Raw genomic sequence first — 43,619 nt, 5'->3', positions numbered from 1 at the left:
TGGAACGCGCTTTGTTTCGATCCAGTTTTCAGGGCGCAAGTCTTGAAAGTTTAAGCTTGGAGAGATACCCAAGTGGCTCAAGGGGACCCTCTGCTAAGGGGTTAGACTGCGCAAGTGGTGCGAGGGTTCGAATCCCTCTCTCTCCGTTTCAAGTTTGGCGGCGTAGCTCAGCTGGCTAGAGCGTACGGTTCATACCCGTAAGGTCGGGGGTTCGATCCCCTCCGCCGCTACCATATATATTTATCCCATGGAGGCTTAGCTCAGCTGGGAGAGCATCTGCCTTACAAGCAGAGGGTCGGCGGTTCGATCCCGTCAGCCTCCACCATATGCCGCTGTAGCTCAATTGGTAGAGCAACTGACTTGTAATCAGTAGGTTGGGGGTTCAAGTCCTCTCGGCGGCACCAGTTGTTTCAATTTTATAGTGTGGAGCCGTGGTGTAGAGGCCTAACATGCCTGCCTGTCACGCAGGAGACCGCGGGTTCGAATCCCGTCGGCTCCGCCATGATTTAACTTACCAAGTAGGATAAGCTCGAACTTTAAGGGACAAGCTAACCGCATACATAAGGCTCGGTAGCTCAGTCGGTAGAGCAGAGGACTGAAAATCCTCGTGTCGGCGGTTCGATTCCGTCCCGAGCCACCATAGGCTTTATAGCCATTGCACGGAGGCTTAGCGAAGTGGCCAAACGCAGCAGACTGTAAATCTGTTCTCTGACGAGTTCGGTGGTTCGAATCCATCAGCCTCCACCAGTTATACTTACGAGCCATTAGCTCAGTTGGTAGAGCACCTGACTTTTAATCAGGGTGTCGTAGGTTCGAGTCCTACATGGCTCACCATTTAGGTGACAAGTAAAGAGACCTCAAGGGGTCTCTTTTTTGCATTGTATTTGCTTTTTACTTCACGACTGAAGTTTGTCGCGGACGGAGCGAAGCTTTTGCTCCATCGAAGTAATTTTGTCACGGCGGTCGTCGATTTTGATCGATGTGGACACGCGTTGGGCTCCGTGCTGGAACGGGGCTTCATGCAGACGCCGAAGCACTTGAAATAAATCTTGAAGCTCTCCTTCAATGATGGTGCTCATCGGCGTCATTTGGAATTGAATCGGTTCCGGGGCTTGTTCCAGCAGGCGGTGCAGATCGGCGACATATCTGCTTAAGCTGGTCGTTTCGGTTCCGATGGGAATCACGGTTACTTCGACTATAGCCAACGGTTCTCCCTCCTAAGTAGCTTGTAAACACAGTATGTGTTTATTTTACCGTAAAGGATGAGTAGGGGATAGTCAAAGCTCCATTCGCTTCATGGTCGCCTTGATATAATCGGCAGTACGGGCCGCGAGCGCCATCACCGTATTGGTCGGATTGCCGCCTCCGGACGTCACGAAAATACTCGCGTCGCATATAAACAGATTCGGAATATCGTGCGTCTGTCCGTAGGAGTTCACGACGGACGTATCGGGATCGTTGCCCATACGGCAGCCTCCCATCAAATGAGCCGTATCGGGGATGACGAATTCGGGCTTGCCTCCCGCGGCGCTTAAAATTTCGCTCATCGTTCCGATCGCATGCTGGATAAGCCGGTTGTCGTTTTCTCCATAGCTGAAAGTGACTTTCGCGCGTGGCATGCCGAAAGCATCCTTTTCATCGCTCAAGGTAATGGCGTTGTCCGGGTTCGGGAGTACCTCCCCAACTAACGTGATTCGGCCGAAATAATTGTAGTCGAGTACCGTTTCCCGCAAACGTGTTCCCCAAATGAGACCGTTCTTACCCGATTGGGTAATTCCACTGGCAAAGCTCACCGGCCGGACCCCGTGGGCGTGCAGCGTATAGCCACGGGCAAAATCGCGTTCAGGGGAAGTGGCGTAAAAGTCCTGCGTCGTGGCAAGCACCGGGGTTCCTTTATACAGGCGGACCTCTTCTTCAAATCGTGCATAGACATCGTGGCTGCTGTGGGTCATGAACGCTTTCCCGACCCATCCGCTGCTGTTGGCGAGTCCGTTCGGAAACCGGCTGTTGGCTGAATTCAGGAGCAGTCTCGGTGTCTCTACGACATAGGCGGACAAAATGACTAACCTTGCCCGCTGCTCATAGGTCACGTCGTTATGAACAAACGTTACTCCCGTGGCCCGGCCGCTCTCGTCCGTATTCACTTGAGTAACTCTGCAATCCGCCAGCACTTCGGCACCGGCTTCAATCGCTTTGGGAATATGGACGATCAGGGTGCTGAATTTGGCGTTCGGCATACAGCCTTGGTTGCAAAAACCGCGATTGATGCAGGGCGGTCGGTCTTCGAAGGGCGCGGACAATATGGCCAGCGGGCTGACGACCCAGCGAATGCCGAGCTTTTCGCAGCCTCTGGCAAATACCTGCGCGTTCGGGCTTATCGGATCGCGTTCGGGGTAAGGATAAGGGCCGTGAAATTCGCCCCAAGGGAAATGTTTTGGGCCCGATACAGCGATCTCCTTCTCGATCTTGGTATAGTAAGGCTCAAGATCGGAATAGCCGATCGGCCAATCCTCTCCGACGCCGTCCAGCGTTTTGGTTCGAAAATCGCTTTCATGAAAACGCAAAAAGACTCCGGTAAAATGCGTCGTTCCCCCGCCAACCCCCCAGCCGGAATTGTTATGGCCCATTTGCAGCGGGTCATGACCATCCACGATACGTGCTTCCTGCCAACCCAAACTTTGCATAGATAGCTCATCGCTGGCAAAATCGTGCTGCGGGTCCCGGAACGGTCCGGCTTCCAGCACGACGACAGTCATGCCGGCTTCGCTCAGCTCTTTCGCCAGCACGCCGCCGGCAGCCCCGGCTCCCACAATGACGACATCGACCGTCTCGCCCTCATATTTACGCTTCATGCTGCTGTTTCTCCTCCTTGGGCTCCCATGGATCAAGCTGTCCCGGATGCATACGTACATAGCCGCGCGGATAAGCGGGACCCCCGTATCCGATCTCCGACCATATTTCAGGATGAGAATAATAAGCCTCGACAGTGAGATTCAGCAATTTCTTGAACAACGCTTCCTGCGGCACGTGCTGCCACACTTCGAGAGGTACCGCTTGATTGCGGCTGACATCGACCATGAGCTGTTTTTTCTGCTTTGGTTGAAGGTGAAAGAAGCGTTCGGTATGGATCGTTTGACAGGCGAGATCCAGGGCATGAAGCCCTTCGCGCACTAGTACGGCTGCCTCCGGCTCGCCGCTTTTACGCTGACTTTCTTGTCCGCCTGCCAGTGTCCGATCGATATGATCCAATACGAACTGAATGATTTCCGGACGTTCGTCATCGACCAAGAGAGAGCACCAGGCCCGCAAATGTTCGGCCTCGACGGTCGTCAGGAACACATAATCGCCAGTCGTGTGCAGCCGGGAAAGCACGATTCGCTGGGTATGATCGTCCCAAGCGTCTTTTTCGTGCATGACATCGTAGGAAGGGTACCTTGTGAGCTTTTTCATTGATTTACCTCCAATAATAGGCGAGAAGTCCAAGGACGCTCAAGGCGCTGAACAAGACCGGAAGCACGACAGGAGGACCGACAAGAAAGTTGCGCATCGTGTAGCCGCCGACGCGAACGCCTACCCCGTGGAAATGAAAGTAAAACCCGATGCCGCCTGCAACAACGCCGAACCACATAAGATAGGAAAAAAGGTAAAGCAGCCAATCCAGCCGGTAATAGGCAAGCAATACGGCAAGCAGGCTGAAAATGGGGGCAGAGACGACGGGAACCCACATGGCTTTATGGTGAAAGTTTTGACGGTAATGCGAGATGGTCACTTGTATCCAAATGGCAAAAAAAGCGACGCCCACGAACAAAAAAACGACGCGTGCCATGGGCCATCCGATCCAGTTCATACGAATCTTCCTCCGTTCTGTTAGCGGTGATGACGCGGATAGGTTAGCGAGCCGAACGGCATGAGAGCCAGCTTCGCACCAGGGGCTTGCAGCAAAGCTTGGGCCGTAGCGCTTAAATCGTCGGCCGGATAAAAGCCCAGCAATTCTATCAAGTGACGGGGCAATGAGGAAAGGACAAATACCCGGGCACGGTGCAGCACTTCTTCCACATGCAAAATTTTGTGGGCGCCCAGTACGAATCGTTCCCGCAGCTTGTCCGTCATTTTACGGCGATCACCCATCGTTTCGATCCAATGCTGAAACAAGCCGTTTCCCATCCCTTCGGGACACTCCGCCACAAGAAGCAGGGCACCTCCCGGCTTTACGAAAGCGGCGGCATTTCGGAGCGCTTTTAAAGTTTGATACATTTGCAAATCTTTCGGAGCTCCCCCGGCCGAAACGATGACGACATCGTACAGTTCGGTTACCTGCCGGGTAAACCAGCCGGCGACAAATTCGGTCCCTTTCTTATGAGCTTCCGCGGGATTTCCGGCTACGGCTTTCAGCACATGACGATCGTGGTCGACAATCACATTGAGCAAGAATTGTATTGGAACGAACCGCTCGGCTTCCTCTAAATCGATGTGCAGCGGATTCATCGGGACGCCGGGCACGGCCTTGTATGTTAACGACAACGCATGGTGGCATTCAATGGTGCGCTTGGACGCCACACCAGGTACGAGCGCCTTGACACCCCCTGAAATGCCTACCATTGTATGCGGCTCGATGTTGCCCGTTGCAATGCGCAGCGGCGCCTCGGCGACCAGGCGGTTGATCTCGACCGGGGTGCCGAGCGACGTCGTCCCCCTATAAACGCAGTCCTCCGACTCGGCCGAATGATTATGCACGCGTACTCTCGCGTAGATTTCCGCCCCGACCAGCCGTTTCAATTCGTCGGGCGTGTGCTTGCGATGGGCGCCGAGCGCCACAACAATATCAATCTGATCGTCGCCAAGGCCAGCCGCGCCAAGCTCCTCCAGCAGCGGAGGCAAAAGCAGCGCGGTCGGGCACAAACGGGTACCGTCGCTGATCAGAATGACGGCCCGGCTTGTCCCCTTGGCAAGCTCACGGAGTCTCTTTGCCCCGATAGGCGCCGCCAATGCTTCGCGAATCCGGTTTTGGGACAGCTCGGGAGATGTCGGTAAAGTTTCGAGTCCGTATGTCAATGTATCGTACGTCCTGCCCGAAGGCAGTTCCAACGGGACGGTGGTGCAGCCATAGCGCAGTTCGGGAATAGCACAGTCCTCCTTCTCTTTGCTAAAGAATGGATGACGGTGGAAAATTTACATTTTTATTATTACCGTATCTTATGCTCTTATCCTTAGCTAAACGCAATTAATGATTTACGGTCCAAAGGCAGCTCCTTTTGTTGCGGTTCCTAGTCCCGATTGTGATACAATAGATGGTAATCAGTTATTTAATACAGACATAGGGTTGGGAGCGAGGAGATGGATTGGGAACAAGTGAGGGAGCAGCTTGAAGCCATATTGAATACTCCGGTTCAAACCACCAAATGGGCCTGGGAAGCGTGGCGGCGCGAAGCGGAGAAGCATAGGGCCGAGCCGGGGTCCGTAGGCGGAAGCTTGATTAGAGAGGACAGGCTTCTTTTTTTGGCGCAAAAAGAAGGGCAGGAGGCGCTGCTTCTGACCATACAGGCAGATGCCGTATCGCCGGTGGAACGGCGGCTTGTGGAGCTTACGCTGGAAAGCCGTAAAACGCAGGATAAAAAGTCTCCGTCGCTCGTCAACGAGGAGGAGCGCAAAGCGGGGATGGTGCGCGATTGGCTTCGCACGCAGCAGGAGCTGGGCTTGACGCAGGCCGAGATGCCCGATGCTCTGGTGTCGCAGCTGTCGCTTTACTCCAAAAAAATTCCGCTGCTGTTGTATGGGGATTACACAACCTCGCGGCGGGCGCACGACCGGGAGCTGAAGAAGCTGCTGGAATCGTTCTTCGATGCGGATATGACCTTGATTCCACTGACGGATAAGGAATGGCTCATTCTCGGCTCGGAGAAAATCATGTCGATGGATTCCGGCGACGATAAGGAAGATTCGGACAGCGAAACGCTGGAAGACCGGCTCGCGGCCACCGGCTACGGCTTGCACGAAATGCTTGAGAACGAATGGGTAGGCGAGTGCCATCTGGCCATCCACTACCCGATCATGCCGGCCAAATCGTTATATGGCGCGGTGCTCCAGCTCAGGGAGACGATGATGCTGGGACGCACGTATCACGTAGGCAGCAACATGCATATGCCATGGGAGCTCCAACTGGAAAGGCTGGTGCATTTGGTACCGGAAGCAGAGAAGGCGAGCTTTCTGGAGCATGTACTGAAACGGCTCGACGTGGCGTTCGATGCGGAGACGATGACGACGCTTGAACAGTTTTTCGAATTGGACTGCAACGTCAGCGAGACCGCCAAAAAGCTGTATATTCACCGCAATACGCTGTTGTACCGTTTGGACAAATTCAAGCAGGAGACGGGATTGGACGTGCGGACGTTCAATAATGCCGTGCTTGTGAAGATTGCCATGCTATTGTACAAAGTAACGAAAAGAAAGTAGTTTTTTTGTAGAGATTGTGCATAGTCATGATACGCCTTGTTACGGTATGATTTAACCAATGAACACGATACTAATTCGTAGGGGGAATCAATCATGGCAGGTGTACGTTTGAACCACATCGTCAAAAAATATCCGGGCGCAGAAGAAGCAACGGTGAAAGACTTCCATCTCGATATTCAGGACAAGGAATTTCTGGTTCTGGTAGGCGCTTCCGGTTGCGGTAAATCCACGACGCTGCGGATGATCGCCGGTTTGGAAGAAATCACGGAAGGCGAACTGTATATCGGCGACCGTCTCGTGAACGACGTCGCTCCGAAAGACCGCGATATTGCGATGGTATTCCAATCCTACGCTTTGTATCCCCATATGAACGTATATCAAAACATGGCATTCGGTTTGAAGCTGCGTAAATTCAAAAAAGCCGACATCGACGCTCGCGTGCGCGAAGCGGCTAAAATTCTCGATATCGAGCACTTGCTCGACCGCAAGCCGAAGGCGCTCTCCGGCGGTCAGCGTCAGCGTGTTGCCTTGGGCCGGGCGATTGTCCGTGAGCCGCAAGTGTTCCTGATGGACGAACCGCTGTCCAACTTGGACGCGAAGCTGCGCGTACAAATGCGCGCCGAAATTACGAAGCTCGTGAAACGTCTCGAAACGACGACAATCTACGTAACGCATGACCAAACGGAAGCGATGACGATGGGCGACCGGATCGTCGTTATGGATAAAGGCATCATTCAACAAGCGGCTTCTCCGGAGGAGATCTACAACTATCCGGTGAACATGTTCGTAGCCGGCTTTATCGGTTCCCCATCCATGAACTTTATCCATGGTGGATTTGCTGAGCAAGGCGGCAGCTTGTACTTTAAAGCAGCAGGCTTTAATGTCGAAGTACCGGAAGGCAAAGCCAAAATCCTCCGCGAAAAAGGTTATGCCGGCAAGGAAGTCGTGCTGGGCGTACGTCCGGAAGATTTCCACGAAGAAGCGATCTTTATGGAAGCTTCTCCGAACACCATCATCAACGCTCATGTGGAGGTGGCGGAGAACCTCGGTCATGAAATGCTCTTGCACCTAAGCGGAATCGGCAGCCAAATGGCCGTTGTTCGTGTAGACGGCCGCTCGAACGCTAAAGAAGGCTCCAACGTGAAGCTTGCTGTGGACATGAACAAAGTTCACTTCTTCGATAAAGATACGACGAATTCCATTTTGCTGAACGCTTAATGTGGATCGAACGGAATAAAAGGTCAGTCCTGACGGGCTGGCCTTTTTTGCTGCGGCTGGCGGCTGGCATTGGAAGGGAAATCGCGATATGCTAGGCGTAGCCTCTACGAATGAAGGGTTCGTCCGGACAGCGCGGCTGTACGAAGAGCTAGGGAGTGTGGAAGATTCATGAGCATCGAGCAGTTGAAAGTGTTTGTGACCGTTGCGGAGCTGCAGCATTTTTCACGTGCCGCGGAGCTGCTGCATTTGTCTCAGCCCGGGGTTAGCATGCATATCCGCAACTTGGAAAACGAGTTCGGGACGAAGCTGCTTCACCGTTCGTCGAAGCGGGTGAAGCTGACGGAGGCGGGGGAAATCTTGTATCGACAAGCGAAGGCGATACTGCTGCAATACGAGACGGCGAAGCATGAGATCGACAGGCTGAATCAGGTCGTCTCCGGCAGTTTAAGCGTCGGGGCAAGCTTCACGATCGGAGAGTTTCTTTTGCCCAAGCTGCTGGCGAGCTATGCACGGCTGTATCCGGGGGTAGAGGTACAGGTCACCGTCGGCAATACGGATGAAATCGAGCGGCTCGTGCAAGCGCACGAACTGGAGGTCGGGCTGGTCGAAGGAGAGCTACAGCGGCCGGGGATTCGTTCGGAGACATTCATGGAGGACGAGATGATCGTGGCCGTTCCGGCCGGCCATCCGCTTGCGGCGTACCGGGAAGTGACGCCGGACGCTTTGCAGGACCAAGTCTGGATCTTCCGCGAGGTCGGCTCCGGTACCCGGGCTTATAGCGACCGATTGATCCGCGAGTGGAGATTGCGGGTACAACGGGCCTATGTGCTGAGCAGTACGCAAGGCGTCAAGGAGACGGTTGCGGCCGGACTCGGCATTGCCGTACTGTCGCGCTGGACCGTAGGACGGATGCTTGCTACGGAGGAACTGAAAGAGCTGCGGATTCGCGGCCAGCGTCTGACCCGTTTGTTGTCGTTGATCCAAGGCGAGGAGCGGGCGGGCACGCTTGCGCTGGATCGTTTTGTCCAGCAGGTAAGAGGGCTTCGCACGGCTTCTTCCGGTTGATTTATGCGACTGATTCCTTTAGGATGAGGATATTGGGATAAAAAGGAGAAAGATCACGATGCCGAAAAAAGTGAAAGTATCGGATTTGGTGAGAGAGTTCCATCTGGAAATTATTTGCGGCGAAGAGGGACTGAAGCGTCCGATCGTCACGGCGGATTTGTACCGTCCCGGGCTCGAGATGGCTGGATACTATGAATTCCATCCGACGGACCGGGTTCAAATTCTCGGCAAAACGGAGCTGACGTTTTTCGACGGATTGTCGTCGGAGGAGCGGATGGACCGGATGCACCGGCTGTGCGCGCCGGAGGAGACACCCTGCATTATTATCAGTCGCGGGATGGACGCGCCAATCGAGTTGCTTGCTGCGGCCAACGACCATCAGATCACGGTCGTTCGGACGGCGATGGCGACGACGATTTTGGCCAGCCGCGTAACGAACTTTCTGGAAAACCGGCTTGCCCCTACGACGACGATTCATGGGGTGCTGGTCGATGTATATGGTATCGGGATGTTGATTTCCGGGTCCAGTGGTATCGGCAAGAGCGAAACGGCATTGGAGCTGGTGAAGCGAGGACACCGGCTGATCGCGGACGATGCGGTGGAAATCCGTCAAACGGCCGACCATCAGCTGATCGGCAATGCGCCCGAGTTAATCCGGCACCTGCTTGAAATCCGCGGCATCGGGATTATTAACGTTATGACGCTGTTCGGCGCCGGTGCGGTGCGTACCGAGAAGAAAATATCCGTGGTGGTCAAGCTGGAGACTTGGCAGCAGGACAAACAGTACGACCGGCTCGGCCTGGACGAGGAAACGACGCAGATTATCGATACGAACATACCGCTTGTAACGGTTCCGGTGCGGCCGGGACGAAACCTGGCGGTTATTATTGAGGTTGCGGCGATGAACTTCCGCTTGAAACGGATGGGCTATAACGCGGCCCTGCAGTTTACGAATAAATTGACCGAGTCGCTGGCCGAGGACATGGACGATTTGTAAGGGGAAGCCCCGTTTTGAGGGTGGACAAATTTTTGGCATAAGGAAGGAGTCACAAGCATGTTTCTCGCGATTAATCCGATTGCTTTTGCGATCGGTCCGTTGAGCGTCCGTTGGTACGGCATTATCTTGGGTACGGCGGCGCTGGTCGGTCTGCTGCTCGCGATTCGAGAAGGCAGACGGTTCCGCATGTCTCCGGACTTCTTCATGGATCTGGTGCTGATCGGGGTGCCGTCGGCGATCGTTGGCGCAAGAATTTACTATGTCGCTTTCAAATGGGAAGATTATCAAGATAATCTATGGAAAGTCTTTGCCGTCTGGGAAGGCGGTATTGCCATCTACGGGGCGTTGATCGGCGCAATTATCGCGGCGGTCATTTACGTGCGGCGGAAAGGCTATTCGTTCTGGCGTATTGCCGATATTTGCGCGCCGGGATTAATTATCGGACAAGCGATCGGGCGTTGGGGCAACTTCATTAACCAGGAAGCGCACGGCGGAACGGTGGCGGAGTCGTTCCTCAGGAACAATCTGCATCTGCCGGACTGGCTCGTCAATCAAATGCTGATTGAAGGCCAGTATTACCATCCGACGTTTCTATATGAGTCGCTTTGGAACGTCGTAGGACTCCTCCTGCTGTTCGTGCTGCGTCGGCGTTCGTTTTTGCGGGCGGGGGAGCTTTTCTTCAGTTATTTCATTTGGTATTCGATCGGGCGGTTTTTCGTAGAGGGCTTGCGGACAGACAGCCTTGATTTTACGGGACCGAGCTGGCTGGCCGCGCTGATGAACGGCATGTGGTCGCCGATGAAAGCTTTCGGTTTCGAGCCCGGATTCATGACCTACGGAGGTAACGTGCGGATTTCGCAGCTTCTGGCGGTACTGATCGTGCTGGCTGCGATTGCGCTTATCATCGTTCGCCGCCGGACGGGCGCAGCTTCGGAGCGCTATAGCGATCCGATTGTACGGATCGGACAAGTGTCGGAAGGAACGGGAGAAGCCGTTGGTACAGATACTCGGCCAGATGGCAGCAAAGAAGCAGACGTAAAGGCAAAGGAGTAGCAGCATGATACAAACCGTGTTATTTGATCTGGACGGAACGATTGTCGATACGAACGAGCTCATTATTCAGTCGTTCTTGCATACGTTTGAGGGAATCACCGCGGAGCCGGTAACCCGGGAACACATTGTGCCGAACATGGGACGGCCGTTGATCGAGCAGATGATATTCTTTTCCGGACGGGAGCAGGTGGACGATTTGGTGCAAAAGTACCGGGCGTTCAACATTGCGCATCATGACGAGCTGGTGCGGGAATTTCCCTATGTACGCGAGACGGTGGCCAAGCTTCATGCCGCCGGGGTCAAGCTGGGCGTGGTGACTAGCAAAATCCGGCAGACGACGGAAATGGGACTGAAGCTGATGGGGCTGTACGACTATTTCGGTACGATTGTAACGGTGGACGACGTCGAGAAAGCGAAGCCGGACCCGGAAGGGATTCACAAAGCGGTCCGGGAGCTTGGCGGCGACCTCTCGTCCGCGCTAATGGTCGGCGACAGCCACTATGACATCGAAGCGGCGCACAATGCGGGCATTCCGTCGGTAGCGGTCGCTTGGTCGCTGAAAGGGACCGAATATTTGAAACAGTACAACCCGACCCATATCATTCAAGATATGCGCGATATTGTGCCGATTGTCGGGATTGAGGGGAAGTAGCGCTTGAGAAACACGGACAAATATCCGGTGGAAGGGCCGAATTCGCTGTGGCAGGTATATAAGACGATCAGCCGTTTCAAGGCGGTTCGCAATTTTATTTTTATCCAAATTTCCAGGTATGCCCCCTCCTTGCCGCTGAAACGGTGGATCTACCGCCGCGTGCTTGGGATGAAGGTAGGGGAGCATGCCTCCTTTGCGTTGATGGTGATGGTGGATGTGTTTTTTCCGGAGAAGATCGAGGTCGGAGACAATACGATTATCGGTTACAATTCGACGATTTTGACGCATGAGTACTTGATTAAGGAATACCGGCTCGGGCGGGTGAAAATCGGCTCTCATGTGATGATCGGAGCGAATACGACGATTTTGCCCGGGGTGACGATTGGAGATCATGCGGTCGTGGGCTCGGGCTCGGTCGTGCATAAGGATGTTGCTCCGTACAGCTTTGTGGCGGGGAATCCGCTTCGGGTGATCCGGGAGGATGTGCGCTTGACGGAGAAGGATAAGTGAGTCGGCGTGTTTTATATTTGCGAATTTAATATTTTGCAAAAGTTAACATTATGTTCTATAATACGGCTTGTACAATAAAAGGGCTTGCAAGGGTGGTCGGCTAATCTCCCGAAAGGGAGGTGATGCCTGTGGAGGTTAAGGACACGCTGACTTTAATGATCGGCTTTGGGATGCTGGTTATTGCGCTGCTTACGCTGATAGTTAACATCATCGTTGCTCTTATCCAAAACAAAAAGAAATAGACCGCCCATCGCGTATGGAATACGGTCTATTTCACGATCATTCCTTATTCAGCCGACCGCCTTTGAAGCGGTTATTGTACCTGGGGAGCACGGTGGCAGCCGTTGCTCCCTTGTATTGTTTATTATATGCTCTTGCCTTTATTCGTGCAACCGGGATCCGTGCAATCGAATCATTGACGAATCAAGCGTTCCCGTGATAAACTTACGATTACATTCTTTATTTTGGTAGTATGGTAGCGCACTAAAGCAAAATTAAAGATAGCAGGGTGAAGACGGTGTCCAAACCGAAGGTGTTTGAAAAGCCGACAGGCGTAAAAGATTACCTCCCCGAAGCGGCGGCCAAGCTCCGCCGCATCGAATATAACGTCATGCAGTGCATGGAGCGCTGGGGCTATAGAGAAATTATTACTCCTACTCTGGAGTATTACGATACCGTTGGGGTGGCCAGCTCGACGGAGGACAAAAAGCTGTTCAAGCTGCTGGACCGGAACGGCACGACGCTTGTGATGCGTTCCGATATGACGGCGCCGATCGCACGGGTCGCCTCCTCGCTGCTCAAGGAGCATCCGTTTCCGCTGCGGCTCTCGTATCAAGCGAACGTGTTTCGGGCGTTCGAAGCCGAGGCGGGGCGGGATGCGGAGTTTTTCCAGACGGGCGTAGAGCTCATCGGCGATGCTTCCAGTGAAGCGGATGCCGAGGTGATCGCTCTAGCCATCGCTTGCTTGCAAGCGGCCGGTGTGCAGCAGTTCAAGATTGCCCTTGGCCATGTGGGTTTCCTCAACGGCTTGTTCCAAGAGACGCTGCAGCAGCGTCAGGACGCGCAGACCGCGCTGAAAGCGTGCCTGCTCAGCCGCGATTACGTCGGCTACCGGGAGACGATCAAATCGCTCGGCCTTTCCCGTGAAGTGCAGCAGGAGCTGGAAGGCATTCTTCGGCTGCGCGGCGGGCAGGAGATTTGCAATCAGGCGCGGCAGGTAACGAAGGACCCTGTTGCCCAGCATGCCATTGCGCATCTGTGTGAAATCTGGGACGTGCTGGAAGCGTATGGCGTCAGCGAGCATGTGCTAATCGATCTGACGATGATCGGCGATTTTTCGTACTATACAGGAATGACGTTCGAAGGCTACGCTGCGGACCTGGGCTTTCCCGTATGCAGCGGGGGACGGTATGACAACCTGCTGGCGCAGTTCGGGCGTCCGGCGCCGGCGACGGGCTTCGGGCTAAAGACAAACCGGATCCTGGAAGTGATCGGTAAAAGTAAAACGGAAGAAGCCCCGCAGCGCGTGCTGATCGTCTACACGGAGCGTCACCGGGCGGTAGCGCTGGCTAAGGCAAGGGAATACCGCTCACGAGAAGGCTTTATTGCGGAGACGCGTCTTCTGGCGGACGGACAAAAAGGGCTGAATGAAGTTCGGCAAGCAGACGGCGTGCTGCAAGTGCACGGCTCCCGCTATTGCGACATCATATCGTTTACGGAGTAAGGAGGGGCAGCGCATGCAGGACTTATTGAAGGTGGCAATGCCCAAAGGGCGTATTTATAAACAGGCTTCCAAGTTGTTTCGCGAAGCGGGGCTCGCCATTCCGGAGGAGACGGACGATTCGCGCAAGCTGATTATTGCCGTTCCGGAGGCGCGGATGGAATTCATTATGGCGAAGCCGGTCGATGTGCCGACCTACGTCGAATACGGCGTGGCGGATATCGGCGTCGTCGGCAAAGACGTGCTGATGGAAGAGAACCGGGACGTATACGAGCTGCTGGATCTCGGGATAGCGCGCTGCCGCATGTCTGTCATCGGGCTGCCGGATTGGCAGCCGGTGCTGAACCCGCGGGTGGCGACCAAATATCCGAACGTGGCCTCGCAATATTTTCGGGAGCAGGGGCAGCAGGTGGAGGTCATCAAGCTGAACGGCTCGATCGAGCTGGCGCCGCTGATCGGTCTGGCCGACCGGATCGTCGATATGGTGGAGACCGGCAGCACGATCCGGGAAAACGGGCTGGCGGAACATGAGCAGATTTTTGCGATTACGAGCCGGCTCATAGCCAACCGCGTCAGCTACCGGATGAAAAACGACGCCATTCAGGCGCTCTGTGACCGGCTTCAGCCGGTCATTGCCGCTGCGACGGCAAAGGTATAGCCTCATAGCCGGCTGTATAGCCGGAAGCATAGGAAGAGAAATTTGTATTCATCAAAGGAGGCTGCGGTCATGAGAGTGATGCCCGCATCGGAATTTTCGCTGCAGCGGGAAGTCGAATATGGCACGCCCGAGCAAAACGAGAGCGTACAGCGCATCATCGAAGAGGTGCGACGGGACGGGGATGCCGCGCTGCGCAAGTTCGCGCAGCAGTTTGACGGCGTCAAGATAGAGGAGCTGCGCGTCACGCAGGAGGAGATCGAAGCCGCCTATGCGCAGGTGGACGAGAGCTTTCTGACGGCGCTCCGCGAAGCGGCCGTGAATATACGCCGCTTCCATGAGAAGCAAATGCGCAATTCGTGGATGGATCTGCAAGCCGACGGCAGCATTCTCGGCCAAGTGATCCGTCCGCTACGACGAGTCGGGCTGTATGTGCCCGGCGGCAAGGCGGCGTATCCGTCGTCGGTGCTGATGAACGCGATCCCGGCACAGGTCGCGGGCGTGCCTGAAATCGTGATGGTGACGCCTCCGGCCACGGCCGGGGTGGAGGGCATCAACCCGCACATTCTCGTCGCAGCCGCGGAAGCGGGCGTGCGCGAGATTTACCGCGTCGGCGGCGCGCAGGCGGTAGCTGCGCTGGCGTATGGGACGGAGTCGATTCCGGCGGCGGACAAAATCGTCGGCCCCGGCAACATCTACGTCGCGCTGGCGAAGCGCAGCGTGTTCGGTGCGGTGGACATCGACAGCATCGCCGGGCCGAGCGAGATCGTCGTCTTGGCCGACGAGACGGCGGACGCCGCCTACGTGGCGGCGGACCTGCTGTCGCAGGCCGAGCACGACGAGATGGCGTCGGCCATTCTCGTCACACCGTCGCGGAAGCTGGCCGAAGCGGTCCGCCAGGAGGTGGACCGCCAGTTGAGCGAGCTGCCGCGCCGCGACATCGCCGCGCAATCGATTCGCGATTACGGCGCGATTTTGACCGTGGACAGCCTGACGGAAGGCGTCGGCGTCGTAAACCGGCTGGCGCCGGAGCATCTGGAAATCATCGTGCGCGAGCCGTTCGATTATTTGAGCCGGATCGAGAACGCCGGGGCGATTTTCCTCGGGCCTTACAGCTCGGAGCCGGTGGGGGACTATTTTGCGGGGCCGAACCATGTGCTGCCGACGAATGGCACGGCACGGTTCTCGTCGCCGCTGAACGTGGACGACTTTTTGAAGAAATCGAGCGTCATCTACTATAGCAAGGAAGCGCTGCTGCGCGACGGGGAGAAAATTATAACGCTGGCCCGCCACGAAGGGCTGGATGCGCATGCGCGGGCAATCGAAATTCGCTTGAAGAAAGAAGGGGACCAGCGTGGCTGAACAAAACCAGCAAGGTGCCGGGCGCCAGGCCGAAATCGCGCGCAAAACGAATGAGACGGACATCCGGCTCGCATTTAACGTTGACGGTACCGGTGTATCTGAGATCGAAACGGATGTGCCGTTTTTGAATCATATGCTCGATCTGTTCACGAAGCATGGGCGGTTCGATTTGAAGGTGGACGCCAAAGGCGACGTCGATATCGACGATCATCATACGGTCGAGGACATCGGCATCTGCCTCGGACAGACGCTGCGCGAGGCGCTAGGCGACAAGAAAGGAATCAAGCGCTACGCCAACGTATTCATCCCGATGGACGAAGCGTTGGCGCAGGTGGCGATCGATATCAGCAACCGGCCGCATCTGGAATACCGGGCCCAATATCCGTCGGCGACGGTCGGCAGCTTTACGACGGAGCTGGTGCACGAATTTTTGTGGAAATTTGCGCTGGAAGCGCGGATTACGCTGCATGTCATCGTGCACTACGGGCATAACACGCACCATATGGTCGAAGCGGTATTCAAGGCGCTCGGACGGGCGCTCGACGAGGCGACGAGCATCGATCCTCGCGTGCAGGGCGTGCCGTCGACGAAAGGGGTCCTGTAATCCATGATCGCCATCATCGATTACGGCATGGGCAACCTGCACAGCGTCGCTTCGGCGGTGGAACGGCTCGGCTACCGCGGCGTGATCGTTTCGGACGAGCAGGAGCTGCTTGAGGCGGAAGGAGCCATTCTTCCCGGCGTCGGGGCGTTCGGCGATGCGATGGACCACCTGCGCGAATCGAAGCTGGATGCGGCCGTGAAGCGCTATGCTGCAAGCGGGAAGCCGCTGCTTGGTATCTGCCTGGGTATGCAGCTTCTGTTTAGTCGGAGCGAGGAGCACGGTCTGCATGAGGGGCTGAACCTGCTGCCCGGTGACGTCGTCCGCTTTCGCGGCGATTATAAGGTGCCTCACATGGGGTGGAATAAACTGGAGTTCCGTCAGGAAAGCCCTTTGTTTGAAGAGGTAGAAGAGGGGCACGTGTATTTCGTCCATTCGTTTCATGTGAAGCCGGAGCAGCCGGGAGATCTGCTGGCGGTGACGGATTACTATCAGCAGGTGACGGCCATCGTCGGCCGTAATAACGTATTCGGGATGCAGTTTCACCCTGAGAAAAGCGGCAGCGTCGGCATGAAGCTGCTCGGCAATTTTCTTGCGCTGTGTACGCGTAAATAGACGAGCCGTGTGCTTGGCTCCGGTAAGTCAGACGGGGCTTTCAAACGATCGGCGCGATTCATATTTCCAAGGTTGGAGGAACGTTTTCATGTCTTCATTCATCATTTATCCCGCCATCGATATTCGCGGGGGCAAGTGCGTGCGCCTGATTCAGGGCGATTACAATCAGGAAACCGTGTATAACGAAAATCCGCTGGAGGTCGCCAAAGCTTGGGAAGCCCAAGGAGCCAAATGGATTCATCTCGTCGATCTGGACGGAGCGAAGGCGGGCTATCCGGTTAACGACAAGCTGGTCGGCGATATCGCCAAAACCGTGAACGTTCCGGTCCAGCTCGGAGGCGGCTTGCGTACGGAAGCGGACGTGGATCATATTTTGTCGCTCGGTGTTTCGCGTATCATTCTCGGTACGGCAGCCATCGAAAACCGCGAGTTCGTAAACCGGGTGCTTCAGAAGCACGGCGACAAGGTCGCTATCGGCATCGATGCCCGGGACGGGTATGTGGCGACCCGGGGCTGGCTGGAAACGTCCGCGGTTAAGGCGGATGAGCTTGCCGCAGAACTGGCGAAGGAAGGCGCGAAGACGTTTATTTTCACAGATATTTCGCGCGACGGCATGATGGGCGGTCCGAACGTGGAGGCGATCGTCCATTTGGCGAAGGTATCGGGGCAGTCGGTGATCGCTTCCGGCGGCGTAAGCCGTTACGAGGATCTAGAGCGGCTGGCGCAGTATGCGGCGGACGGCGTTGGCGGCGCGATCGTCGGCAAGGCGCTGTACACCGGCAGCATCAAGCTGGAGGAAGCGCACGGACGGATATAGAGGCAGAAAGGAGGACGGCATATGCTGGCCAAACGGATCATCCCTTGTCTGGATGTGAAAGACGGGCGGGTCGTCAAGGGAGTCAATTTTGTCAATTTGCGCGATGCCGGCGATCCGGTCGAGCTCGCATCGATCTACGACCGCGAAGGAGCCGACGAACTGGTGTTCCTGGACATCTCCGCCTCCCATGAGGGACGGGCGACGATGGTCAACGTCGTGCAGCAGACGGCCGGACAAATCACGATCCCGTTCACGGTCGGCGGCGGAATCTCGAGCGTGGACGACATGAAACGGCTGCTGCGGGCGGGCGCGGACAAAATCGGTATCAACACGGCTGCGGTCCGCAATCCTCAGCTTGTGTCCGACGGGGCGCGCCGCTTCGGCTCGCAGTGCATCGTCGTCGCGATCGACGCCCGGTACAACCCGGAGTGGAACGAATGGGAAGTGTTCACCCACGGCGGACGCAACGGCACGGGCATCCGGGCGCTCGAATGGGCCAAGCGGATCGAAGAGCTCGGTGCCGGCGAAATTTTGCTGACGAGCATGGATGCGGACGGCACGAAGGACGGGTTTGACCTGCGGCTCACTCGGGCGGTTTCGGAGCTCGTATCGATCCCGGTCATCGCCTCCGGCGGAGCGGGCAAGAAGGAGCATTTCTACGACGTATTTGCGGAAGGCAAGGCGGACGCGGGGCTGGCCGCCACGATTTTTCACTATAAAGAGATGACGATCGAAGAGGTTAAAGACGATCTCAGGCATAAAGGAGTGGAGGTCCGGTGAGCGGGCAAACGGCAGGAACCTTAGAAGAGTTAACGGCAGCGATCAAATGGGACGCGAACGGCCTCGTGCCGGCCATCGTGCAGGATGCGACAAGCAAGGACGTGCTGATGATGGCCTACATGAATCAGGAGTCGTTGAAGCTGACGCTGGAATCGGGCGAAACGTGGTTTTGGAGCCGTTCGCGCAGCGAGCTGTGGCATAAGGGCGCGACGTCCGGCCATGTACAGAAAGTCAAAGCATTGAAATACGATTGCGACGGCGACACGCTGCTGGCGCTTGTGGATCAAGCGGGGCCGGCTTGCCATACCGGGCGATACAGCTGCTTCTACAACGACGTGAAGCTCGGGGCTTTGGCGGACGGCGGAGAAGAAGCGGCAGCAGAATCGCAGTCTGCGGACCGTTTTGCCATGCTCGGCCGACTGGAGTCGGTGATCGCGCAGCGCGACGCGGAACGGCCGGAAGGCGCGTATACGACGTATCTGTTTGAAAAAGGTATTGATAAAATATTGAAAAAAGTCGGCGAGGAAACGGCCGAGGTCATCATCGCGGCGAAAAATCGCGACAACGATGAGCTGCGGTACGAAGCGAGCGACCTGATTTTCCACCTGATGGTGCTGCTGCGCGAAGCGAAGCTGCCGCTTGACGAGGTTATGCGCGAGCTGGACCGCCGGCACAAAAAATAATGGCGCCGAAGGATGGGCAGGCTGGTGACCATGCCGCCCTCCGTCGCCTAAAAGGAGAATTCACTCGAATGCGCATCGATTATCATACGCACCATGTGCGGTGCGGGCATGCGTCGGGAGAGCTGGAGGAGTACGTGCTGAAGGGCATTGAGATCGGACTGGACCAACTGGGGCTGTCCGATCACATGCCCTTGCTGCATGTGGACCCGGCCTCCTATTACCCGGGCATGGCCATGCCGATGGACGAACTGCCGAACTATGTGGAAGAAGCGCTGCGCTTGCAGCGGAAATACAAAGACCGGATCGATATCCGGGTCGGACTCGAAGGCGATTATATCGAAGGATACGAAGCGGAAATCGAGCGGATCATCAAAGCGTATCCGTGGGATTACGTGATCGGGTCCGTTCATTTTCTGGGCGAATGGGACATAACGGATTACCGGCAGACCGACGGCTGGAAGGAACGGGACGCCTACGAGGTTTATGTGCAATATTACGATGCGGTCTGTAAAGCGTGCCGGACCGGATTCTACGATTACATCGGGCACATCGATGTGATCAAGCGGTTCGGCTTCAAGCCGGAGCAAAGCGTGGAGCACTTGGAGCGTCAGGCGCTGGAAGCCGTCCGGGAGGCGGGAATGGCCATCGAGCTGAACGCATCGGGCCTGCGCATGCCGGTAGAGGAAATGTTCCCCAGCCTCCGTATGCTGGAGTACGCCCGCGGCCTGGGAATTCCTGTAACGCTCGGATCGGACGCGCACCAGCCGGACCGGCTCGCACAGTACCTTGACCAGGCGACCGACCTGCTGCAGCAGGCAGGATTTAACGAATTAGCCACATTTAAAAGCAGGAAACGCACCATGGTGCCTATTGGATTCGCTTCATTTCATGTATAATGGGGACGTGGGCATTTTAAATATTGTGTAAACCGGCCAACCGGAGCCTTTTAGAGAAGGTCCATCCATCGTCAAATGACCCATTGTAACATAAGCAAAAGCGGAGGTAACCATGTACAGCGACAAAATGAAGATTTTCTCGGGTTCGTCCAACCCGAAACTGGCGGAGCGCATATGCGAAGAGCTTAAAGTGCCGCTCGGCAAAATCAAGCTTTCCCGATTCAAGAGCGGGGAAATTTACTGTCTCTACGAAGAAAGCATTCGGAACTGCGACGTCTTTCTGGTGCAAACGTTCTCTCATCCGATCAACGAGAATTTCATGGAGCTTCTCGTCATGATGGATGCTGCCAAGCGGGCTTCGGCGAGAACGATCAATCTTGTCGTTCCTTACTATGGTTATTCCCGCCAAGAGCGCAAAGCCGCGCCTCGGGAACCGATCTCGGCCAAGCTGGTGGCGGACCTGCTGACGGCAGCGGGCGCGGACCGTGTCATCACGATCGATCTGCATGCCCCGGCGATTCAAGGCTTCTTCAACATCCCTGTGGACCATTTGACTGCGCTGGACTTGGTTAGCGATTACATTAAAAAGCTTAATATCCAAAACCCGATCATCGTATCCCCGGACGCGGGACGCGCGACGACAGCCGAGAAGATGGCGAACATTCTCGATGCGCCGTTTGCGATGATGATCAAGAAAAGACCGGCTCACAACGAAGCGGTCATTACGCATGTCATCGGTGACGTAGCCGGCCGCACGCCGATCATCATCGAGGATCTGATCGATACCGGCTCGACCATCGTCAACGTCGTGGAAGGCCTGAAGGAACGCGGAGCTAACGACGCTTATGTCTGTGCGACGCACCCGGTATTCTCCGGCCCGGCCTTGCAGCGACTGGATCATCCGAACATCAAGGAAGTCGTTATTACGGATTCCATCGCTATTCCGGACAACCATCCTGACCGATTCCGGGTGCTCTCCGTTGCCACTCTGCTTTCGGACGCGATCAACATTATCATGTCCGGCGGCTCGCTCAGCTCGCTGTTCAAATACGGCGGCGTATAATAATTATTACCACACGACTCCGGCTGTCGAAACCTTACGGTTTTGGGCCGGATTGTGTTATACTTAGGAATCATTATTACTCCGGCGATGTAGAAATGAAGCTCTGAAATGCACAGGCGGGTTTCTCATGTAATTCCGGACGGGTCATGGAGGTGCCTGAATTATGGAGAAGAAAAAACGTGTGCTGCCGAAACCCAGCACCAATGTCATACCGATGAAAATGGACGCCACGTTCTTTTTCGAAAAAGCCGTTCAGTCCTTGGACCGTTATCATTATGATAAGGCATTGAAATATTTTCGTCGTGCGGCCGAGTACGAGCCGGAAAACCCGGTCAATCACTGCAACTTGGCCGGTCTGCTGTCCGAGATGGGAAATTACGAGGAATCCAACCGCATTTTGCAGCACGTACTGGACCGGATCGATCCGACGATGACGGAATGCTACTTCTATATGGCGAACAATTTTGCCAACATGGAAAATTACGAATCGGCGGAAAAAGCGATCATTCATTACCTTGAGAACGATCCGACGGGGCAGTTTCTGGAAGAGTCCGAGGAAATGATGGAGCTGCTCAGTTTTGAGCTGGATCGCCCCACGAAGCTGTCGACGATCAAGAGCCGGGAAGGCTTGTTCGATCACGACAGGGCACGCTCGATGCTGGAGGAAGGAAAGTTCTCCGAAGCGGTTCGTCTCTTGGAAAATATCATCACCAAGCATACCGATTTTATGGCTGCGCGCAACAACTTGGCCTTGGCCTATTACTATATGGGGCATTTTGACAAGTCGGTCGACATGATCCGGCAGGTGCTGGAGATGGAGCCCGGTAATTTGCATGCACTCTGTAACCTGGCGATCTTCTACCAGCATTTCGGCGACCGGGAGAGTTTGGCAGAGTTGCTTGAAGTGCTGCGCAAAACGTACCCGTTCCATCAGGACCACGTATTTAAGCTGGCCACGACGATGGGGATTTTAAGCGAGCATGAGAAAGCGTTCCGTCTGTTCAAGCGGCTGTTGAAAACGGGCGAAGCGGGTCTCGACCCTTGCTTGTTCCATTACACCGCCGTAGCCGCTTATAATACGGGGCGGTACGAGGAAGCTCAGCGCCAGTGGAAACAGGCGGAGAAGTTCGATCCGGGCTCGGAAATCCCGAAATTCTATCTGAATTTGCTGGATAGGCACCGGGAGGAAACGAAAAAGCCTTCGGTCAGCTATCACTACCATCTGCCGTTCGAGGAACAATTTCGCGGGCTGGAGGGTGCCGAGGGCGGGCTGCCGGAGCATATGAAGCGTGATCCGCTTGTCCGGTCGTCGTTTTTCTGGGCGCTGCGTCACGGAGACGGAGATACGAAGCTGCAGGTGATTCAAGCGTTCGGGCTCATTGCGGACGACGAAGTGAAGGACGCGCTCACGGAATTTATTATGCTGCCGGACGAGGACGATTACTTGAAGCGGGTGGCGATCTTCGTGCTGCGCAGCATCGGGTTGAAGGAGCCGTTGACGGCCGTGCTAAACGGTAAGCGGACGACGGTCGAGCCGTCGCCGTTCTCCCCGGGGCTTCCCGTGTGGGAGAGCAAGTGGCAGGCCATCATGGAGACGGCGCTGCGGCATATGGCCCGGCGTTACGATATGGTACAGCAGTACGATTTGCAGACGCTTTGGGTAGAATATTTATCGCGGGTGTTTCCGAACGTGCCCAAGATAACCAAGATCGAAGGCTGGGCGGCCGCGCTTGAATATTTGACGGCGAAGATGCACCGGCGTCCGATCAGTTATCACGAGGCGGCGGAGCGTTACGGGGTATCGGTGGCGACGGTAAGTAAGAATGCGAAGCTGATCGACGATGCTTGCGGTTTAAAAGAGAAAATGGACGCCATTTTCAAAAAATTGACCGGCATGGAGTCTCAATCTTAATATAGAGAACAGAAGATGCGATAGGAGGAACCTCTATGTACAAATCGATCGTAATCGGAACCGGCCCGGCGGGACTCACGGCTGCCATTTATTTGGCCCGCGCCAACCTGAACCCGCTCGTCATCGAAGGACCGGAGCCGGGAGGACAATTGACGACGACCACTGAAGTTGAGAACTTCCCAGGGTTCCCCGAAGGAATCATGGGTCCGGAGCTCATGGACAACATGCGGAAGCAAGCGGAGCGTTTCGGCGCTGAGTTCAAAACCGGCTGGGTGAACAAGGTCGATCTGTCCAAGCGCCCGTTCAAGCTGAACGTGGAAGGCCTCGGCGATATCGAAGCCGAATCGCTCATCATCTCGACCGGCGCTTCGGCGAAGCTGCTCGGCATTACGAACGAGAAGGAGAGCATCGGCCGCGGCGTCAGCACTTGCGCAACGTGTGACGGCTTCTTCTTCCGCGGCAAGAAGATCATTGTCGTGGGCGGCGGCGACTCGGCGATGGAGGAAGCGAACTTTCTTACCCGTTTTGCGACGGAAGTACGTCTGGTGCACCGCAGAGACGAGCTGCGAGCCTCCAAAATCATGCAGGACCGCGCGCGCCAAAACGAGAAAATTACATGGAGCCTGAACCGCACGCCGCTGGAAGTCGTTTCCGGAGAGAAGGGTGTGACCGGCTTGAAGGTGAAAAACAACGAGACCGGCGAAGAGGAAATTATTGAAACCGACGGGATCTTTGTGGCGATTGGCCACAAGCCGAACACGGACTTCCTCGGCGGGCAAATCGTCACGGACGAAGTCGGGTACATTCTGGTCAAGCCGGGCACGTCCCTGACCAATGTCGAAGGCGTCTTTGCCTGCGGCGACGTGCAGGACAGCAAATACCGCCAGGCGATTACGGCGGCCGGCAGCGGCTGTATGGCGGCGCTTGACTGCGAGAAGTTCCTGGAAGGGCATATGGTACATGACTGGAGCAAGTCCCTGTAACAACGCCATTCAGGCGTGGAACCCTGCGTTCTGCGCCTTTTTCATGCTTAAAAAATAACGTTCCGTCTTAAGTTTCTGGGGGCGCTTTCCGCGATTAAATGGTCAGAAAGCGGGCATTGACACTTTCTCGACACACTCTTGGAGGAGTGCTCGGCTTCCTCTTGGCTAATCTTGACCTTCTAGGGAGGTTGGCTTATAGTTGGAACAGGAGCTTACAGATAACGGATAGGGTACGAGGTGATTCGACAGGTATGGGAGAACGTGTTTATGTAGGAGTCGATTTGGGAGGAACCGCGATTAAAGTCGGATTGTGCGACGAGCAGGGAAAGCTGCTGCAAACGTACGAAGGCCCGACCGGTACCGAACATGGCGCAGAGGTAGTGCTGGAAAATATCGCGCAGTATGTGCGTAAGCTGGTTGACGAATCTCCATACGAATGGGAGCAAGTCGCCGGCATCGGTGCGGGAATCGCCGGGTTCATGGATATTCCCGAAGGCTTCATCAAGCTGTCGCCCAACCTGGGCTGGCGCAACGTGCCGGTTAAGAAGATTCTGGAAGAGAAGCTTGGCAAAACGGTCAAAATTGACAACGACGCCAACGTCGCTGCGCTTGGAGAAGCATGGAGCGGCGCAGGCGCGGGCATTCCGAATGTCGTCTGCTATACGCTGGGCACCGGAGTAGGCGGCGGGGTCATTATCCACGGCCGTATTTACCAGGGCTACAACGGCATGGCTGGCGAGCTCGGCCACATGGTTGTCGTGCCGGACCTTGAGGCAATCGAATGCGGCTGCGGCAAGAAAGGCTGTCTGGAGACCGTATCGTCGGCGACAGGTATTATCCGCATGGCCAAAGAAGCCGTGGAGCGGGGCGAGCATACGTCTCTGGCGCTTGTCGAGAACATTATGGCGAAAGACGTGTTTGACGCTGCCAAAACGGGCGACGAAACGGCGCTGCGGATCATTAACCGCGCCGCGCTGTATCTCGGCAAATCGATGGCGGCGATTTCCGTCGTTCTGAACCCGCAGCGCTTTATCGTAGGCGGCGGCGTATCCAAGGCAGGCGACATCCTGTTCGATGCGATCCGCAAGTACTATAACGAGCATGCCCAGGAAACAGCCAAAGAAGGCGTGGACATCGTCCCTGCCGTTCTCGGCAACGATGCAGGCGTCGTCGGCGCAGCAGGCCTCAACCTGCACAGCTAAGGGCAGACAACCGACCTGCGCGGCTCATCAAGCCTGCGCATCGGTCTGGAAACCGTTGGAGCCCAGAAACCCGGGCTCGATTTTCACGTATAAACAACCGGCGCGATAAATTACAAAGCGCAACAGATAGATATATAGCGAAGGTCGGGTCTGCGTAAGCAGCAGGAAAGATACCGGAGAGTTTACGTGGTCCCTTTTAAATCGTGTTCCGACCATTTTATTATTATTCCAGGAACACGATTTGAACAGGACCCGGAGGTACTTTCCTGCTGCGACAGCGAAAAGACCCGAACGGAGCGTCCTCAGGAGGAGCAGCCATGGAAGATATGCAAACTCTCGGAAAGCTGGTCATCATTACGGGCATGTCCGGAGCCGGCAAGACGATTGCGGTGCAGAGCTTGGAAGACTTGGGCTTTTTTTGCGTGGATAACCTTCCTCCGGTGTTGATTCCCAAATTTGCCGAGCTGATCGAGCAGTCCAAAGGCCGGATCGGCAAAGTTGCGCTGGTCATCGACCTGCGGGGGAGAGAGTTTTTCACTTCGCTGTCCGAATCGCTGCGCTACTTGAGCGAGAACTATACGTTGACGCACGAGATTTTGTTCCTCGACGCGATGGATTCGACGCTGGTGCAGCGGTATAAAGAAAGCCGGCGCAAGCACCCGCTTGCTCCGACAGGAGCCCCGCTGGAAGGGATTCAGCAGGAGCGCAAGCTGCTGGAGGAGCTCAAGGGCCACGCTACGCAGGTGATCGATACATCGAGCCTGAAGCCGGCGCAGCTGAAGGAAAAAATCATATCCCGGTTCACCAACCTCGAAAACAGCGGCATTTCGATCAACGTCATCTCGTTCGGTTTCAAGTACGGCATTCCGATCGACGCCGATCTTATTTTTGACGTCCGCTTTTTGCCGAATCCGCACTATGTGGACAATTTGCGCCCCAACACCGGGCAGGACCCGGATGTGTACGATTACGTTATGAAGTGGACCGAAACGCAGGAATTTCTTGCGAAGCTGCTCGACATGCTCCACTTTCTCGTTCCCCAGTACAAGAAAGAAGGCAAAAGCCAGATCGTCATCGGCATCGGCTGTACGGGAGGTAAGCACCGTTCGGTGGCGATTGCCGAATATCTCGGTAAAATGATGGGCAATAGCGAAACGGAAGTCGTTCGGGTCAGCCACCGCGATTCCGAACGCGACCGGGTAGAGGTGAAGAAATGACGTTTGACCGGGAGAGGGAAACGTACATTCCGCGCATCGTCGTGATCGGCGGGGGAACCGGGCTATCGGTCATGCTCCGGGGGCTAAAGCATAAGCCTGTGGACATTACGGCGATTGTCACCGTAGCCGATGACGGGGGAAGTTCGGGCATCTTACGGTCGGAGCTGGAAATGATCCCGCCAGGCGACATCCGCAACGTCTTGTCTGCGCTGGCGGACGTAGAGCCGCTGCTCGGTCAACTGCTCGATTACCGTTTTGATAAAGGCAACGGATTGGCAGGCCACAGTTTGGGCAACCTAATGTTGGCAGCCATGTGCGACATTACCGGCGATTTCGTCACCGGCGTGCGCGAGCTAAGCCGGGTGCTGGCCGTGCGTGGGCGGGTTCTTCCGGCTTCCGATCACTCGATCGTGCTGCGGGCTCTGATGGAGGACGGCTCGATTGTCGAGGGCGAGTCCAATATCCCGAAGGCAAGAGGGGTGATCCGCCGGGTGTCCATCGAGCCGAAGGATGTTCGGGCGCTCCCCGAGGCGCTGGAGGCGCTGCGGGAGGCGGATGCGATTCTGGTTGGTCCGGGAAGCTTGTATACGAGCATTTTGCCCAATCTGCTGGTGCCGGAAATCGCGAAAACGATCATCGAGTCGAATGCGCTCAAAATTTTTATTTGCAACGTGATGACGCAGCCGGGCGAAACCGACGATTACAAGGTCAGCGACCATCTCAAAGCGGTGCGCGACCACGTCGGCAGCGACCTGTTTGATTACGTGATCGTGAACAACGGAGACATCCCGGAGCAGGTGCAGAGCAAGTATGCCGAACAGGGGGCCAAGATCGTTCCGCTCGATTTGGACGAAGTGACGAAGCAGGGCTATAAGGTCATTGCCGACCAGCTCGTTCTGTTTCGGACTTACCTGCGTCACGACGCCGAGAAGCTGAGTCAACATATTTATCAACTGGTGGAGAGCTGGATGTTCAAGAAGAGGTGATTCCCATGTCCTTCGCCGCCCAGACGAAAAAAGAACTGACCATGATGGAGTCGGAGCGCTGCTGCGAGAAAGCCGAGTTGTCCGCTCTCATCCGCATGAACGGGGCTGTGCAGTTGACCAGCCAGAAGATCGTCCTCGATATCTCGACGGAAAACGCCGCGATTGCCAGACGCATTTATTCGCTGCTCAAAAAATCGTTCAAAGTGCATACCGAGCTGCTCGTCCGCAAAAAAATGCGGCTCAAAAAAAACAACGTGTATATCGTGCGCGTGCCGAATCAAGTGCAGGACCTGTTGTCGGAGCTGCATATCGTCTCCGAAGGGTTTTTGTTCACTCCGGGCATCGAGCCGGAAATCATTAAACGCGACTGCTGCAAGCGCGCTTATTTGCGCGGAGCGTTCCTTGCGGGCGGCTCCGTGAACAATCCGGAGGGGTCGTCGTACCATCTGGAGATTTATTCGATGTACGAGGAGCACTGCCAATCTCTGGTGCGGCTGGCCAACGAGTTCGATCTGAATGCCAGATGCATCGAGCGGAAAAAGGGCTTCGTCCTGTACATGAAAGAAGGCGAGAGGATCATCGAGTTTCTAAGCCTGATCGGTGCTCACCAAGCGCTTCTCCGGTTCGAGGACGTCCGGATTATGAAGGATATGCGCAATTCCGTGAACCGTCTGGTCAACTGCGAAACCGCGAATCTGAACAAGACGATCGGCGCCGCCGTCCGGCAGATCGACAACATCCGGCTGCTGCAGAAAGAAGTGGGGCTCGATAACCTGCCCGACAAGCTTCGGGAAGTGGCCGAGATCCGGCTCAAGCATCCGGATATGAACCTCAAAGAGGTCGGCGATCTGCTGAAAGGCAAAGTCAGCAAATCCGGGGTGAACCACCGGCTGCGCAAGATCGATGAATTGGCTGAAAAGCTGCGGAAATCGTGAGTAGATTCGGCCAATTATAGATTTTTTGTGTAAATTTGCAATAATTCTAGTGCAAACTGCCGAAAAATGATATAATGTTTGAAAAATCGCTTTTTTAAAATCGGTTTCGGGTAGACTGTCTTCCAGATTGTGCTTCAATGCCGAAATCGTTGGTCAACCGTTTGTCTATGTCCTGTAGGACGATGTATTCGTTTACGCTGAGGGCGTTACGCCCTTCCTTATTTTAGGAATTTAAAGATTGTAGGGGGTATTGGTTGCATGTCGAGACGCCCAGTAGTCGTCAAGTTGAAAACAGGCCTTCACGCCAGACCGGCAGCGCTTTTCGTGCAGGAAGCGAATAAGTTTTCTTCGGAGATTTTTGTGGAGAAGGACGAGAAGAAGGTCAACGCCAAAAGTATTATGGGCATTATGAGTTTGGCTATCAGCACGGGAACCGAAGTTCACATAAGTGCAGAAGGTTCGGACGCCGAACAGGCTGTAAACGCTTTAGTCACATTGGTCAGCAAGGAAGAGCTGGAAAACCAATAAACCGCCACAGGGCTTCCGATCCGGAAGCTTTTTTCTTTGTGGCGTTCCTTATTTTGTCACATATGATACTTGTTCATAAAGCGCAACCTTTTTTGGGCTGATGCGTCTAATTTGACGTGTCTTTGAACCGGAAAAGGTTTTTTCTGTATCGGGCACCATTAGAAGTGCAGAAAGAGGAGTAGAGGGAATGAAGCCGTTGAAGAAAGAATGGGTCGTTCTGCTGGTAATGGCCATGCTGCTGTCGTTTGGCATTGCGCCACTGGCATCCGCCGCAGAGAAAGAAGCGCCGATGTCGCCTGCCCCAGGAAAAGAAGCGCCGGTGTCGTCCACCCCGGGGAAAGAGGCGTCGTCGACGTCGGCCTCAGAGAAAGAGGCGCCGATGTCGTCCGGAACCACCTATGTGCTGCTGTATATCGATAAGCCCGATGCCTTCTTGAATGGCAAGCAGGTGAAGCTGGATGCGCCTGCAACGATTCTGAAGGACAAGACGTTCGTGCCCGCCAAGTTTTTGGGCGATGCGTTCGGGATGAAGGTCGAATGGAACGATAAGACGCGCCAAATCGAAATGGTGACGCCGAGCCACAACATTACGATCGACATCGACAACAAGTCGGTATGGATTAACGGCTACTGGATGAAGTTCGACGACGTAGCCGCAATTGTGAACGGCCGCTTGATGATTAAGCTGACTTGGCTGGCCGATTACATGGGAGCGAAATATACGTACAACAACGAGCTGCGTCGCGTAGAAGTGCTGCATGTGAAGGCGCCGACGGGCATTTTCGATCCGAATCGGGGCAACTCGAATCCGGTAGCGAAATTTACGTTCGCCCAGCCGAGCTACAAGATCGGGGAACCGGTCAAATACGTGGATCTGAGCTATGACCCGGATGCGGAAGGTATTGCGCGGTATGAATGGACCGGCAATCAGGAAGCCTTTTTCACCCCGGGAACGTATCCGGTTACGTTGACCGTATGGGATATTCACGGCAATAAGAGCGAGACGTACACCCGGAATCTGGTCATCACCAACGAGACCTATCTGAGTGCGATCGAATATCCGATCTTCATGAAGCCGGTCGGATCGTTTATCAAGACCGACTGGAGCATGCTCTGGGGCGCGTTCTGGGAGCTGCCGCAGCTGCCGAAGACGGTGAGCGAGGACCGTTCGCGCAAGCTGCTTGTCAGCGACAGCCCGGAGACGTTCACGGAGCGAGGCGTTCTGTATCAGGATGAAGTGGAAGGCAAAGGTCGTCTGTACGCCGATCACATCAACGGAACGAAGGAAAAGCTCAGCATGGCGATTCTCGCCAAAAACTTGACAGACAAGCCGGTTACGATCAAAACGACGAACAAAGGCGAAGTTTGGCCTTCGGTGTATGCCAACTTGATCGGCAGCGAAGCGACGGTCGATTTTCTGATGAATGACCAGATCAACGAGACGATGACGATTCCGGCTCACCAAACGTTTATTTACAAGCAAATGCCGGACTTCTATCCGGATCAAGGCGTTAACTTGTTCTACGATGTCGAGACCGACGGGAAAGTGCAGTTCTCGTTCGTGGCCGACCGCGAAATTTCTCAAAATTCGCAGACTCTGCCGCTGCTTCCTTTTGAGGGGCATGTAAGAGGCTCCTTCCCGGTGTCCGAGATGACGTGGCAGATCGATGCTTCTTCCTTTACGAAGCCGTCACGGCTCTTGATTGGCGACGGAGTTACCGATCCGTTCCAGCCGGGATACGATCCGATGCGCAAGATGGAAGTGAAGAACGATGGCAACTACGGCGTTGTTTATAAGATTCATGCCGACAAGCCTCGGAAGATGGCCGTCATGATTTTGCCGAAAGGCGGCGTATACAAGGGACCGTTCAAAATTAACGGCGATATCCGTCTGGCTCCCGCATCCGGGGTGATGACGGCTTTCGACGGCATGCAGATTTTGGCCAAAACGACGGGTAAAGAAGATTCGCTCGATATCGAATTCAGTCCGCCGGCCGGCTCTGCGCTGCCGTTCGAACTGATCTTCTATCCGCTCGACGAACGTGCGGCGGAATAAAGGTAAATAACAAGGCCTTGCTCTTCAGCCGCCAATGCGGTTCGGAGCAAGGCCTTTTTTCTAATGCGGAGGACGCAAGTCGTTGCATACAAAAAAGCCCGGCCATTCGCACGGAGGCATGCAAGATGCGCCGTGGAATGGCCGGGCTTTTCGTGCTGACGGGATCAAGGTTATACGCGTTCGATAACTTTGTCGATCAAGCCGTAGTTTTGGGCTTCCTCTGCGGACATGAAGTTGTCGCGGTCGGTGTCTTTCTCGATGCGCTCGAACGATTGGCCCGTACGCTCGGCGAGAATCGTGTTCAGCTTGTCGCGCATTTTCAGGATGCGCTTCGCGCGAATCTCGATATCGCTAGCTTGGCCTTCGGCTCCGCCGAGCGGCTGGTGAATCATAACCTCGCTGTTCGGCAGCGCGAAACGTTTGCCTTTCGCTCCTGCGGCCAGCAGGAAGGCGCCCATCGATGCCGCCATGCCGACGCAGATCGTGGACACGTCCGGCTTGATGAACTGCATCGTGTCATAGATCGCCATCCCCGACGTAATGGAGCCGCCAGGGCTATTGATATACAAGCTGATGTCTTTATCCGGATCGGTTGCGGCCAGGAACAGCATTTGCGCGATAATCGAATTGGCTACAACATCGTTGATCGGACTTCCGAGAAAAATAATCCGGTCCTTGAGAAGACGCGAATAGATGTCATAAGCGCGTTCTCCTCTTGCATCCGGTTCGACGACCATTGGAATAAAACTCATCGGCTGCAGCCTCCTTTATATTCAAACTATAACCATCATATACGAAAAACAAACAAAGGTCAAGAAAGGTCAAACCAAGGAAATAAAAAAACCAGTTTTGAGCAAACTGATTGGTGTGTAAATGGCGCGCCCGCAAGGAATCGAACCTTGATCTCAGGCTCCGGAGGCCTACGTCATATCCATTGGACCACGGGCGCATATTCAATTTGGTGTGCTGTGTCTCATAAGTGACAGCAAAATTTATTATAAGCCATATGCCCAAGAAAAGCAACCTTTTGGTGATAAAAAAATTTTCCGACTTTAATTGCCGCAAGTATAGCGGCTCCGGATAGTGAACGGAATGTCGAATGGTGGCGAAGGCACTTGATGCGAAGGGAAGAATGGGTTATAATGGGGACACTAAGTGAAAACAACTTAGTACTTTTTTTAAAGTATGTGGGACTTAAAATGCAGCACCGGGACAAAAAACGTCCAATTAAGCTGCAATCTTAAGCGGGTGTGAATCCATGAGAGAAATCCTCGACATTCAAAAGCAGCTTTTGCCCGATCTGGTTGACACCATGAAGAAGCGATATACGATCTTGCATCACATCATGGTATCCGGCTTGGTGGGCCGTCGGACGCTGGCGATGTCGGTGGGAGCGACGGAGCGGGTGCTCCGCGCGGAAGTGGATTTTCTGAAGGAGCAGGGCTTGATCGAAGTCGAAGCTTCCGGCATGCGGATCAGCGGAGCGGGCAGGGAACTGCTGGAGCAGCTTGAACCGCTCGTCAAAGACTTGTTCGGTCTGACGGAGCTGGAAGAACGCATACGTTCGCACTTCGGCTTGAAGCAGGTGATCATCGTCCCCGGCGATTCGGACGTTTCTCCGCATACGAAGAAAGAGCTTGGCCGTGCCGGCGCCTCCGTCCTTCGGAAGCTGGTCGGCGAGGACGAGACCATTGCCGTAACCGGCGGCTCGACGATGGCTGAAGTAGCCTACCATCTGACGCCGGCGACTCCGATGAAGGGCTGCTGGTTCGTACCGGCCCGCGGCGGACTCGGAGAAAGCGTCGAGCTTCAGGCGAACACGATCGCCTCGACGATGGCGAAGAAAGCGGGCGGCCGCTACCGGCTGCTGCACGTGCCGGACCATCTCGGCGAAGAAGCGTATCAGTCGCTGATGCAGGACAGCCATATTGCCGAGATCATCACCTTCATCCGCGGTGCGCGGATTGTCGTTCACGGCATCGGAGAAGCTATGGTAATGGCCAGACGGCGCAAGGTGGACCCGGAGACGACCGAAAGTCTGCGACGTGACGGCGCGCTTGCGGAAGCGTTCGGGTACTATTTTGACCGGGACGGAAACATTTTGCACAAAATGCCGACCATCGGGCTCCGCATCGAAGACATTCACAGCATGGACCATGTGATCGGAATTGCCGGAGGCAAAAGCAAGGGCGAGTCGATCGCTTCGGTATTGAAGCACGGTCACGAGGACGTGCTGGTTACCGACGAGGCGGCTGCCTGGGAAGTTGTCAATCGTTTGCTATCTTGACGGGCTCTGCCTGTCTTGACATATCGCTGCCGCGGTTGTAATTCTACGAAACCTTGCCGGGAGCAGCGGACACCAAATCATTTCTAGGAGGCTTTCAACATGGTAAAAGTTGGTATTAACGGTTTTGGACGTATCGGTCGTAACGTATTCCGCGCAGCACTTGGCAATCCTGAGGTGGAGATCGTCGCTATCAACGACTTGACGGATGTAAAAACGTTGGCTCACCTGCTCAAGTACGACACGACTCACGGCCGTCTGAACGCTACGGTGGAAGCTACCGAAGGCGCGCTCATCGTAAACGGCAAAACGATTAAAGTGTTCGCCGAGCGCAATCCGGAAAACCTGCCTTGGGCTGCAAACGGCGTTGAAATCGTCGTTGAATCCACAGGGATCTTTACCGCAAAAGAGAAAGCCGAGCTTCACCTGAAAGGCGGAGCGAAGAAAGTTATCATCTCTGCACCTGCAACGAACGAAGATATTACGGTCGTTATGGGCGTTAACGAAGATAAATACGATCCGGCTCAACATACGATCATCTCCAACGCATCCTGCACCACGAACTGCTTGGCTCCTTTCGCCAAAGTTATTAACGACAAATTCGGTATCGTTAAAGGCATGATGACGACGGTTCACTCCTACACGAACGACCAGCAAGTGCTCGACCTGCCGCATAAAGACCTGCGCCGCGCTCGTGCAGCCGCTGAAAACATCATTCCTTCGACAACTGGCGCTGCGAAAGCCGTTTCCCTCGTGCTGCCGGAGCTGAAAGGCAAGCTGAACGGTATGGCAATGCGCGTACCTACGCCGAACGTATCGGTTACGGACCTCGTTGTTGAGCTGAGCAAAAACGTAACGGTTGACGAAGTCAACAACGCTCTGAAAGAAGCCGCTAACGGCCCGCTGAAAGGCATCTTGAACTACTCCGAAGAGCCGCTCGTATCCAGCGACTATAACGGCGACCCGGCTTCCTCCACGATCGACGCGCTGTCCACGATGGTTGTCGGCGACAACATGGTGAAAGTGGTATCCTGGTACGACAACGAGTGGGGCTACTCCAACCGTGTCGTCGATCTGGTAAGCTTTATCGCGAAAAAAGGTCTGTAATGGTAAAATTGTGGTGATGTTCTGAAAACCTGTTTGAAAGACAGCTCGCTTATCGTACGCAATGGGATGTGTCTCCGGGTTCTGTTGAACTTTCGTTTCTTTTAACAATATTTGATAGGATGAAACGAAAATTCAAAGGAACCGCGCTAGCGCTCTACGACACACCCCATTTGCGCTCGCGCGAGCTGCCTTTCAATAGTGGAAACCAGGCACGTCCCCACAATTTTTTGTGTGTGGGTAGGAAGAGACAAAACCGCTGGGAGGCATGGAAGATGAATAAGAAAAGCGTTCGTGACGTAGAAGTTAGCGGTAAACGCGTATTTGTCCGGGTCGATTTCAACGTGCCGCTGGAGAACGGGAAAATTACAGACGATACGCGGATTCGCGAAACGCTGCCGACGATCAAGTACTTGACGGATCGCGGAGCGAAAGTCATTCTGGCCAGCCATTTGGGCCGTCCGAAGGGACAAGTCGTCGAAGAGATGCGGCTGACTCCGGCTGCGGCACGCTTGTCTGAACTGCTCGGCAAGCCGGTTGCTAAGGCGGACGAAGCAATTGGCGATGCGGTTAAAGCGCAAATTGCCAAGCTGAACGACGGCGACGTGCTGCTGCTTGAGAACGTGCGCTTTTACGCGGGCGAAGAGAAGAACGATCCGGAGTTGGCGAAAGCTTTTGCCGAACTGGCGGATCTGTATGTCAACGACGCGTTCGGCGCCGCGCACCGGGCTCATGCTTCCACGGAAGGCATCGCGCATCATCTGCCGGCCGTATCCGGATTGCTGATGGAAAAAGAACTCGACGTGCTCGGCAAAGCGCTCAACAACCCGGATCGTCCGTTCACCGCGATTGTTGGCGGAGCGAAGGTGAAAGACAAAATCGCCGTTATCGAGAAGCTGATCGAGATTGCAGACAACATCATCATCGGCGGCGGGCTGTCCTACACCTTCTTCAAAGCCAAAGGCTACGAGATTGGCAAATCCCTCTTGGATAATGACCGTCTGGAGCTGGTGCAGGAATTCGAGCGCAAAGCGAAGGAAAAAGGCGTGAACTTCCTGCTGCCGGTTGACGTTGTCGTCGGCGATGATTTCAGCGCTTCGGCAAATACGAAAATTGTAGACGTCGACCAAATTCCGGCGGACTGGGAAGGCTTCGACATTGGACCGAAAACCCGCGAGCTGTTTGCCAAAACGATTGCGGAATCCAAGCTGGTCGTATGGAACGGGCCGATGGGCGTATTCGAATTGAAGCCGTTCGAAGACGGAACGAAAGCGGTAGCGGAAGCTTGCGCGGCGACGGCCGGCTATACGGTCATCGGCGGCGGCGACTCGGCGGCAGCTGTAGAGAAATTCCATCTTGGCGACAAAATGGATCACATCTCTACCGGCGGCGGAGCTTCTCTTGAATTTATGGAAGGCAAGGCGCTTCCAGGCGTCGTGGCTTTGAACGATAAATAGGAGGCGGGGCATATGCGCAAACCGATCATTGCAGGCAACTGGAAAATGTTCAAAACGGTAGGGGAATCGCTGGCCTTCGTCAGTGAAGTGAAGGGTAAGGCGGAAGCGGCAGGCGTCGAGAGCGTTATTTGCGCGCCGTTTACGAACCTTCCGGCCTTGGTAGAAGCGGTGAAGGGCACGACGCTGAAGGTCGGCGCTCAAAACCTGCATTTTGAAGACAACGGCGCGTTTACGGGTGAGATCAGCGGCGTGATGCTGAAAGATCTCGGCGTAGAGTACGTGATCATCGGACACTCCGAGCGCCGGGCCTATTTTGCGGAGACCGACGAAACGGTGAACCAAAAAGTTCACGCGGCGTTCAAGCACGGCTTGACTCCGATCGTATGCGTCGGCGAGAAGCTGGAAGAGCGCGAAGCGGGCCAAACGAAAAACGTGTGCAAAGTGCAGACCGAAGCGGCGTTTGCCGGCTTGAGCGCGGAGCAGGCGGCGAAAGTCGTCATCGCTTACGAGCCGATCTGGGCGATCGGAACGGGCAAATCGTCGACGGCAGCGGACGCTCAGGACGTGATCGGCTACATTCGCGAGCTGGTTACCGGCTTGTATGGAGCCGAGACGGCAGCGGCGGTACGGATTCAATACGGCGGCAGCGTGAAGCCGAACAATATCGCCGAGTATATGCAGCAGCCGGACATCGACGGCGCACTGGTAGGGGGCGCGAGTCTGGAGCCGGCATCCTACATCGATTTGATCAAGGGGGCCGAGTAACATGGCCAGACCGAAACCGGTAGCACTGATCATCTTGGACGGCTTCGGCCTTCGCGGCGAAACGCAGGGCAATGCGGTAGCGCAGGCGAACAAGCCGAATTACGACCGGTATTGGAACCAGTTTCCCCATACGACGTTGACCGCTTGCGGCGAGGCCGTCGGGCTGCCTGAAGGGCAAATGGGCAACTCGGAAGTGGGTCATCTCAACATCGGTGCCGGACGGATCGTGTATCAGGATTTGACGCGGATTTCCAAGTCGATTCGCGAAGGCGAGTTTTTCGAGAACGAAACGATTCTCGGCGCCATACGTCATGCCCGTGAGAACGGCAAGAAGCTTCATCTGTACGGTCTGCTATCTGACGGCGGCGTACATAGCCATATCGCACACCTGTTCGCATTGCTGGAAGTGTGCAAGAAGGAAGACTTCCATGAAGTCTACATTCATGCATTCCTGGACGGCCGCGATGTGGCGCCGGACAGCGCCGTGAAGTACATGGAGCAGCTGCAAAACAAAATTGCGGAGCTCGGCGTAGGCCACATTGCCACGGTGCAAGGACGGTACTATGCGATGGACCGCGACAAGCGCTGGGAACGTACGGAGAAGTCGTACCGCGCGATGGTATACGGCGATGGACCAACCTTCGAGGACCCGATGAACGCCATCAAGGAATCGTACGTCCGGTCCGTATTCGACGAGTTCGTCATGCCGACGGTCATCGTGAAGAAGGACGGCACGCCTGTCGGTTTGGTCGAGTCCGGCGATTCGGTCGTGTTCTTCAACTTCCGTCCGGACCGGGCTATCCAGCTGTCGCAAGTATTCACGAACGACGACTTCCGCGGCTTCGACCGCGGAGACAAGTGCCCGAAGGATTTGTATTACGTGTGCCTGACCCTTTTCAGCGAAACCGTGGGCGGCTACGTTGCGTATAAACCGAAGAATCTGGATAATACGCTCGGCGAGGTGCTGGTGCAGAACAACCTGAAGCAGCTCCGCATTGCCGAGACGGAAAAGTATCCGCACGTCACGTTCTTCTTCAGCGGCGGCCGCGACGTCGAGCTTCCGGGCGAAACGCGTATTCTCATTAACTCCCCGAAGGTAGCGACATATGACCTGAAGCCGGAGATGAGCGCTTATGAGGTAGCGGAAGCGGCGGTGCAAGAGATCGAGGCCGAGCGCCAGGACGTCATCATCCTGAACTTTGCCAACCCGGACATGGTCGGACACTCCGGTTTGCTGGAGCCGACGATCAAAGCGATCGAAGCGACGGACGAGTGCCTCGGCAAAGTCGTCGACGCCATTCTGGCGAAGGGCGGGGTTGCGCTGATTACGGCCGACCACGGCAACGCCGATGTCGTTACGAATCCGGACGGTTCGCGCAATACCGCGCATACGACGAATCCGGTCCCTTTCATTCTCACCGATAGTCATGTTACACTAAGAAACGATGGCATTTTGGCGGATATCGCCCCGACGATGCTCGAGTTTCTGGGCGTGACGCAGCCGGCGGAAATGACCGGGAAATCGATCGTTGCAACACGCGGTTAACCCTTGTGCAAACGGAATAAAAATACGAGAAGGAGTGTTCTAGCAATGACTGTAATCTCCAATGTATACGCACGCGAAGTGCTTGACTCCCGCGGTAACCCGACGGTAGAAGTGGAAGTATATCTGGAATCCGGAGCGCGCGGCCGCGCTATCGTTCCATCCGGCGCATCGACAGGCGCTTACGAAGCTGTAGAGCTTCGCGACGGCGACAAAGGCCGTTACCTTGGCAAAGGCGTACTGAAAGCCGTTGAGAACGTGAACGACTTAATCGCACCGGAAATCATCGGCATGAATGCCCTCGATCAAGTCGGCATCGACAAGCGCATGATCGAGTTGGATGGCACGCCGAACAAAGCGAAGCTTGGCGCGAACGCGATTCTCGCCGTATCTATGGCCGTAGCTCGCGCAGCGGCTGAAGCGCTGGACATTCCGCTGTACGTATACCTCGGCGGATTCAACGCCAAAACGCTTCCGGTTCCGATGATGAACATCATCAACGGCGGCGCACACGCGGACAACAACGTAGACGTGCAGGAGTTTATGGTATTGCCGGTAGGCGCTCCGACCTTCAAAGAAGCGCTGCGTACAGGCGCGGAAATTTTCCACAGCTTGAAAAACGTATTGAAAGAACAAGGTCTGAACACGGCTGTTGGCGACGAGGGCGGTTTTGCTCCGAACCTGAGCTCCAACGAAGCGGCGATTCAAACGATCATCACGGCAATCGAACGCGCAGGCTACAAGCCGGGCGTCGACGTATTCCTTGGTATGGACGTAGCTTCCACCGAGTTCTTTAAAGACGGCAAATACCATCTTGAAGGCGAAGGCAAGTCGTTCACTTCGGCTGAGTTCGTAGACTTCCTCGCTTCCTGGGTAGACAAATATCCGATCATCACGATCGAAGACGGCTGCTCCGAAGACGATTGGGAAGGCTGGAAACTGCTCACCGAGAAGCTTGGCGGCAAAGTACAGCTCGTCGGCGACGATTTGTTCGTAACGAACACGAACCGCCTGTCCCAAGGTATCGAGCAAAATATCGGCAACTCTATCCTCGTTAAAGTGAACCAAATCGGTTCCTTGACCGAGACGTTCGACGCAATCGAAATGGCAAAACGCGCGGGCTACACGGCGGTAATTTCCCACCGTTCCGGCGAGAGCGAAGACAGCACGATCGCAGACATCGCGGTAGCTACAAACGCAGGCCAAATCAAAACTGGTGCGCCTTCCCGTACCGACCGCGTAGCGAAGTACAACCAATTGCTCCGCATCGAGGATCAATTGACAAGCGTCGCTCAATACGCAGGCAAATCCGCATTTTACAACCTGAAAAACTTCAAGTAAGTTTGCAGTTGCAGTTGTAAAGTACAGGACTTAATAATAAAATAGGTTTGAATGCTCTCGACAACCGGAGTTGGAGATCCGTGTGTCTGCCGGAGAGTTTACGTGGTGCCTTTGAAACGGGTTGTTACCGACAGGTAAGTTAATGAGAACCCGTTTTCAACAGCACCCGCAGGCAGACAGCACGGAATCGGAAACGGCAAAGGTTGTCGATTTTTGCAATTCAAACGCTGACACTCACCCGGAGGGGATCACATGAGTAATTTGATAAAGACCGTATTTTTCTTGATTTTATCGGCCTTTCTTACGCATCTGATTCCCTTCAGTGATTTTTTCCGCAATCTCGATACGATGATACATGAGTTCGGCCACGCGCTCGTGACGTTGGCACTCTCCGGCAAAGTGATGTACATCGAGCTGTTCGCGAACCATAGCGGCGTAACGTATTCTCAGGTAACAAGCCGGTGGAGTCTCCTTCCGATTGCGCTGGCAGGGTATACGACGGCCTCGCTGTTCGCGCTCTTCATGTTCCGGATGCGGACCAGTGACAAGCAGCGGTTCGGACTGCAGGTGATGACGGCGATCGCCATTGTGGCTCTTATCCTGTTCGTTCGCAACGAGTTCGGAATCTTCTGGCTTCTCGGCTTCATTATCTTGAATACAATTATGCTGGCGTTTATGCCGCGCTGGCTCAGCGATCTGTATTATTTGCTGCTGGCCTTCCTGACGCTGGAAGAGTCGGTTTTCGGACCGTTCTCGTTGATTCTGTATGCCTGGAACGATCCGGCGAAGGCGGGCGATGCGACGAACCTCAGTCTGGTGACTCCGATCCCGGCTATCGGGTGGGCCGTGCTGTTGACGCTGTTTTCGTTATGGTGCGCGGTGCGGGCGCTGAAGTTGTTTCTCGGCGGCCGCAAGTCGTCGCTTTCCTCTCGTCCCGCGTACCGGCAGCAGTTCGAAGAGTAAAGATTTTGTAAAATACGCATGGACGATCCAACAGGATTTGTCAGTGCGTATTTTTTGTGGTATACTAAGCATGCTGTCTATTTTCGGACAAGTCCGTTTATTTTTGCAGGAGGTGGAATCATGGAATTAGCATTGAAGATCATCCTGGTCATCGCTTCGCTTGGCTTGATTGCGGCCGTTTTGCTGCAGCCGGGAAAAAGCGCAGGTTTGTCCGGTGCCATCTCCGGAGGGGCGGAGCATCTGTTCGGAAAGAAGAAGGCGCGGGGGCTGGAGTTGTTTTTGTCCCGTTTGACTATGGGTCTCGCCGTTGTATTCTTCGTCTTATCTTTGATTGTGGCGTACTTTGTAAAAGGCGCGTAAACATAAAAAGGCGACAGCAGGGGAATATTACTCCTGCTGTTTTTTTGTAGCTTTTCACATGGATAGATCTCGCGAGGGCCGCATGCTTCGGGAAGGAAGGGACGGCCTGGAAAATCCTGAAGGGTGCGAGACGGAGGCGGGGCGCTTGAAACGAGTATACAAAACAACGGAGCCTTTTCGGCTGGAAGGTACCGGTGAGCGGGCATCGACGCAGCTGCTGCTCATTCACGGCTTTACGGGGTCCCCGTCGGAGCTTCGGCGGCTTGGCTATTATTTGAACGATCTGGGCTATACTGTTAATGCGGTCCTGCTGCCGGGGCATGGCACGACGCCGGAGGACATGATCCGAACCGGTATGCACGATTGGTCCGGTCATGTGCTGCGCAGCTATGATGCGATGGCTGCCAGGCAGGCTCGCGAGGGCAAAATTGTGGCGATCGGCCATTCCATGGGAGGGTTGCTGGCTTTGGAGCTGGCGACGAAGCGAAGACTTGACGGCTTGGTTTCGCTGGCGGCGCCGATGTTTTTGTCCAGCCGCAAAACCTCGCTGGCCCTGCTGCTGCAGTATTTTATCAAATACATCGAACGGAGGCCGTCGGCGGCTGCGCATCTGATGGAGGAAGCCTGTACATATGACAAGACGCCGGTCCGGTGCGTGGTCGATCTTCGGAAGCTGATGAAGCTCGTAAAAGCGAACTTGGGACAAGTGTCGGCACCGTTATTTGTCGGGCAGGGCATACAGGACGGGATGGTCCTTCCGAAAAGCGCAGAGTACATTTACCGGCATGTCTCCTCGCTCGTCCGTCAAATCGAGTATTACCCCCATTCCTCCCATGGCTTGCTGCTTGACGAGTGGCGGGAGCGGGTATACGAAGATATATCCCGTTTTTTGGCGAGGCTTGACCAGGTCGGGACATGGAAACAGGCGGTCGTGGAAAATCAGACATAGGTTATAGAAAGAAAAGGCAGGTGAGAACATTGATAACGCGTGAAGCATTGCTAGATTTTATGAAAGAGACGGCATATAAGCCGATGACGTATCATGAGCTGGAGCAGCACTTCGTGCTGGAGAGGGCGCAGGAGTTCAAGGAATTCCTGAAGCTGCTCAATGAGCTCGAGAATGAAGGACTTATTCTACGTACGCGCAACGAGCGGTACGGGGTGCCGGAGCGGATGAATCTGCTGCGCGGCAAGCTGCAGGCGCATGCCAAAGGCTTCGGCTTCCTCATTCCCGACGACCGGGATCATCCGGATGTGTACATCCATGCCAACGACATGGGGACGGCGATGAACGGCGATATCGTGCTCGTACGGATCACGTCCAAAAGTCCGTCCGGCGGCCGGATGGAAGGCGAAGTCGTACGGGTGGTCAGCCGGGGCAATACGCAGATCGTCGGTCTGTTCCAATCCCACGAGGAGTATGCGTTTGTTATTGCGGATGATAAGCGGGTAGTGCGGGATATTTTTATTCCGAAGGAATCGTTCGGCGGCGCCATGGATGGCCATAAGGTCGTCGTAAAAATCGTATCGTACCCGGAAGGACGAGCAGCGGCACAAGGCGAAGTGGTGGAGATTCTGGGTCATAAAAACGATCCGGGCGTGGATATTCTCTCGATTATCCGCAAGCACCAACTGCCCGAAGCGTTTCCGGACGAGGTGATGGAAGAAGCTTCGGCTGTGCCGGATGTAATATCGGAAGGGGATTTGAAGGGCCGCCGCGATTTGCGTGGAAAGCGTATCGTCACCATTGATGGAGAAGATGCCAAAGACTTGGACGATGCCGTCAACGTGGAGCGGCTGCCGAACGGCAACTATGTGCTCGGCGTGCACATCGCCGACGTCAGCTATTATGTGCGCGAGGGCTCGCCGCTCGACAATGAAGCGTACAACCGTGGATGCAGCGTGTACTTGGTGGATCGGGTCATACCGATGCTGCCACACCGGCTGTCCAACGGCATCTGCTCGCTGAATCCGCAGGTGGACCGGCTTACGATGTCTTGTGAGATGGAGTTCGACGCGGATGCGAACGTGGTGCGCCATGATATTTTTACAAGCGTGATCAAGACAAGCGAGCGGATGACGTATACGAACGTCCGCAAGCTGCTGAGCGAGGAAGCACCGGAGCCGGAGCTGCTGGAGAAATACGCGTATCTGATGGACGACTTCCGTTTAATGGAAGAGCTGGCGATGAAGCTGCGGTCGAAACGGATGCGCCGCGGTGCGATCGATTTTGACTTTCAGGAATCAAAAATTTTGGTCGATGCGGACGGCAAGCCGACAGATATCGTGAAGCGGGACCGGACGATCGCGGAGATGATCATCGAGGAGTTCATGCTTGCGGCGAACGAGACGGTGGCGGAGCATTTTCATTGGCTCAAGGTGCCGTTCCTGTACCGGATTCACGAGGACCCGGATGCGGAGAAGCTGCAGCATTTTATGGAGTTCATCACGAACTTCGGCTATGTTGTCCGTGGGAAAGGCAATTCGGTGCATCCCCGGGCGCTTCAGACGCTGCTGGAGGAAATCAAGGGTACGAAGGAAGAAACCGTCATCAGCACGGTGATGCTGCGCTCGATGAAGCAGGCGAAGTACGATTCGCAGAGTCTGGGCCACTACGGTCTGGCCGCGGAATTTTACTCGCACTTCACATCGCCGATCCGGCGCTACCCTGACCTCGTCATTCACCGCGTCATTCGCGAGGTGCTGGAGAGCGGCACGCTCAGCGAAGCGCGGCACGAGTACTTGGCTTCGCGGATGGACGATATTGCGAAGCAATCGTCCGAGCGGGAGCGGGTGGCCGTCGATGCAGAGCGGGAGACCGAGGCGCTGAAGAAGGCCGAATTCAT

At 55.2% G+C, this 43,619-nt stretch carries 42 protein-coding genes and 9 tRNA genes (1 of these 51 only partly in view); 44 read left to right on the top strand and 7 right to left on the bottom strand.

Translation table 11 applies throughout. The features are described 5' to 3' along the window. The first annotated feature begins 58 nt into the window (after positions 1-58). From QMG93_RS26980 to QMG93_RS26945, 8 genes are all read left to right on the top strand, one after another. A tRNA-Ser gene (locus QMG93_RS26980) sits at positions 59-146 on the top strand. Between the two features lie 10 nt (positions 147-156). Beyond that, a tRNA-Met gene (locus QMG93_RS26975) sits at positions 157-233 on the top strand. A gap of 16 nt (positions 234-249) precedes the next feature. Continuing rightward, a tRNA-Val gene (locus tag QMG93_RS26970) sits at positions 250-325 on the top strand. Between the two features lie 3 nt (positions 326-328). After that, positions 329-404 (top strand) — tRNA-Thr (locus QMG93_RS26965). Positions 405-425: 21 nt separating this feature from the next. Next, positions 426-502: transfer RNA gene (locus QMG93_RS26960), tRNA-Asp, on the top strand. Positions 503-564: 62 nt separating this feature from the next. Further along, positions 565-640: transfer RNA gene (locus QMG93_RS26955), tRNA-Phe, on the top strand. Positions 641-661: 21 nt separating this feature from the next. Then, positions 662-747 (top strand) — tRNA-Tyr (locus QMG93_RS26950). A gap of 11 nt (positions 748-758) precedes the next feature. Continuing rightward, positions 759-834: transfer RNA gene (locus tag QMG93_RS26945), tRNA-Lys, on the top strand. Between the two features lie 62 nt (positions 835-896). On the opposite strand, the gene QMG93_RS26940 is transcribed toward QMG93_RS26945, so the two are convergent. The 5 genes from QMG93_RS26940 to larA all read right to left on the bottom strand — a co-directional run bounded on the left by QMG93_RS26940 (position 897) and on the right by larA (position 5,112). Then, positions 897-1,205, bottom strand: a complete 309-nt coding sequence (locus QMG93_RS26940) for an MTH1187 family thiamine-binding protein (RefSeq protein WP_281942041.1) — start codon at positions 1,203-1,205, stop codon at positions 897-899. Positions 1,206-1,277: 72 nt separating this feature from the next. Further along, positions 1,278-2,852, bottom strand: a complete 1,575-nt coding sequence (locus tag QMG93_RS26935) for a GMC family oxidoreductase (RefSeq protein WP_281942040.1) — start codon at positions 2,850-2,852, stop codon at positions 1,278-1,280. Further along, a complete protein-coding gene (locus QMG93_RS26930; RefSeq protein WP_281942038.1) occupies positions 2,842-3,450 on the bottom strand; it encodes a gluconate 2-dehydrogenase subunit 3 family protein in 609 nt (202 codons plus the stop codon). The genes QMG93_RS26935 and QMG93_RS26930 overlap by 11 nt, the downstream gene beginning before the upstream one ends. Before the next feature lie 4 nt (positions 3,451-3,454). Beyond that, entirely contained in the window at positions 3,455-3,847 is a 393-nt protein-coding gene (locus QMG93_RS26925; protein ID WP_108530389.1) for a hypothetical protein, read from the bottom strand. 20 nt (positions 3,848-3,867) lie between these two features. After that, complete coding sequence (larA, locus tag QMG93_RS26920) at positions 3,868-5,112, bottom strand: nickel-dependent lactate racemase (RefSeq protein ID WP_281942049.1); 1,245 nt, start codon at positions 5,110-5,112, stop codon at positions 3,868-3,870. 222 nt (positions 5,113-5,334) lie between these two features. Between larA and QMG93_RS26915 the strand changes: the two genes are divergently transcribed. The 26 genes from QMG93_RS26915 to QMG93_RS26790 all read left to right on the top strand — a co-directional run bounded on the left by QMG93_RS26915 (position 5,335) and on the right by QMG93_RS26790 (position 30,956). Beyond that, positions 5,335-6,450, top strand: a complete 1,116-nt coding sequence (locus QMG93_RS26915) for a PucR family transcriptional regulator (RefSeq protein ID WP_281942035.1) — start codon at positions 5,335-5,337, stop codon at positions 6,448-6,450. Between the two features lie 93 nt (positions 6,451-6,543). Next, the gene (locus QMG93_RS26910; RefSeq protein ID WP_281942033.1) at positions 6,544-7,668 is read left to right on the top strand and encodes an ABC transporter ATP-binding protein; all 1,125 of its coding nucleotides are present in this window, start codon (positions 6,544-6,546) and stop codon (positions 7,666-7,668) included. 168 nt (positions 7,669-7,836) lie between these two features. Beyond that, positions 7,837-8,733, top strand: a complete 897-nt coding sequence (locus QMG93_RS26905) for a LysR family transcriptional regulator (protein WP_281942031.1) — start codon at positions 7,837-7,839, stop codon at positions 8,731-8,733. 58 nt (positions 8,734-8,791) lie between these two features. Further along, entirely contained in the window at positions 8,792-9,730 is a 939-nt protein-coding gene (hprK, locus tag QMG93_RS26900) for an HPr(Ser) kinase/phosphatase (RefSeq protein ID WP_216794322.1), read from the top strand. A 57-nt stretch (positions 9,731-9,787) separates the two neighbouring features. Continuing rightward, positions 9,788-10,783: a prolipoprotein diacylglyceryl transferase gene (lgt, locus tag QMG93_RS26895; RefSeq protein ID WP_281942028.1), complete on the top strand. Its 996-nt coding sequence runs from the start codon at positions 9,788-9,790 to the stop codon at positions 10,781-10,783. Between the two features lie 4 nt (positions 10,784-10,787). Then, positions 10,788-11,435, top strand: coding sequence for a pyrophosphatase PpaX (gene ppaX / locus QMG93_RS26890; RefSeq protein WP_281942026.1), 648 nt, complete (start codon positions 10,788-10,790; stop codon positions 11,433-11,435). A gap of 3 nt (positions 11,436-11,438) precedes the next feature. Then, positions 11,439-11,945 carry an acyltransferase gene (locus QMG93_RS26885; protein WP_281942024.1) on the top strand — a complete coding sequence of 169 codons (507 nt, stop codon included), beginning with the start codon at positions 11,439-11,441 and terminating at the stop codon, positions 11,943-11,945. A gap of 122 nt (positions 11,946-12,067) precedes the next feature. Next, positions 12,068-12,187 carry a putative holin-like toxin gene (locus QMG93_RS26880; protein ID WP_231884604.1) on the top strand — a complete coding sequence of 40 codons (120 nt, stop codon included), beginning with the start codon at positions 12,068-12,070 and terminating at the stop codon, positions 12,185-12,187. Positions 12,188-12,462: 275 nt separating this feature from the next. Further along, positions 12,463-13,668 (top strand): ATP phosphoribosyltransferase regulatory subunit, encoded by a 1,206-nt coding sequence (locus tag QMG93_RS26875; protein ID WP_281942021.1) that lies wholly within the window; start codon positions 12,463-12,465, stop codon positions 13,666-13,668. A 13-nt stretch (positions 13,669-13,681) separates the two neighbouring features. After that, the gene (gene hisG / locus QMG93_RS26870; RefSeq protein WP_281942019.1) at positions 13,682-14,323 is read left to right on the top strand and encodes an ATP phosphoribosyltransferase; all 642 of its coding nucleotides are present in this window, start codon (positions 13,682-13,684) and stop codon (positions 14,321-14,323) included. 69 nt (positions 14,324-14,392) lie between these two features. Beyond that, entirely contained in the window at positions 14,393-15,682 is a 1,290-nt protein-coding gene (gene hisD, locus QMG93_RS26865; RefSeq protein ID WP_281942017.1) for a histidinol dehydrogenase, read from the top strand. Then, on the top strand, positions 15,675-16,286 hold the full coding sequence (hisB, locus tag QMG93_RS26860; RefSeq protein WP_281942015.1) for an imidazoleglycerol-phosphate dehydratase HisB: 612 nt from the start codon (positions 15,675-15,677) through the stop codon (positions 16,284-16,286). Before hisD ends, hisB begins: the two co-directional genes overlap by 8 nt. A gap of 3 nt (positions 16,287-16,289) precedes the next feature. Continuing rightward, on the top strand, positions 16,290-16,898 hold the full coding sequence (gene hisH / locus QMG93_RS26855; protein WP_281942013.1) for an imidazole glycerol phosphate synthase subunit HisH: 609 nt from the start codon (positions 16,290-16,292) through the stop codon (positions 16,896-16,898). An 88-nt stretch (positions 16,899-16,986) separates the two neighbouring features. Further along, positions 16,987-17,715 (top strand): 1-(5-phosphoribosyl)-5-[(5-phosphoribosylamino)methylideneamino]imidazole-4-carboxamide isomerase, encoded by a 729-nt coding sequence (hisA, locus tag QMG93_RS26850; protein ID WP_281942012.1) that lies wholly within the window; start codon positions 16,987-16,989, stop codon positions 17,713-17,715. Between the two features lie 21 nt (positions 17,716-17,736). Continuing rightward, complete coding sequence (gene hisF, locus QMG93_RS26845; RefSeq protein WP_054974985.1) at positions 17,737-18,495, top strand: imidazole glycerol phosphate synthase subunit HisF; 759 nt, start codon at positions 17,737-17,739, stop codon at positions 18,493-18,495. Beyond that, complete coding sequence (gene hisIE / locus QMG93_RS26840; protein WP_281942010.1) at positions 18,492-19,178, top strand: bifunctional phosphoribosyl-AMP cyclohydrolase/phosphoribosyl-ATP diphosphatase HisIE; 687 nt, start codon at positions 18,492-18,494, stop codon at positions 19,176-19,178. Before hisF ends, hisIE begins: the two co-directional genes overlap by 4 nt. Before the next feature lie 68 nt (positions 19,179-19,246). After that, positions 19,247-20,074: a histidinol-phosphatase HisJ gene (gene hisJ, locus QMG93_RS26835; protein ID WP_281942008.1), complete on the top strand. Its 828-nt coding sequence runs from the start codon at positions 19,247-19,249 to the stop codon at positions 20,072-20,074. A 112-nt stretch (positions 20,075-20,186) separates the two neighbouring features. Further along, positions 20,187-21,137, top strand: coding sequence for a ribose-phosphate diphosphokinase (locus QMG93_RS26830; RefSeq protein ID WP_281942006.1), 951 nt, complete (start codon positions 20,187-20,189; stop codon positions 21,135-21,137). A 163-nt stretch (positions 21,138-21,300) separates the two neighbouring features. Next, complete coding sequence (locus QMG93_RS26825; protein WP_281942004.1) at positions 21,301-23,049, top strand: tetratricopeptide repeat protein; 1,749 nt, start codon at positions 21,301-21,303, stop codon at positions 23,047-23,049. 35 nt (positions 23,050-23,084) lie between these two features. Further along, positions 23,085-24,032: a thioredoxin-disulfide reductase gene (gene trxB, locus QMG93_RS26820; protein WP_108530374.1), complete on the top strand. Its 948-nt coding sequence runs from the start codon at positions 23,085-23,087 to the stop codon at positions 24,030-24,032. A 251-nt stretch (positions 24,033-24,283) separates the two neighbouring features. Then, positions 24,284-25,234 (top strand): ROK family glucokinase, encoded by a 951-nt coding sequence (locus QMG93_RS26815; protein WP_253413650.1) that lies wholly within the window; start codon positions 24,284-24,286, stop codon positions 25,232-25,234. Positions 25,235-25,551: 317 nt separating this feature from the next. Continuing rightward, a complete protein-coding gene (gene rapZ / locus QMG93_RS26810) occupies positions 25,552-26,451 on the top strand; it encodes an RNase adapter RapZ (RefSeq protein WP_281942000.1) in 900 nt (299 codons plus the stop codon). Continuing rightward, positions 26,448-27,437 carry a gluconeogenesis factor YvcK family protein gene (locus tag QMG93_RS26805; protein WP_281941998.1) on the top strand — a complete coding sequence of 330 codons (990 nt, stop codon included), beginning with the start codon at positions 26,448-26,450 and terminating at the stop codon, positions 27,435-27,437. The genes rapZ and QMG93_RS26805 overlap by 4 nt, the downstream gene beginning before the upstream one ends. Before the next feature lie 5 nt (positions 27,438-27,442). Next, the gene (gene whiA, locus QMG93_RS26800) at positions 27,443-28,372 is read left to right on the top strand and encodes a DNA-binding protein WhiA (protein WP_281941996.1); all 930 of its coding nucleotides are present in this window, start codon (positions 27,443-27,445) and stop codon (positions 28,370-28,372) included. 258 nt (positions 28,373-28,630) lie between these two features. After that, a complete protein-coding gene (locus QMG93_RS26795; RefSeq protein WP_010500412.1) occupies positions 28,631-28,900 on the top strand; it encodes an HPr family phosphocarrier protein in 270 nt (89 codons plus the stop codon). A gap of 187 nt (positions 28,901-29,087) precedes the next feature. Continuing rightward, complete coding sequence (locus QMG93_RS26790; protein ID WP_281941989.1) at positions 29,088-30,956, top strand: stalk domain-containing protein; 1,869 nt, start codon at positions 29,088-29,090, stop codon at positions 30,954-30,956. 170 nt (positions 30,957-31,126) lie between these two features. On the opposite strand, the gene clpP is transcribed toward QMG93_RS26790, so the two are convergent. Continuing rightward, positions 31,127-31,708, bottom strand: coding sequence for an ATP-dependent Clp endopeptidase proteolytic subunit ClpP (clpP, locus tag QMG93_RS26785; RefSeq protein ID WP_054974995.1), 582 nt, complete (start codon positions 31,706-31,708; stop codon positions 31,127-31,129). 122 nt (positions 31,709-31,830) lie between these two features. Then, positions 31,831-31,905 (bottom strand) — tRNA-Arg (locus QMG93_RS26780). 309 nt (positions 31,906-32,214) lie between these two features. Between QMG93_RS26780 and QMG93_RS26775 the strand changes: the two genes are divergently transcribed. The 10 genes from QMG93_RS26775 to rnr form a co-directional block, all read left to right on the top strand. After that, on the top strand, positions 32,215-33,243 hold the full coding sequence (locus tag QMG93_RS26775) for a sugar-binding transcriptional regulator (protein WP_281941986.1): 1,029 nt from the start codon (positions 32,215-32,217) through the stop codon (positions 33,241-33,243). Positions 33,244-33,342: 99 nt separating this feature from the next. After that, complete coding sequence (gene gap, locus QMG93_RS26770; protein ID WP_163852533.1) at positions 33,343-34,347, top strand: type I glyceraldehyde-3-phosphate dehydrogenase; 1,005 nt, start codon at positions 33,343-33,345, stop codon at positions 34,345-34,347. Between the two features lie 272 nt (positions 34,348-34,619). After that, positions 34,620-35,801, top strand: a complete 1,182-nt coding sequence (locus tag QMG93_RS26765) for a phosphoglycerate kinase (protein ID WP_281941982.1) — start codon at positions 34,620-34,622, stop codon at positions 35,799-35,801. 12 nt (positions 35,802-35,813) lie between these two features. Beyond that, positions 35,814-36,566, top strand: coding sequence for a triose-phosphate isomerase (gene tpiA, locus QMG93_RS26760; RefSeq protein WP_281941980.1), 753 nt, complete (start codon positions 35,814-35,816; stop codon positions 36,564-36,566). 1 nt (position 36,567) lies between these two features. After that, positions 36,568-38,112 carry a 2,3-bisphosphoglycerate-independent phosphoglycerate mutase gene (gene gpmI / locus QMG93_RS26755; protein ID WP_281941978.1) on the top strand — a complete coding sequence of 515 codons (1,545 nt, stop codon included), beginning with the start codon at positions 36,568-36,570 and terminating at the stop codon, positions 38,110-38,112. 45 nt (positions 38,113-38,157) lie between these two features. Further along, positions 38,158-39,450, top strand: a complete 1,293-nt coding sequence (eno, locus tag QMG93_RS26750) for a phosphopyruvate hydratase (RefSeq protein WP_281941976.1) — start codon at positions 38,158-38,160, stop codon at positions 39,448-39,450. 252 nt (positions 39,451-39,702) lie between these two features. Next, a complete protein-coding gene (locus QMG93_RS26745; RefSeq protein ID WP_281941974.1) occupies positions 39,703-40,413 on the top strand; it encodes a M50 family metallopeptidase in 711 nt (236 codons plus the stop codon). A gap of 120 nt (positions 40,414-40,533) precedes the next feature. Then, entirely contained in the window at positions 40,534-40,773 is a 240-nt protein-coding gene (gene secG / locus QMG93_RS26740; protein WP_025845137.1) for a preprotein translocase subunit SecG, read from the top strand. Positions 40,774-40,918: 145 nt separating this feature from the next. Further along, complete coding sequence (locus QMG93_RS26735; protein ID WP_281941972.1) at positions 40,919-41,722, top strand: alpha/beta hydrolase; 804 nt, start codon at positions 40,919-40,921, stop codon at positions 41,720-41,722. 29 nt (positions 41,723-41,751) lie between these two features. Beyond that, on the top strand, positions 41,752-43,619 hold the 5' portion of the coding sequence (rnr, locus tag QMG93_RS26730) for a ribonuclease R (protein WP_281942048.1). Its footprint extends 607 nt past the window's final position; 1,868 of the gene's 2,475 nt are visible here — the first part of the coding sequence; it begins with the start codon at positions 41,752-41,754; the stop codon falls past the right edge of the window.

It is taken from the genome of Paenibacillus tyrphae, from assembly GCF_027925525.1.
GTDB classification, from domain to species: domain Bacteria; phylum Bacillota; class Bacilli; order Paenibacillales; family NBRC-103111; genus Paenibacillus_G; species Paenibacillus_G tyrfis_B.
This window is presented reverse-complemented; position numbering and strand designations above follow the sequence as displayed.

Coding starts and splice junctions, on each gene's coding strand:
- eno (WP_281941976.1), top strand. CDS start 38,158: ATGACTGTAATCTCCAATGTATACGCACGCGAAGTGCTTGACTCCCGC.
- QMG93_RS26795 (WP_010500412.1), top strand. CDS start 28,631: ATGTCGAGACGCCCAGTAGTCGTCAAGTTGAAAACAGGCCTTCACGCC.
- ppaX (WP_281942026.1), top strand. CDS start 10,788: ATGATACAAACCGTGTTATTTGATCTGGACGGAACGATTGTCGATACG.
- secG (WP_025845137.1), top strand. CDS start 40,534: ATGGAATTAGCATTGAAGATCATCCTGGTCATCGCTTCGCTTGGCTTG.
- hisH (WP_281942013.1), top strand. CDS start 16,290: ATGATCGCCATCATCGATTACGGCATGGGCAACCTGCACAGCGTCGCT.
- hisJ (WP_281942008.1), top strand. CDS start 19,247: ATGCGCATCGATTATCATACGCACCATGTGCGGTGCGGGCATGCGTCG.
- QMG93_RS26745 (WP_281941974.1), top strand. CDS start 39,703: ATGAGTAATTTGATAAAGACCGTATTTTTCTTGATTTTATCGGCCTTT.
- trxB (WP_108530374.1), top strand. CDS start 23,085: ATGTACAAATCGATCGTAATCGGAACCGGCCCGGCGGGACTCACGGCT.
- whiA (WP_281941996.1), top strand. CDS start 27,443: ATGTCCTTCGCCGCCCAGACGAAAAAAGAACTGACCATGATGGAGTCG.
- QMG93_RS26915 (WP_281942035.1), top strand. CDS start 5,335: ATGGATTGGGAACAAGTGAGGGAGCAGCTTGAAGCCATATTGAATACT.
- rapZ (WP_281942000.1), top strand. CDS start 25,552: ATGGAAGATATGCAAACTCTCGGAAAGCTGGTCATCATTACGGGCATG.
- hisD (WP_281942017.1), top strand. CDS start 14,393: ATGAGAGTGATGCCCGCATCGGAATTTTCGCTGCAGCGGGAAGTCGAA.
- hprK (WP_216794322.1), top strand. CDS start 8,792: ATGCCGAAAAAAGTGAAAGTATCGGATTTGGTGAGAGAGTTCCATCTG.
- gap (WP_163852533.1), top strand. CDS start 33,343: ATGGTAAAAGTTGGTATTAACGGTTTTGGACGTATCGGTCGTAACGTA.
- QMG93_RS26925 (WP_108530389.1), bottom strand. CDS start 3,847: ATGAACTGGATCGGATGGCCCATGGCACGCGTCGTTTTTTTGTTCGTG.
- tpiA (WP_281941980.1), top strand. CDS start 35,814: ATGCGCAAACCGATCATTGCAGGCAACTGGAAAATGTTCAAAACGGTA.
- QMG93_RS26790 (WP_281941989.1), top strand. CDS start 29,088: ATGAAGCCGTTGAAGAAAGAATGGGTCGTTCTGCTGGTAATGGCCATG.
- QMG93_RS26880 (WP_231884604.1), top strand. CDS start 12,068: ATGCCTGTGGAGGTTAAGGACACGCTGACTTTAATGATCGGCTTTGGG.
- clpP (WP_054974995.1), bottom strand. CDS start 31,708: ATGAGTTTTATTCCAATGGTCGTCGAACCGGATGCAAGAGGAGAACGC.
- QMG93_RS26815 (WP_253413650.1), top strand. CDS start 24,284: ATGGGAGAACGTGTTTATGTAGGAGTCGATTTGGGAGGAACCGCGATT.
- QMG93_RS26905 (WP_281942031.1), top strand. CDS start 7,837: ATGAGCATCGAGCAGTTGAAAGTGTTTGTGACCGTTGCGGAGCTGCAG.
- QMG93_RS26805 (WP_281941998.1), top strand. CDS start 26,448: ATGACGTTTGACCGGGAGAGGGAAACGTACATTCCGCGCATCGTCGTG.
- hisA (WP_281942012.1), top strand. CDS start 16,987: ATGTCTTCATTCATCATTTATCCCGCCATCGATATTCGCGGGGGCAAG.
- lgt (WP_281942028.1), top strand. CDS start 9,788: ATGTTTCTCGCGATTAATCCGATTGCTTTTGCGATCGGTCCGTTGAGC.
- QMG93_RS26775 (WP_281941986.1), top strand. CDS start 32,215: ATGAGAGAAATCCTCGACATTCAAAAGCAGCTTTTGCCCGATCTGGTT.
- QMG93_RS26825 (WP_281942004.1), top strand. CDS start 21,301: ATGGAGAAGAAAAAACGTGTGCTGCCGAAACCCAGCACCAATGTCATA.
- hisG (WP_281942019.1), top strand. CDS start 13,682: ATGCAGGACTTATTGAAGGTGGCAATGCCCAAAGGGCGTATTTATAAA.
- QMG93_RS26910 (WP_281942033.1), top strand. CDS start 6,544: ATGGCAGGTGTACGTTTGAACCACATCGTCAAAAAATATCCGGGCGCA.
- gpmI (WP_281941978.1), top strand. CDS start 36,568: ATGGCCAGACCGAAACCGGTAGCACTGATCATCTTGGACGGCTTCGGC.
- QMG93_RS26930 (WP_281942038.1), bottom strand. CDS start 3,450: ATGAAAAAGCTCACAAGGTACCCTTCCTACGATGTCATGCACGAAAAA.
- QMG93_RS26935 (WP_281942040.1), bottom strand. CDS start 2,852: ATGAAGCGTAAATATGAGGGCGAGACGGTCGATGTCGTCATTGTGGGA.
- QMG93_RS26765 (WP_281941982.1), top strand. CDS start 34,620: ATGAATAAGAAAAGCGTTCGTGACGTAGAAGTTAGCGGTAAACGCGTA.
- hisF (WP_054974985.1), top strand. CDS start 17,737: ATGCTGGCCAAACGGATCATCCCTTGTCTGGATGTGAAAGACGGGCGG.
- QMG93_RS26830 (WP_281942006.1), top strand. CDS start 20,187: ATGTACAGCGACAAAATGAAGATTTTCTCGGGTTCGTCCAACCCGAAA.